At 69.0% G+C, this 55016-nt stretch carries 55 protein-coding genes, 1 tRNA gene, 1 other RNA gene and 1 pseudogene (2 of these 58 running past the window's edge); 33 read left to right on the plus strand and 25 right to left on the minus strand.

Annotation, left to right across the window (positions count from 1 at the left end; genetic code table 11):
* From MHZ35_RS04110 to MHZ35_RS04135, 6 genes are all read right to left on the minus strand, one after another.
* Positions 1-594 carry the 5' portion of an N-acetylmuramoyl-L-alanine amidase gene (locus MHZ35_RS04110; RefSeq protein ID WP_239434498.1) on the minus strand. 96 nt of this gene lie to the left of the window's left edge, so the window shows 594 of its 690 coding nt (coding positions 1-594); its start codon is at positions 592-594; its stop codon lies beyond the left edge, outside the window.
* Between the two features lie 107 nt (positions 595-701).
* Entirely contained in the window at positions 702-1067 is a 366-nt protein-coding gene (locus tag MHZ35_RS04115) for a response regulator (RefSeq protein WP_125959933.1), read from the minus strand.
* A 50-nt stretch (positions 1068-1117) separates the two neighbouring features.
* Positions 1118-1546, minus strand: a complete 429-nt coding sequence (locus MHZ35_RS04120) for a chemotaxis protein CheW (protein ID WP_239434499.1) — start codon at positions 1544-1546, stop codon at positions 1118-1120.
* Positions 1543-3888 carry a chemotaxis protein CheA gene (locus tag MHZ35_RS04125; protein ID WP_239434500.1) on the minus strand — a complete coding sequence of 782 codons (2346 nt, stop codon included), beginning with the start codon at positions 3886-3888 and terminating at the stop codon, positions 1543-1545. Before MHZ35_RS04125 ends, MHZ35_RS04120 begins: the two co-directional genes overlap by 4 nt.
* Before the next feature lie 51 nt (positions 3889-3939).
* Entirely contained in the window at positions 3940-4578 is a 639-nt protein-coding gene (locus tag MHZ35_RS04130) for a histidine phosphotransferase family protein (RefSeq protein WP_239434501.1), read from the minus strand.
* 66 nt (positions 4579-4644) lie between these two features.
* Complete coding sequence (locus MHZ35_RS04135) at positions 4645-5052, minus strand: Mov34/MPN/PAD-1 family protein (protein ID WP_239434502.1); 408 nt, start codon at positions 5050-5052, stop codon at positions 4645-4647.
* Between the two features lie 17 nt (positions 5053-5069).
* Here MHZ35_RS04135 and MHZ35_RS04140 point away from each other — a divergent pair, with 17 nt between their 5' ends.
* From MHZ35_RS04140 to mtgA, 3 genes are all read left to right on the plus strand, one after another.
* Positions 5070-6020: an RluA family pseudouridine synthase gene (locus MHZ35_RS04140; protein ID WP_239434503.1), complete on the plus strand. Its 951-nt coding sequence runs from the start codon at positions 5070-5072 to the stop codon at positions 6018-6020.
* 51 nt (positions 6021-6071) lie between these two features.
* Positions 6072-6977, plus strand: a complete 906-nt coding sequence (rpoH, locus tag MHZ35_RS04145; protein WP_125959792.1) for an RNA polymerase sigma factor RpoH — start codon at positions 6072-6074, stop codon at positions 6975-6977.
* A 92-nt stretch (positions 6978-7069) separates the two neighbouring features.
* Positions 7070-7774 carry a monofunctional biosynthetic peptidoglycan transglycosylase gene (gene mtgA, locus MHZ35_RS04150; protein WP_239434504.1) on the plus strand — a complete coding sequence of 235 codons (705 nt, stop codon included), beginning with the start codon at positions 7070-7072 and terminating at the stop codon, positions 7772-7774.
* Between the two features lie 20 nt (positions 7775-7794).
* Here mtgA and MHZ35_RS04155 read toward each other — a convergent pair whose 3' ends face one another.
* The 5 genes from MHZ35_RS04155 to MHZ35_RS04175 all read right to left on the minus strand — a co-directional run bounded on the left by MHZ35_RS04155 (position 7795) and on the right by MHZ35_RS04175 (position 10865).
* Positions 7795-8070, minus strand: coding sequence for a hypothetical protein (locus MHZ35_RS04155; RefSeq protein WP_239434505.1), 276 nt, complete (start codon positions 8068-8070; stop codon positions 7795-7797).
* An 85-nt stretch (positions 8071-8155) separates the two neighbouring features.
* Positions 8156-8479, minus strand: coding sequence for a YbaB/EbfC family nucleoid-associated protein (locus MHZ35_RS04160; protein ID WP_125959795.1), 324 nt, complete (start codon positions 8477-8479; stop codon positions 8156-8158).
* Positions 8476-10158, minus strand: a complete 1683-nt coding sequence (locus MHZ35_RS04165; RefSeq protein WP_239434506.1) for a DNA polymerase III subunit gamma/tau — start codon at positions 10156-10158, stop codon at positions 8476-8478. The genes MHZ35_RS04160 and MHZ35_RS04165 overlap by 4 nt, the downstream gene beginning before the upstream one ends.
* 97 nt (positions 10159-10255) lie before the next feature.
* Positions 10256-10353, minus strand: an RNA gene (ffs, locus tag MHZ35_RS04170) — signal recognition particle sRNA small type.
* Between the two features lie 62 nt (positions 10354-10415).
* The gene (locus MHZ35_RS04175; RefSeq protein WP_239434507.1) at positions 10416-10865 is read right to left on the minus strand and encodes a hypothetical protein; all 450 of its coding nucleotides are present in this window, start codon (positions 10863-10865) and stop codon (positions 10416-10418) included.
* 197 nt (positions 10866-11062) lie between these two features.
* Between MHZ35_RS04175 and dcd the strand changes: the two genes are divergently transcribed.
* The gene (dcd, locus tag MHZ35_RS04180) at positions 11063-11617 is read left to right on the plus strand and encodes a dCTP deaminase (protein ID WP_129340325.1); all 555 of its coding nucleotides are present in this window, start codon (positions 11063-11065) and stop codon (positions 11615-11617) included.
* A 600-nt stretch (positions 11618-12217) separates the two neighbouring features.
* On the opposite strand, the gene MHZ35_RS04185 is transcribed toward dcd, so the two are convergent.
* From MHZ35_RS04185 to MHZ35_RS04200, 4 genes are all read right to left on the minus strand, one after another.
* A complete protein-coding gene (locus MHZ35_RS04185; protein ID WP_239434508.1) occupies positions 12218-12643 on the minus strand; it encodes an ExbD/TolR family protein in 426 nt (141 codons plus the stop codon).
* 28 nt (positions 12644-12671) lie between these two features.
* A complete protein-coding gene (locus MHZ35_RS04190; protein ID WP_125959800.1) occupies positions 12672-13151 on the minus strand; it encodes an ExbD/TolR family protein in 480 nt (159 codons plus the stop codon).
* Positions 13152-13224: 73 nt separating this feature from the next.
* On the minus strand, positions 13225-14031 hold the full coding sequence (locus MHZ35_RS04195) for a MotA/TolQ/ExbB proton channel family protein (RefSeq protein ID WP_125959801.1): 807 nt from the start codon (positions 14029-14031) through the stop codon (positions 13225-13227).
* A 77-nt stretch (positions 14032-14108) separates the two neighbouring features.
* Positions 14109-14792, minus strand: a complete 684-nt coding sequence (locus MHZ35_RS04200; RefSeq protein ID WP_125959802.1) for an energy transducer TonB — start codon at positions 14790-14792, stop codon at positions 14109-14111.
* A 226-nt stretch (positions 14793-15018) separates the two neighbouring features.
* Here MHZ35_RS04200 and MHZ35_RS04205 point away from each other — a divergent pair, with 226 nt between their 5' ends.
* On the plus strand, positions 15019-15885 hold the full coding sequence (locus MHZ35_RS04205; protein WP_239434509.1) for a hypothetical protein: 867 nt from the start codon (positions 15019-15021) through the stop codon (positions 15883-15885).
* A 21-nt stretch (positions 15886-15906) separates the two neighbouring features.
* Here the strand turns inward: MHZ35_RS04205 and MHZ35_RS04210 are convergent, their stop codons facing one another.
* On the minus strand, positions 15907-16695 hold the full coding sequence (locus tag MHZ35_RS04210) for an SDR family oxidoreductase (protein WP_239434510.1): 789 nt from the start codon (positions 16693-16695) through the stop codon (positions 15907-15909).
* Positions 16692-17063, minus strand: coding sequence for a dihydroneopterin aldolase (locus MHZ35_RS04215; protein WP_125959804.1), 372 nt, complete (start codon positions 17061-17063; stop codon positions 16692-16694). Before MHZ35_RS04215 ends, MHZ35_RS04210 begins: the two co-directional genes overlap by 4 nt.
* A gap of 171 nt (positions 17064-17234) precedes the next feature.
* On the opposite strand from MHZ35_RS04215, the gene MHZ35_RS04220 reads away from it, so the two are divergent.
* From MHZ35_RS04220 to MHZ35_RS04235, 4 genes are read left to right on the plus strand one after another with little or no spacing between them, the layout of a single operon-like run.
* On the plus strand, positions 17235-17750 hold the full coding sequence (locus MHZ35_RS04220; RefSeq protein WP_239434511.1) for a GNAT family N-acetyltransferase: 516 nt from the start codon (positions 17235-17237) through the stop codon (positions 17748-17750).
* A 52-nt stretch (positions 17751-17802) separates the two neighbouring features.
* Positions 17803-18372: a DUF1285 domain-containing protein gene (locus MHZ35_RS04225; RefSeq protein WP_239434512.1), complete on the plus strand. Its 570-nt coding sequence runs from the start codon at positions 17803-17805 to the stop codon at positions 18370-18372.
* Positions 18369-18962, plus strand: a complete 594-nt coding sequence (locus tag MHZ35_RS04230) for a CoA pyrophosphatase (protein WP_239434513.1) — start codon at positions 18369-18371, stop codon at positions 18960-18962. Before MHZ35_RS04225 ends, MHZ35_RS04230 begins: the two co-directional genes overlap by 4 nt.
* Positions 18950-20158 carry a CCA tRNA nucleotidyltransferase gene (locus MHZ35_RS04235; RefSeq protein ID WP_239434514.1) on the plus strand — a complete coding sequence of 403 codons (1209 nt, stop codon included), beginning with the start codon at positions 18950-18952 and terminating at the stop codon, positions 20156-20158. The genes MHZ35_RS04230 and MHZ35_RS04235 overlap by 13 nt, the downstream gene beginning before the upstream one ends.
* On the opposite strand, the gene MHZ35_RS04240 is transcribed toward MHZ35_RS04235, so the two are convergent.
* Both MHZ35_RS04240 and parC read right to left on the minus strand, forming a co-directional pair.
* Entirely contained in the window at positions 20131-21771 is a 1641-nt protein-coding gene (locus MHZ35_RS04240; protein WP_239434515.1) for a putative bifunctional diguanylate cyclase/phosphodiesterase, read from the minus strand. The genes MHZ35_RS04235 and MHZ35_RS04240 overlap by 28 nt on opposite strands.
* A 122-nt stretch (positions 21772-21893) precedes the next feature.
* On the minus strand, positions 21894-24143 hold the full coding sequence (gene parC, locus MHZ35_RS04245) for a DNA topoisomerase IV subunit A (protein WP_239434516.1): 2250 nt from the start codon (positions 24141-24143) through the stop codon (positions 21894-21896).
* Positions 24144-24348: 205 nt separating this feature from the next.
* Between parC and purC the strand changes: the two genes are divergently transcribed.
* The 3 genes from purC to purQ all read left to right on the plus strand — a co-directional run bounded on the left by purC (position 24349) and on the right by purQ (position 26123).
* Positions 24349-25128, plus strand: coding sequence for a phosphoribosylaminoimidazolesuccinocarboxamide synthase (gene purC, locus MHZ35_RS04250; protein ID WP_132882083.1), 780 nt, complete (start codon positions 24349-24351; stop codon positions 25126-25128).
* A 90-nt stretch (positions 25129-25218) separates the two neighbouring features.
* A complete protein-coding gene (purS, locus tag MHZ35_RS04255) occupies positions 25219-25461 on the plus strand; it encodes a phosphoribosylformylglycinamidine synthase subunit PurS (RefSeq protein WP_129340314.1) in 243 nt (80 codons plus the stop codon).
* A complete protein-coding gene (gene purQ / locus MHZ35_RS04260; RefSeq protein ID WP_239434517.1) occupies positions 25458-26123 on the plus strand; it encodes a phosphoribosylformylglycinamidine synthase subunit PurQ in 666 nt (221 codons plus the stop codon). The genes purS and purQ overlap by 4 nt, the downstream gene beginning before the upstream one ends.
* A gap of 16 nt (positions 26124-26139) precedes the next feature.
* Here purQ and MHZ35_RS04265 read toward each other — a convergent pair whose 3' ends face one another.
* Positions 26140-26862, minus strand: a complete 723-nt coding sequence (locus MHZ35_RS04265; protein ID WP_239434518.1) for a queuosine precursor transporter — start codon at positions 26860-26862, stop codon at positions 26140-26142.
* An 85-nt stretch (positions 26863-26947) separates the two neighbouring features.
* Here MHZ35_RS04265 and MHZ35_RS04270 point away from each other — a divergent pair.
* A tRNA-Arg gene (locus MHZ35_RS04270) sits at positions 26948-27024 on the plus strand.
* Positions 27025-27035: 11 nt separating this feature from the next.
* On the opposite strand, the gene MHZ35_RS17990 is transcribed toward MHZ35_RS04270, so the two are convergent.
* From MHZ35_RS17990 to ada, 3 genes and pseudogenes are all read right to left on the minus strand, one after another.
* The gene (locus MHZ35_RS17990; RefSeq protein ID WP_274615641.1) at positions 27036-27167 is read right to left on the minus strand and encodes a hypothetical protein; all 132 of its coding nucleotides are present in this window, start codon (positions 27165-27167) and stop codon (positions 27036-27038) included.
* A pseudogene (locus MHZ35_RS18175) lies at positions 27167-27568 on the minus strand (cysteine hydrolase); the annotation flags it as partial. The pseudogene MHZ35_RS18175 and the gene MHZ35_RS17990, both read right to left, overlap by 1 nt.
* Positions 27569-27606: 38 nt before the next feature.
* Positions 27607-28731, minus strand: a complete 1125-nt coding sequence (ada, locus tag MHZ35_RS04275) for a bifunctional DNA-binding transcriptional regulator/O6-methylguanine-DNA methyltransferase Ada (RefSeq protein ID WP_239434519.1) — start codon at positions 28729-28731, stop codon at positions 27607-27609.
* 126 nt (positions 28732-28857) lie between these two features.
* Between ada and MHZ35_RS04280 the strand changes: the two genes are divergently transcribed.
* Both MHZ35_RS04280 and MHZ35_RS04285 read left to right on the plus strand, forming a co-directional pair.
* Positions 28858-29892 carry an oxidoreductase gene (locus MHZ35_RS04280; RefSeq protein ID WP_239434520.1) on the plus strand — a complete coding sequence of 345 codons (1035 nt, stop codon included), beginning with the start codon at positions 28858-28860 and terminating at the stop codon, positions 29890-29892.
* A 383-nt stretch (positions 29893-30275) separates the two neighbouring features.
* Entirely contained in the window at positions 30276-30788 is a 513-nt protein-coding gene (locus MHZ35_RS04285) for a MucR family transcriptional regulator (protein WP_239434521.1), read from the plus strand.
* Between the two features lie 4 nt (positions 30789-30792).
* Here the strand turns inward: MHZ35_RS04285 and MHZ35_RS04290 are convergent, their stop codons facing one another.
* Entirely contained in the window at positions 30793-31389 is a 597-nt protein-coding gene (locus MHZ35_RS04290) for an alpha-ketoglutarate-dependent dioxygenase AlkB (RefSeq protein WP_239434522.1), read from the minus strand.
* Between the two features lie 88 nt (positions 31390-31477).
* Here MHZ35_RS04290 and MHZ35_RS04295 point away from each other — a divergent pair, with 88 nt between their 5' ends.
* The 10 genes from MHZ35_RS04295 to MHZ35_RS04340 all read left to right on the plus strand — a co-directional run bounded on the left by MHZ35_RS04295 (position 31478) and on the right by MHZ35_RS04340 (position 45092).
* On the plus strand, positions 31478-31981 hold the full coding sequence (locus tag MHZ35_RS04295) for a chemotaxis protein CheW (RefSeq protein ID WP_239434523.1): 504 nt from the start codon (positions 31478-31480) through the stop codon (positions 31979-31981).
* A complete protein-coding gene (locus MHZ35_RS04300) occupies positions 31978-33396 on the plus strand; it encodes a CheR family methyltransferase (RefSeq protein WP_239434524.1) in 1419 nt (472 codons plus the stop codon). The genes MHZ35_RS04295 and MHZ35_RS04300 overlap by 4 nt, the downstream gene beginning before the upstream one ends.
* A complete protein-coding gene (locus tag MHZ35_RS04305) occupies positions 33393-33929 on the plus strand; it encodes a chemotaxis protein CheW (protein WP_239434525.1) in 537 nt (178 codons plus the stop codon). The genes MHZ35_RS04300 and MHZ35_RS04305 overlap by 4 nt, the downstream gene beginning before the upstream one ends.
* A 4-nt stretch (positions 33930-33933) precedes the next feature.
* Entirely contained in the window at positions 33934-35589 is a 1656-nt protein-coding gene (locus tag MHZ35_RS04310; RefSeq protein ID WP_239434526.1) for a methyl-accepting chemotaxis protein, read from the plus strand.
* A gap of 10 nt (positions 35590-35599) precedes the next feature.
* Positions 35600-37615 (plus strand): hybrid sensor histidine kinase/response regulator, encoded by a 2016-nt coding sequence (locus tag MHZ35_RS04315; protein ID WP_239434527.1) that lies wholly within the window; start codon positions 35600-35602, stop codon positions 37613-37615.
* 3 nt (positions 37616-37618) lie between these two features.
* On the plus strand, positions 37619-38662 hold the full coding sequence (locus tag MHZ35_RS04320; RefSeq protein ID WP_239434528.1) for a chemotaxis protein CheB: 1044 nt from the start codon (positions 37619-37621) through the stop codon (positions 38660-38662).
* Positions 38659-40323, plus strand: a complete 1665-nt coding sequence (locus MHZ35_RS04325) for an ATP-binding protein (protein WP_239434529.1) — start codon at positions 38659-38661, stop codon at positions 40321-40323. The genes MHZ35_RS04320 and MHZ35_RS04325 overlap by 4 nt, the downstream gene beginning before the upstream one ends.
* Positions 40320-42134 carry a response regulator gene (locus MHZ35_RS04330; protein ID WP_239434530.1) on the plus strand — a complete coding sequence of 605 codons (1815 nt, stop codon included), beginning with the start codon at positions 40320-40322 and terminating at the stop codon, positions 42132-42134. The genes MHZ35_RS04325 and MHZ35_RS04330 overlap by 4 nt, the downstream gene beginning before the upstream one ends.
* Before the next feature lie 140 nt (positions 42135-42274).
* Positions 42275-42970, plus strand: coding sequence for a murein L,D-transpeptidase catalytic domain family protein (locus tag MHZ35_RS04335; RefSeq protein ID WP_239434531.1), 696 nt, complete (start codon positions 42275-42277; stop codon positions 42968-42970).
* Between the two features lie 70 nt (positions 42971-43040).
* A complete protein-coding gene (locus MHZ35_RS04340) occupies positions 43041-45092 on the plus strand; it encodes an NAD(+) synthase (protein ID WP_239434532.1) in 2052 nt (683 codons plus the stop codon).
* 129 nt (positions 45093-45221) lie between these two features.
* Here the strand turns inward: MHZ35_RS04340 and MHZ35_RS04345 are convergent, their stop codons facing one another.
* Positions 45222-46079, minus strand: coding sequence for an oxygenase MpaB family protein (locus MHZ35_RS04345; protein WP_239434533.1), 858 nt, complete (start codon positions 46077-46079; stop codon positions 45222-45224).
* 140 nt (positions 46080-46219) lie between these two features.
* Between MHZ35_RS04345 and MHZ35_RS04350 the strand changes: the two genes are divergently transcribed.
* The 8 genes from MHZ35_RS04350 to MHZ35_RS04385 form a co-directional block, all read left to right on the plus strand.
* Entirely contained in the window at positions 46220-47332 is a 1113-nt protein-coding gene (locus tag MHZ35_RS04350; RefSeq protein ID WP_239434534.1) for an S-(hydroxymethyl)glutathione dehydrogenase/class III alcohol dehydrogenase, read from the plus strand.
* Complete coding sequence (locus MHZ35_RS04355) at positions 47332-47715, plus strand: VOC family protein (protein ID WP_239434535.1); 384 nt, start codon at positions 47332-47334, stop codon at positions 47713-47715. The genes MHZ35_RS04350 and MHZ35_RS04355 overlap by 1 nt, the downstream gene beginning before the upstream one ends.
* Positions 47716-47729: 14 nt before the next feature.
* Positions 47730-48569, plus strand: a complete 840-nt coding sequence (gene fghA, locus MHZ35_RS04360; RefSeq protein ID WP_239434536.1) for an S-formylglutathione hydrolase — start codon at positions 47730-47732, stop codon at positions 48567-48569.
* Between the two features lie 146 nt (positions 48570-48715).
* Positions 48716-50680 carry a CocE/NonD family hydrolase gene (locus MHZ35_RS04365; protein ID WP_239434537.1) on the plus strand — a complete coding sequence of 655 codons (1965 nt, stop codon included), beginning with the start codon at positions 48716-48718 and terminating at the stop codon, positions 50678-50680.
* Between the two features lie 143 nt (positions 50681-50823).
* Positions 50824-51801 carry a cytochrome c oxidase subunit II gene (gene coxB, locus MHZ35_RS04370; RefSeq protein ID WP_239434538.1) on the plus strand — a complete coding sequence of 326 codons (978 nt, stop codon included), beginning with the start codon at positions 50824-50826 and terminating at the stop codon, positions 51799-51801.
* On the plus strand, positions 51798-54323 hold the full coding sequence (ctaD, locus tag MHZ35_RS04375; protein ID WP_239434539.1) for a cytochrome c oxidase subunit I: 2526 nt from the start codon (positions 51798-51800) through the stop codon (positions 54321-54323). Before coxB ends, ctaD begins: the two co-directional genes overlap by 4 nt.
* The gene (locus tag MHZ35_RS04380; protein ID WP_239434540.1) at positions 54320-54700 is read left to right on the plus strand and encodes a hypothetical protein; all 381 of its coding nucleotides are present in this window, start codon (positions 54320-54322) and stop codon (positions 54698-54700) included. The genes ctaD and MHZ35_RS04380 overlap by 4 nt, the downstream gene beginning before the upstream one ends.
* On the plus strand, positions 54697-55016 hold the 5' portion of the coding sequence (locus tag MHZ35_RS04385; protein ID WP_239434541.1) for a cytochrome c oxidase assembly protein. 286 nt of this gene lie beyond the right edge of the window; the window shows 320 of its 606 coding nt (coding positions 1-320); the start codon lies at positions 54697-54699; its stop codon lies off the right edge, out of view. The genes MHZ35_RS04380 and MHZ35_RS04385 overlap by 4 nt, the downstream gene beginning before the upstream one ends.

Raw genomic sequence — 55016 nt, forward strand, 5'->3', positions numbered from 1 at the left:
GCGCTGGAAAGCGGTGACCGCCGCGACCGGATCCTCGACGTCGTAGCCGAACCGTTCGAGCGCGAGCAGGAAGCCGGCGTCGCTCCAGTGCGGGTCCATCAGGTTCTGGGTGGGCCGTGGCAGGGCCAGCCGCAGCCGAGCGAGCTTGCCCCACGGAAAGAGCTCGCCGGGGTCCTGCTTGCGCGCCGGTGCGATGTCCGAATGGCCGACCACGTTCCCGCGGGTGATGGCGTAGCGCTGCTTGATGTCGGCGACCAACCGGATCACCGCGTCGATCTGCTCGTCGGGAAACGGGACATAGCCCCACTCATGGCCCGGATTGACGATCTCGATGCCGACGGAGGCGGAATTGATGTCGGTCACCCCCCGCCAGTGCGAGCGGCCGGCGTGCCAGGCCCGCCTTGCCTCGTCCACCATGCGGACGACGGTGCCGTCCTCCGCGACGAGATAGTGGCACGACACCTTCGCCTCTGGATCGGCCAGCCGGGCGATGGCGGAGGCGGCGTCCTGCATGCCGGTATAATGCAGCACCACCATGGTGACCGGCAGCGAACGATCGTCGAAGTTCGGCGAAGGTCTGTCGATAAACTGCATGCACCCGTTCCCAAGCTACGCCGAAGCGATGCGTCGCCCGCCGGGCAAAGGCAAGCCGGAGGTCCGGCGGCGCTGCGCGCGGCCGCCGGAGCGTGGCGACCGGGCGATCAGGCGAGTCCGATGATCTGGAACTTGCTCTCCAGGGTCTCGCGGTCGAACGGCTTCATCACATATTCGTCGGCGCCTGCCTCGATCGCGGCGCGGATGTGCGCCATGTCGCCCTCGGTGGTGCAGAACACCACCTTGGGCCGCTGCGGCAGCCCGGCGTCCTTCAACGCGCGCAGGAAATCCATGCCGCTCATCACCGGCATGTTCCAGTCGAGCAGGATGGCATCGGGAGGCGTCGCGATGCAGCTGGCGAGTGCCTCACGCCCATCGCCCGCTTCGCGGACTTCGAACCGGAGCGCTTCCAGGATGTGGCGTGCGACCTTGCGGATGACCTTCGAATCGTCAACGACCAGACAGCTTTTCATCTTTTCCCCCTGAAACCCTGATCGCACGCCCCGCCCGATCTTGCGAGGGTTCACGCAGGCTGAACAATCGAGTCCAGGAGTGCGGCGGGATCGAGCACCAGGATACGCTCCCCGGCGCGCATGGCGGCCGCCCGCACCACCCGGCGCCAGGCCGCCGGCAGGTCCCCGCCCCCGTCGAGCGATTCTGGCCGGAGCGCGACCGCATCGTGCAAAGCATCGACCAGCAAGGCATAATCATGCCCCTCGACCGTCGCCATCACCGCCTGGTTCGAGGCCATGCTGCTGCGGGCGAGGCCGATCGCACGCGGCGTGTCGATCACCGTCACCACCCAGCTGCGCAGCGCCGCCAGGCCCAGCACCGCGCGGGGAGCCCGTGGGACGGGAGTAATCTCCTTGAGTTCGACGGCGTTGCCGGGCCGGTCGGAGGCGATGGCGACCACCTGGTCGGCGATCCGCGCAACCAGGTAGAGCCCCTTCATTGCAGCGCGCCCGCAGTTCGGGTGCAGCTTGCGACCGCGGCGAGCAGCGCGTCCGAATCATAGCGGTAGATGCTGGTGTCGCCGGGTCCTGCCGGATCGGGCAGGTTGCGCAGGCGGATGACCGGGGGACCGCCCGGGCGCTCGGAAACCAGGGTCGCGCGCGCAGCCGCTTCGGTCATCAGCACGACGGCGGGCGGCTCCCACGATGCGCGACCGAGTGCGACGCGATAGCCGTGTTGTTCCAGCAGCGGCCCGATGAACGCCGCCAGGGGCCCATAGGCCGGTGCGGCGAGCAGACAGAGCGGCCCGGCGGCCAGCCCGGATGGCGTGGCGGGTTCCAGCTGCGCAAGCAGCCAGTCGACGTCGATCAGCTCGATGCGCTGCTTGTCGAGCACCACCGTGCCCGCAATCCGCCCTGCCGTGCCTGCGGCTTCCACCACCTCGGGCAGGTACACGAGATCCGTGGCTTGCCGCGCGGCATAGGCGAGCTCCTGCCGGCCGTTGCCGAGGCGCAGCACGGTCATCTCTGCACCATCGTCGACCGGGGCCACTGCCTCGGCCGCCAGCCACTTTCCGTCCAGCAAGAGCCGCAGGCGCCCGTCGGCGACGTGGACGGCTTCGGATCGGGCCAGCTGGATCCGGTCAACCACCGCGAGCGGCACCACCCGGCGGGCGCCGTCGAGATCGACGAACACCAGCCCGGGCGGACCATCCCCATTCGCTGCCGCTTCCTCGGGAGGCTTGTCTTCCAGGCCTTGGCTCGGCGGCGGGGGAAATCGGACGCCGGCTGCGCTGGCGATCCCGGCGCAATCGAGCAACAGCATCGGCTTGCCGCTGTCCGGCAACGTCGTTCCGGCGTAGATGCCCGTGGCCATCACCGGCGGGGACGCCGGCTTCACGACCAGTTCCTGGTGATCGAGCACCGCGTCGACGGCAAGGGCAAAGCAGCCATTCGGCGTGTTGACCACGATCAGCGTCTGCGGCTCCGTACGCGGGGCGGCCAGCTCCAGCAGCGCGGCCAGGTCCACCACCGGCATCCGGCGCGTCCGCACCTCCACCAGCTCGGTCCCGTCCTCCTCCCGGATACGGGCGCGCGGCCCGGCAACGATCTCCTCCACGACTTGGCGCGGAAGGGCGAAGCGCTGCTCGCCGACCGCCACCAGCACCGCGGGGATGATCGACAGCATCAACGGCGCCTGGATCTGGATCCGCAGCCCCTCGCCCGGCCGGTTCTCGAGTTCGATCCGGCCGCCAATCTGCTCGACTGCGGACCGTACCACGTCCATGCCGACGCCCCGCCCGGAGATCGGCGTGGCCGCGTCGCGCACGGACAGGCCGGGTTCGAAGATCAATTCGGCACCTGCGGCCGGATCGAGCGCGCGCAGCTCCGCTTCGCGGCGGCTGCCGGAGGCGACGAGCTTTTCGATCAGGCGGTCGACGTCGATTCCGCGTCCGTCGTCGATGACCTCCAGCACGATCTGGTTGCCGGCCTGGCGTGCGGCGATCGTCAGCTGCCCCGCCTCGGGCTTGCCGGCGGCCTGCCGCTCTGCTGGGCTTTCGATGCCGTGGTCGATCGCGTTGCGGACCATGTGCACCAGCGGATCGCGCATGACTTCGACCATGTCGCGATCGATCTCGATGTCGCTTCCCTCCAGCTTCAGCGACACCGTCTTGCCGAGCTCTGCCGCGGTATCGCGGACCAGGCGAGGAACCGCTGCGAACAGCGTCTCGATCTTCTGCATGCGGGTGCGCGTCACCGCATCCCGCATCTCGGCGATGGAAAGCGACAGCCGCGCCAGCGCCGCCTCGACCCCGGGATCGACGCTCCCCCGCCGCAGCAGGCGTGCCAGTTCGTTGCGGGCGAGCACCATGTCGGACATGCCCGCCATCATCCGGTCGAGCAGGCCCACGCCCAGCCGCACGCTGCGGGCGCCGGTGCGCGGCCCGGCCGCAGGAAGCGGCACGACATCGGGGCCGCCCGGCCCCAGCGCGGCGATCAGCGCCGCCTCATCGTCTTCCGGCACGGCAGCGCCCCCATCGAGCGCCTCGACGAGCGCCCCGATGCGGTCGACCACCGCCAGCACGGCGTTGACCAGTGCACGATCCGGCGTGCGCGTACCCGCCCGCACGTCCGCCAGCACGTCCTCGGCAGCATGGCTCAGCCGCAGAAGCCGCGGCAGCCCTAGGAAGCCGCAGCTCCCCTTTACGGTGTGGACGAAGCGAAAAATGGCATCGAGCCGTGCGCGGTCACCCGGCGATGCCTCCCAAGCCACGATTTCGCCGGACAACGCCTCCAGCGTCTCGCGCGTCTCTGCGATGAACTCCCGGAGAAGATCGTCCATAAAGTCCCTGTTTCCCCGGATGGACATGCCTGCTTCCGGGTTAAGAGGGGGTTAGCTCCCCGGGAAGGAGGCGCCGAACAGCAGCACGTCCGCCTCCGGAGGCGAGACCTGGAGCGTGCCCCCGCTCTGCTTCACCAGCGCATGGGCCAGGAAGGCCGCCGCCGCGCGCGGCGCCAACAGGTCCCCCTCCCCCGACAGCGCGTCGCGCAGTTCGGGATCCAGCACGATCCGCGGCCCGTCCGCACGCACGACGATCTCGACGCCACCCGCGTTCGTCTCGGCGCCGATGTCGAGCTGGCCGCCGCGGACCAGCGCGTCGCCGCCGATCAGCGCCAGGTTCAGCAGCGCCTTGATCGCAGGCTTGGGAAGCGTCGGCTCGGCGACCATCCAGCCAAGCTTCACCCGGTGGTTCTCCGAAAACAGCCCTTCGATCGCGGCGCGTGCCTCACGCGTGTCGACCACGTCGCCGAACCCGCCGGCAGCACCAAAGGCCAGGCGGAAGAACTTCAGCTTGTTGGCGGAAGCGCGCGCACTTTCTGCCAGCAGTTCCAGGCATCGCGCCCGCATCGCCGGGTCCTGCTCATCGGCCAGCAGTTCCAACCCGTTGTTGAGCGCGCCGACCGGGCTGAGAAGATCGTGGCACAGCCGGGAGCACAAGAGGCTCGCAAAGTCGGTGGCGCTGATCTGCATGGCGGAAATCCGATCGAAATGGGTGTTCGGCGCACCTTCTGACGCTGCCGGACGGTCTCCGCAACCTCAGCCGACAAAGCGTAGCGGGACCGGGACGAACCGTCCGGCGACGGGTCCTTCCGCCACCGCGCGCCAGCAGCCGAGCGTCTCGGCATTGGTGATGATCCACAAGGCGCCGTCGGCGTGCGACGCGGCCGCATCGGCGCTGGAAGGACCCACCGCCCCCCGGGGATGCGAGTGATAGTGGCCCAGCACCGCAGGCCCGCCCCCGCGCGCTGCGCGGTGGGCGGTGAGCAGCGCGGACGGATCGATCTCGAAGGCGGTCGCCGGGTCCGCGGCGACATTGGCGGCGGGCATCAGCGCCGTGACCCGGCCGGGCTCGCCCAGGAGCAGCCCGCACACCTCCCAGTCGGGCGAAGCCGCCGCGGCATCGCGGATCGCCTGCGCGATCCCGGTTGCAATCTCCAGCGTCATTCCCATCTAGCTAGAACATGATCCGGGGGGATTCCATCATTGCGGTGCAGGTCGCCGAGGCAGCCGACGGGTGGCGTCTGGACCGTGCACTCGCGCACGCGCTGCCGGACCTGTCGCGTGAGCGGCTGAAGGCGCTGATGACGTCGGGCAAGGTGCTGGCGAGCGACGGTACCGCCGCTTCCGATCCCTCGCGCAAGGCCCGCGCCGGCGACCGGTTCGACATCCACGTCCCCGCGCCTGAACCGGCGGACAATGTGGCCCAGGACATCGCGCTCACCGTCGTGTTCGAGGACGAGCATCTGATCGTCGTCGACAAGCCCGCCGGGCTGGTCGTCCATCCGGCCGCGGGCAATCCGGACGGAACCCTGGTCAATGCGCTGCTCCACCATTGCGCCGGACAGCTGTCCGGCATCGGCGGCGTCGCCCGGCCCGGCATCGTCCATCGCATCGACAAGGACACCTCCGGGCTCCTCGTCGCGGCCAAGCACGACCAGGCGCACGAGGGGCTCGCACGCCAGTTCAAGGCGCACTCGATCGATCGTCGCTACCAGGCGATCGTGTCCGGGCGCCCGAAGACCGGCAGCGGCACCATCGACGCGCCGCTCGCGCGCTCGTCCACCAATCGCAAGAAGATCGCCATCGTCCAGGGCGGGAAGCGCGCGGTGACGCATTGGTCGCTGGTGCGCTCCCTGCGCGAGGCGGCGCTGGTGGAGTGCCGGCTGGAGACGGGGCGCACCCATCAGGTGCGCGTCCACATGGCCTCAATCGGCCACCCTCTGGTAGGCGATCCGGTGTACGGCCGGGCGCGTCCGCAGCACCGCGAAGCCCTGGAAATCCTGGGTTTCCGGCGTCAGGCACTGCACGCGGCACATCTAGGGTTCATCCACCCTGTACTAAGGCACGCTTTAGCGTTCCAAAGCGAAGTTCCGGCAGACATGCAGGAACTGTTGCACCATCTTCACGTATAAGCTGGCGCGCGCTTTTCGAGGAAAGCCTGCGCAAATAAGGGAGAAGCGATCATGGCTAGCGGCAGCAACGTCCCCGCGACGATTCCCGCATTGGGCGGCGAAGCGAGCCTCAACCGCTACCTGTCGGAGATCCGGAAGTTTCCGATCCTGGCGCCCGAGCAGGAATATATGCTTGCCAAGCGGTTCCAGGAGCATGGCGACACCGAAGCTGCGGCGCAGCTGGTGACCAGCCACCTGCGGCTCGTGGCCAAGATCGCGATGGGCTATCGCGGCTATGGCCTGCCCGTGTCCGAGCTGATCTCGGAGGGCAACATCGGCCTGATGCAGGGCGTGAAGAAGTTCGAGCCGGACCGGGGCTTCCGCCTCGCGACCTATGCGATGTGGTGGATTCGCGCCTCGATCCAGGAGTTCATCCTGCGCTCGTGGAGCCTCGTGAAAATGGGCACCACCGCGGCGCAGAAGAAGCTGTTCTTCAATCTGCGGCGCATGAAGTCCAAGCTCGATGCGTTCGAGGATGGCGACCTCAGCCCCGAGCATCTCGCCAAGATCGCGACCGATCTGGGCGTGACGGAGGAAGAGGTCACCTCCATGAACCGCCGCATGGCGATGGGCGGCGACACGTCGCTCAACGTCCCCATGCGCGAAGACGGCGAGAGCCAGTGGCAGGATTGGCTGGCCGATGAGGGCCCGCTGCAGGACGAGCGCGTCGCCGATGCGCAGGAAGCCGACGTCCGCCACGGCATGCTGGTCGAGGCGATGGACGACCTCAACGACCGCGAGAAGCACATCCTGACCGAGCGGCGCCTGACGGACGACCCCAAGACGCTGGAGGAACTCTCCCAGGTTTATGGCGTCAGCCGCGAGCGCGTCCGCCAGATCGAGGTGCGCGCGTTCGAGAAGCTGCAAAAGGCGATGATGCGCCTGGCCGGCGACAAGCGCCTGCTCGCCACCGCCTGAACTTTCGGGACGCGCCATCGGGTGCGTCCCGGCCCGCCCCTAGGGGCGTACGGGCGGTTCCAATCCGTCGCGCTTCGCTCTAGCTGTCGGCCATGATCGCCGCAGTCCGAACCCGATCGCCCGTCCGCCGCCTGCTCGGATGGCTCGTCAAGCTCGCGCTGGGCTTCGTAGCCCTCTCCGTGGCCATGACGGTGGTCTACCGCTTCGTGCCCGTTCCCATCACCTGGACGATGCTGGGCGACGTTTTCACGGGGCATGGCGTCACCAAGTCCTGGCGCTCGCTTTCCCGCCTCGATCCGGACATGGCGCGCGCAGTCATCGCGGGCGAGGATTCCGGCTTCTGCTCGCACAGCGGCTTCGACTTCGACGCCATTGCCGACGCGGCCAAGCGCAACGCCCGCGGCGGGCGCATCCGCGGCGGCTCCACGATCAGCCAGCAGACGGCGAAGAACGTGTTCCTGTGGCAGGGCGGCGGCTATGTCCGCAAGGCGCTGGAAGCGTGGTTCACGCTGCTGATCGAGAACATCTGGGGCAAGCGGCGGATCATGGAGGTGTACCTCAACGTCGCCGAAACCGGCATCGGCACCTATGGTGTCGAGGCGGGTGCGCGCCGCTACTTCAAGCACGGCGCCGACACGCTTTCGCCATCGGAAGCGGCACGGATTGCCGCGGTGCTGCCGTTGCCCAAGAAGCGGGCGGCGATTGCGCCGCACGGCTTCACGCGCCGGCACGGCAACACCATCGCCGCTCGGGTGGGCGTGGTGCGCCGCCAGGAACTGGACGCCTGCCTCCGCTGAGGTCAGGCGCCCGTCCGAACTTACTTGGTCTCGCCGTCCGCGGCGTCGCTCACCGCACTGCCGGCCTTGTCGGCGGCATCGCCGACGCTCTTGGCCGCGCCCGCGACCGCCTCGGTCTGGATCGTGTCGTTGTTGCTGGCGCGCAGCAGGAAATAGCCGCCGATCAGAACTGCGATCAGCAGCACGATGGCGAGAAGCGCAGTGCCGCCGCCGCCGCTGCGGCGTTCCACGACCGTGGTGTGCGGTGCAGCGCCCGTGGTGGTGGTGGTAGTCGTATCCACGCGATCGTCGGACATGGCATTCACTCCCTTCCGTTTCGAATGCGGATCAACTCCGCCTTCGAAACGAAAGTTCCCGATCGGCCGGTGATGACCCGCCCGATCAGAACGGCAGCTTGAAGCCCGGCGGGAGCGGCAGGCCGCTGGTGAGCTTGGACATCTCGCCCTGGCTGGCAGCGTCCGCCTTCGCGCGCGCGTCGTTCAGCGCCGCCGCGATCAGGTCTTCCAGCATCTGCTTTTCGCTCGGCTGAAGCAGCGAATCATCGATGTCGACGCCAAGGATCCGTCCCTTTGCCGAGGCGCGGATCTTCACCAGCCCGCCGCCGGACTGACCCTCCACCTCGATCGTGTCGAGGCTGGCCTGCGCCTTTTCGAGTTCGGCCTGCACGTTCTGCGCCATGGCCATGATGTCGTTGAGGTCCTTCATCGAGCGATGCTCCCGTCCTTGCGTTTCCAGTGATCGAGTTCGGCGCCCGGAAAGGCCGCCATGGCCGCCACTACCAGCGGCGACGCCAGTATCTCCGCGCGCTCCGCCTCGGCCTGTGCCGCCAGCGTTTCGCGCAACGTCGGGTTCCCCGCCCCCTCGCCGATCAGGATACTCCACGTCTGGCCGGTGATCTCCCGAAGCGCCAGGCCCAGGTCACGGGTGAAGTCGGTCGGCAGCGGCCGAGCGCCCGACATTTCGAGCTCCGGCGGCTCTAGACGGATCGGGCGGACATGGTTGCGGACCTGCACCTGCAGGGTGTGGCGGCCGTGCTTCTCCAGCAAATCGGCGATCGCCTCGACGCTATCGGGCAGCGCCGGGGGTGCTGGCTTCGGGTCGGCGACCGCGACCGGCGCCGGGATAGGCGCGGGTGCGCTGGTGCCTTGGAGCGGAACCCCGGCGGGCAGCGCTGGTCCGCGCCCTTCCGCGAGCGCACGGGCAAGCTCGCCCGGGTCGGGCAGGCTCGACGCATGGATCACGCGCAGCAGCGCCATCTCGCAGGCTTCGATCGGCAGCGCCGCGCGCGCGACCTCGTCATGCCCCTTCAGCAGCAGCTGCCACAGCCGATGGAGCATGGGGAAGGACAGCGACTCGGCCCAGTGGGCAAGCGCCTCGCGCTCCTCGGCCGACTGCCCGGCCGGCGGCGCCGCCCCGACCTTGGCCAGCGTCACGCCGTGCACCGTCTCCAGCAGGGTGCGAAGCACCGCCTGCGGATCGACGCCCAGGTCGTACTGGCCGCGCAGCGCCGCGAGCGCGGGCGCCGCCTCCCCGGCCAGCAGCAGCCGGAAGAGTTCGCGAATCGCGCCGCGATCGGACAGGCCCAGCATGGCCCGGACGGCATCGGCGCGGACGCCTTCGCCCTCCATGCCGGCATGGGCGATCGCCTGGTCGAGGATCGAAAGGCCATCGCGGGCGGACCCTTCCGCCGCACGCGCGATCAGCGCCAGTGCCTCGGGCTCCGCCTCGAAGCCTTCGGCGGCCACGACATGCGCGAAGTGCTCGGCGAGCAGTTCGGCCGGGATCCGGCGCAGGTCGAATCGCTGGCAGCGTGACAGCACCGTCACCGGCACCTTGTTCACCTCCGTGGTGGCGAACAGGAACTTCACGTGGCCGGGCGGCTCCTCCAGCGTCTTGAGGAGGCCGTTGAAGGCCGCCTTGGACAGCATGTGGACTTCGTCGATGATGTAGATCTTGTAGCGCGCCGACACCGCCGCATAGCGCGACGCCTCGATGATCTCGCGGATGTCGTCGATGCCGGTGTGGCTGGCGGCGTCCATCTCGATCACGTCGATGTGCCGCCCCTCGGCGATCGCGCGGCACGGCTCGCACATGCCGCACGGATCGATGGTGGGGCCGCCCTGCCCGTCCGGGCCGATGCAGTTGAGCGCCTTGGCGATCAGGCGCGCGGTGGAGGTCTTGCCGACCCCGCGCACTCCGGTGAGCAGGAAAGCATGCGCCAACCGGTCGCGCTTGATCGCGTTCCCCAGCGTGGTGACCATCGCATCCTGGCCGATCAGCTGGGAAAAGGTCTGGGGCCGGTATTTGCGTGCCAGCACGCGATAGGCGTCCGCCTTGGCGGCGGGCTGCGGCGTCTCGCCCAGGTCTAGGAAGGAATCGGACATGTCGGCCGATCCTTAGCGGCTCGCGCAGCGGCTGTCGAAGCCGCGCGCTGCAAAGAGGCGGCTCGCAACGCCTGCGAGCGAGGAACCAGCGATGGGTTGAGGTGGGAGCCGGAACGACCCGGTACGGAATCGTTGCGGCTGCTTCCTTCCGGACCTGACCGGGTTGGCGACGGCACCGTCCGCCCGACTCCCGCGCGCCATATGGACAAGGGGCGACCGCATGGCAAGCCCGGCGTCACTCCTGCGGGTGGCGGTGCTCAGACGCCCCGCGGCGGGTCCGTTCCGGCCATCGGCGCGGGAGGCTGCGGAAGCGACACCTCCTGCGCCATCGCAGCGACATCGGCGATGTGGCGCTGCAGGCGCTCCACCATCCGGACGGCCGCGGGATGGTATTCCTCCCAGCGTTCCACGGCATCTTCCGCAATCCAATGCCGCTGGAATGCGCGGAAGCTCTCCGTCAGCTCGATGCAGTCGATCTTCATCGCCCGGGCGAGCGCCGCGTCCCGGGCATTGCCGCACGCGATGACCGGATCGAAGATCTCGCGGTGGACGAACTGATGATAGGAGGTCAACAACCGCCCCATCGCGTTCCGGCGCGTCGCCAGAAAGGCCGCGGACGGGCGCAGCTGCGGATCGTGGAGAGGCGGCTCGCCCTCCTTGAGCAGCGCCAGCATCCAGCCGTGATGATCCTGCAACCGCTGCAGCATGCTCGCTCCCCTCGTGCACAATGGCGACGAAGCCCCGCGGAACCCGTGCTTTTTCTCTCACGTCCCGCTCATCGCCGCAACCAGCCCGGCGGAGGACAGCGCGGTACGTCAGGCGTACCCGCTGGCTCGGCTGGCAATGTGGGGTTGCCGACGAAGCCAAAGCGGGCAAAGGCTCCCCGCCAAAGCAGGGGGACACCATGGCGATTCTTTCCGACCGCTGGATCCGGGAACAGGCGGTCGAGCACCGCATGATCGAGCCGTTCGTCGAGGCCCAGCGCCGCGAGGGCTGCATCAGCTACGGCCTGTCCTCCTACGGCTATGACGCGCGGGTGGCGGACGAGTTCAAGATCTTCACCAACGTCGATTCGGCGACGGTGGACCCCAAGGATTTCGCGTCCAACAGCTTCGTCGACCGGCAGACCGACGTGTGCATCATCCCGCCCAACAGCTTCGCGCTGGCCCGCACGGTCGAATATTTCCGCGTGCCCCGCGACGTGCTGGTGATCTGCCTCGGCAAGTCCACCTATGCGCGCTGCGGCATCATCGTGAACGTGACCCCGCTCGAACCCGAGTGGGAGGGTCATGTCACGCTGGAGTTCTCCAACACGACCCCCCTCCCGGCCAAGATCTACGCCAACGAGGGTGCCTGCCAGTTCCTGTTCCTGAAGGGCAACGAGCCCTGCGAGACCAGCTACGCCGATCGCGCCGGCAAATACATGGGCCAGCGCGGGGTCACGCTGCCCCGGCTGTAGGGGCGCCTTCCCTCCCGCTTCCCCTTAGGCCGGTTAGCCGGTCTGCTCCGGCACCGGACCGGCGTCGAGCGGAAGTTCCCGCTCCATGGACGGCCAACCGGGAGCGAAGCGCAGGACGGCCGAGGCCAGCGAACCCCTGGGGCCCCATTGAATGCCCATGCTGTGCCGGGCTGCGGCGACATGAACGTCACCTCTCTGCCCGTTGCCACGGCCGCGTAGCCTGCGGACCGTCGGTGATCCGCCGTGAGCCGGTTCGACGCGCACGGCCGACGACTCTGAGCTTGGTCGGGTCAGTTCAGGATCGTAAGAGAACGGTCGGTAGAGGGCGCCCCGTCGTGCTGGCCCCTCGCTGGCGGCCAGGCCACGCTCAGGACCGGCTGGCGCAGCAAAGGGGCCGTCGCCCGTCCCGAGGAAGACCCGAGTTTCCGTAGAGCGCCGCTGGGCCCTTCAGGCGCGGTTCCGCAACCCCGCGATCAACGCCGCCCCCCCTTTCCGATACGAGACCGGCTCCGCCTGTCCAGCAGCGCCCCAGACAGCAAAACGCCCGCGCGGAGATCCGCGCGGGCGCTTTTCGATCGCTTGCTGGTCCGGCGAACCGGATCAGAAGTCGTTGCGGTACTGCTCGTTGCCGACGAACCCAAGCTTGGTCACGTTGGACCGCTTGATGATCGACAAGATGCCGTCCACGACCTCGTAGCGGGCGTTCGCGTCGGGCTGGAAGTGAAGTTCCGGCTCCGGCGACATCGCCGCAGTCTGGTCGAGATACTGACGCAGCGTCACCTCGTCGACCGTCGCACCGTTCCAAGTGACGACGCCGTCCGCGGAGATCGCGATCTTGTTCTTTTCCGAATCCACCACGTTCTGGTTGTTCGGATCCGGCTGAGGCAGATCCACCTTCACCGCGTGCGTCTGGATCGGGATGGTGATGATGAACATGATGAGGAGCACGAGCAGGACGTCGATCAACGGCGTCGTGTTCATTTCCATCATCGGCTCGCCGTCATCGCGGCCGCCACTCATTGCCATGTGAGACTACTCCTCGAAAACGCCGGCATCAGAGACGGGGCGTGCCGCCCGGCTCGGGCTCCGAGATGAAGCCGACCTTGGCGAAGCCAGCCGACTGCATCGTGTAGATGGTGCCGCCGATGCAGCGGTAAGGGGTGTTCACGTCGCCGCGGATGTGGACCTCGGGAAGCTCGACGCCCGGAGCGTTCGGGCCGCCCTGACGTGCGACCTCGTCCTCGAGCTTCTTGACCGCGCGCTCGCGAAGTTCGCCGCTGCTGACCGGCGTGAGGTTCCAATACACCTCACAGCTGTTGCCGGAGCCGCGTACGGAGAGCGACACGTTTTCAGGCTTGGTCGTCGTCGGCTCGAACTCCACCTTCGGAAGCTGCAGTTCCACCGACTGGACCACCACCGGCACTGCGATCAGGAAGATGATCAGAAGCACCAGCATCACGTCCACGAGCGGCGTGGTATTGATGTCCGAAAGCGGCTTTTCTTCGGAGCCGTCGCCGCCAACACTCATCGCCATAAGGCTATCCTATTCTCGTTTTCGTCACGTCGTCCGCCGGGCCGTGAAGCCCGGCGGCGAGGTAGGTATCCGCTTACGGACGGGTCGGCACGCCACCGGTCTGGCCGGCGGTCGTGGTGCCGGTCACCGGCTTCGCAGCGGTCGCCGCCGGCTTGGCAGCAACGGTCGACTTCGAAGCGAGCGTCGGGCGAACCGCGCCGTTCGAGGCCAGGAAGCCCAGCACGTCGTTCGAGAAGGCCGACAGGTCTTCCGCGATCGACTTGTTGCGGCGCTGCAGCCAGTTGTAGGCGAGCACGGCGGGAACCGCGACGACCAGACCGATGGCGGTCATGATCAGCGCTTCACCGACCGGGCCGGCGACGTCGCCGATGGCGGCCTGGCCAGCGGCACCGATCTTCACCAGCGCGCGGTAGATGCCGACCACGGTACCGAACAGACCGACGAACGGCGAGGTCGCCCCGACGGTCGCGAGGAACGCGAGGCCCGCACCGAGCTTCGAGTTGATCGCGGCTTCCGAACGCGCGAGCGAGCCGTGCAGCCAGTCATGCGCCTCGACCGGATCGGTCAGCTTGGCGTGCTGCTCCTGAGCGGCGAGGCCGTCGTCGACGATCTGGCGATAGGCCGAGTTCTTGTCGAGCTTGGCAGCGCCTTCGCGCAGCGAGTTCGACTGCCAGAAGGTCGCGCGGACGCGCTTCGCCTGGTTGATGATCTTCTGCTGCTCGAACAGCTTGGTGAACAGGATGTAGAACGAGCCGACCGACATGATCACCAGGATGGCGAGCACGGTCCAGGCGATCGCACCGCCCTGCTGCAGAGCTTCCCAGAAGCCGAAGTTCGGAGCGCCGGCGGGAGCCCCGGCAGCAAAGATGTTGGTGAGCATTGTGAGATGTATCCCTTACAGAAGCATGCGCGAATGGTTCTAAGGTGCCCGGCGCCGTGGCGCCGGGCCTTTTGCGATTATTGGTCTTCGAGCTTCCAGGTCACGCTGAGCGGATAGGTCGAGGCGACCGGATTGCCCGCTGCGTCCTGTGCCGGCGTAAACCGCACGCGGCTCTTGGAGATCCGGCACGTCGTCTGGTCCAGCGCGGAGTTGCCGCTCGAGGAAGTGACGACGCAATCGGTCACCCGACCATCGGTGCCCACGGTCAGCTTTGCGCTGACGCGACCTTCGGCGCCCTCGCGAACCGCCGACGGCGGATACGCATCACGGCCGAAGAACTGGCCCGGGTTACCCTTCAGACCCGCCTTCTTGCTGATCGCAGGCGGAGCCGGCGGAGCGGGCGGCGCAGGAGGTGCCGGCGGCGCGGCGACCGGAACCGGATTGTACGTCGGCGGCGGCGTCGTCACCGACTGGATGACCACCGGCGGCGGCGTCTGCACGCGCACGATCGGCGGCGGCGTCACCACCGGCGGCGGCGACTGCGGCGGCTGATCCGGCGGCGGCGGCGGCGGCGGCGGAACTTCCTCAGGCGGGGGCGGCGGCTCGACGATGTCGAACGTGTCCAGGTCCTCCACCTGCTTCTTCACGTACTTGTACGCGAGACCAGATATAAATGCGTACCCAATGAGCACGTGCAGCAACGCCACGACGGCGATTGCGACGATGCGCCCAGGACCCGCTTTTTGATCAGCATAGGCCATTCAGCAACAAAACTCCTTAAGCCTCACACCGAGTGGTACGGAGCGCGTTCGCAGCCCGCGACCTTGCATCCGCACCATCGCCGTAGCGCTGCTGGGAACACCGCCGATTCTCTATCGTGGCACTTTCCGCGACGCAAACGCTTTGTCAGACGCAACAAAAGTGCAATCGTCGGTACGAACGCCCGCATCTTGAATCGGCCTAGGTCGATGCTGCAAGATCGCGTAGATGCTGGCAACCATGTTTCGACTTTATCCTGCATCCGCATCGGCGGCACTGCTGCTTTTCGCCCCCCTCTCCTGCGCCGCAGAGGCGCAGCAGACCACGCCCGTCGAGCAGCCCGCCGTCGGCTATGCGGAGGTCGCCGATCTGGTGCTCGCAGCGCCGCTGGTGATCGACGCGACGATCACCAGCGCCACCCGCATCAAGGGTGCTGAGGCGGCGGGCGTCGCCGCCAATGCGGCCCGCTTCTATGTCGAGGCAGAAGTCGGCGCGCTGATCCGCGGTTCGGGCGCGATGCCGGCGCGAATCGGCTATCTCGTTGACGTTCCGCTGGATTTCCGCGGACGCGCGCCCAGTCTGAAAAAGACGCGCGTGCTGATCTTCGCCCGCCCGGTCGCCGGCCGGCCCGACCAGGTACAGCTCGTGCAACTCGATGCGCAGCGGAGCTGGAGCCCGGCGCTCGACGCGCGCGCACGCGGTGTCGTCCGGGAGATCCTGGATCGCAACGCGCCCCCGGCGATCACCGGCATCGGCAACGCTTTCCACGTCGTGGGCACGCTGCCGGGCGAGGGAGAGACGCAGATCTTCCTGAAGACGGAGACCGGCGACCCGGTGTCGCTGCTGGTGCTGCGCCGCCCGAATCAGCCGCCGCGCTGGGCCGTGTCGTTCGGGGACATCGTCAATGAGGGCGCCGGTCCGCCGCAGCGGGACACGCTGGGTTGGTACCGACTCGCCTGCGGGCTCCCGCGCAGCCTGCCCGCCTCCGCCCTGGAGACGCAGGACGAACAGGGCGCGCGAATCGCCGCCGAGGACTATCAGTTCGTGCTGCGCTCGCTCGGCCCCTGCCACGCTGGGCCCGGCGCCGGCGCCTGATCTTGCACGACGGCGAGGGCGTCAGTCGCCCTCGCCGTCACGGGCGAGATGGACGAAGTCCCGCTCGAACCGGCGGAGATTGGCGCCGCCGTCCACGAACAGCACCTGCCCGGTCGTCGCCCGCGCACCGGCCAGGAACAGCACCGCATCGGCGATGTCATCCGGTTCCGGCAAGCGCGCGAGCGGCATGAGGCCCGCGAGTCGCGCCACCTGCTCGGGCGTATAATCCGCGGTCGGCATCGTCAGCCCCGGCGCCACGCCGTTCACGCGGACGCCCGGCTTCAGCGCATAGGCAAGCGTGCGGGTGACCTCCGCCAGGGCCTGCTTGGAGATCGTGTAGGCGAGCTGGTCCGCAGGCGGCTGGACGATGCGCTCGTCCAGCATGTTGATGACGCAGGCCCCTTCCGGCGGCGCCTGCGCCGCAACCGCGGCTGCGAGCGCGAACGGTGCCGCGGCGTTGACCGCAAAATGCCGCACCAGCGCGTCCATGCCGGGCACCGCGGCGTCCTCGGCCCGAAAGCAGGAGGCGTTGTTCACCAGAAGCGTCACCGGCTGCCCGAAACGCGTCGCCACGCGCGGCACAAGGCCCGCTGCCGACTCCGGATCGGAAAGCTCCGCTGCAAAGCATTGGTAGGGCGCGCCCGCGGCCTCGAGCCGGGCGAGGAGATCCGCGTCCGGCTCGCCTTCACTGCTTGCGTGCAACGCCAGCGCATAGCCTGCCTCCCCCAGCCGGGCCGCGATATGCGCGCCGAGCCGCCGGTAGCTTCCGGTGACCAGCGCCAGCGGGCGGGCAGCGGCAGGCGATGTCACGGGCGGTGACGGACCAGCCGGATCCCGATCGATTCGCCCGCCTCGGCGATGGCGAGCTTCACGATCGACACCTCCACCCGCTGCACGCGCGGATCGGAGATGAACAAGGTGCGTGCGATATGGTCCGCAACCCCTTCGATCAGCGTGAAATGTACGCCCTGCGGCAACGCCTCGCTCGCCGCGTGCTTCAGGTCGAGATAGCTCTTGGAGGCCGACAGCGGCGTGTCGGGCGCGAAATGTTCGGGGCAGTCGAGGTCGACCGTCATCGAAATGCGCAACGGCTGCGGCAGGTGCGTCTCTTCGGAATAGACGCCGGTCAGAACCTGCACTTCGAAGTCGTGTACCTGGAGTTGGAGAAGATCGCGCACCGGTTGCTGTCCCTTATGGTTCGATTCGTCCCCTAGCAGATGGGGAGGCCTCGGGAAGCTGCCCTTCCGGAGAGCACGACCGCCGCCCGCGATTCAGCTTTGCGTCCGCCCGCACGGGGGCTAAACGCGCGCGCCCTCGGCAGTCCCGCCGGGGAGGAGTCGTCTGCTTCCGTGATCCACCTCGTCCCGCTTGCCCAGATCGCCCCGCACCAGGTCGAAGCGTTGCTCGACCGCGCATTCGGGCCCGGTCGCCATGAGCGCACCGCCTATCGCGTGCGTGCCGGGACTCGCGCGATCCCGGAGCTCAGCTTTGCAGCGGTGGCGGAAGACGGCGCGCTGCTCGGCACCATCCAGTGCTGGCCGGTCTCGCTCGCCTGCGACGACGGCGACTGCGTGGCGATGGTGATGGTAGGGCCTGTCGCGGTGGAGCCGGCGGCGCAGCAGGGCGGCATCGGGCGCATGCTGATGCGCCACATGCTCGACGCCGCGGACGCGATGCGCGATCCGCTGCCGCTGATGCTGATCGGCGATCCGGAATATTACGGCCGCTTCTTCGGCTTCGACGCAGCGCACACGAGCCGCTGGCGCCTTCCCGGGCCCTTCGAAGCGCGCCGCCTGCTGGCCCGCGGTACGGGAGTTCCGGAGTGCGCGGGGGAGCTTCAGCCACGGCGGGTCGTGCCGGACTGAGGGTTGTGCGGGGTTGCGCCCGCGCCCCCGGGTCGCCATCGAAGGTCGGGTCATGCCCATGCGTCCCCTCCCCGATCTCGCCTCGCTCTCCCTCGCAGAGATTGCCCAGCTGATGGAGGAAGACCGGCTGCCGCCGGTCGAGCGCTGGAATCCGCCGCATTGCGGGGACAGCGGCATGACGATCCTCCGCGACGGCCGCTGGCTTCACGAAGGCGCGCCGATCACCCGCGAATCGATGGTGCGGCTTTTCTCCACCATCCTGCGGCGCGAGCCCGACGGCAGCTACGTCTTGGTCACTCCGGTGGAAAAGCTCTCCATCGCGGTCGAGGATGCGCCGTTCGTGGCAAGCGAGCTTCGCGCCGAGGGCGAGGGCAGCGAAAGCCGGCTGATCTTCCGCCTGAACACGGGCGACCTGGTGCTGGCGGACGCGGGCCACCCCCTGCGCTTCGAACAGGGCGCGGACGGCCCCCTCCCCTATCTGCAGGTTCGCGGCGGCATGGACGCGCGCATCGCGCGGCCGGTCTACTACGAGCTGATCGAGCGCGCGTTGGCGCGTGAGGGACAGGATCCCGTCCCCGGCGTGTGGAGCGCGGGCAGCTTCTTCCCGCTCGACGCGGCATGACGCTCGCCGAACGGTTGCGTGCCGGCCTCGCGCAGCCGGCGCAGATGCCGCTGCTGACCGGGGATTTCGACGAGGATGAAGTGGCGGCCGTCCGCTGGCGCGAGGCGGCGGTACTGGTCGCGGTCACGGACCGGGAGGAGCCGGGCATCCTGCTGACCCAGCGGACGGCGACGCTGCGCAACCATGCCGGCCAGATCGCCTTTCCCGGCGGCCGCATCGATCCGGAAGACCCCGATCCCGTCGCCGCCGCACTGCGCGAGGCAGAGGAGGAAGTGGCGCTGCCGCGCGAGGCCGTCGACGTGGTGGCGAGCCTCGATCGCTATCGCACCGCCACCGGCTTCACCGTCACGCCCGTGGTGGGCGTGGTCGCGCCCGACCTGCCGCTCGCCCCCAACCCGCACGAGGTGGCGGCGGTGTTCGAGGTGCCGCTGGCTTTTCTCCTCGACGCGGCCAACCACGCCAAGGGGCACGCAAGCTGGCGCGGCCGGGAACGGCATTATTACGAGATCTGGTTCGAAGGCTGGAGAATATGGGGTGCTACGGCAGCGATGCTGGTGAACTTGTCGCGGAGGCTCGCGTGGACGGCCTGACGCTGCCTGCCGCCGACTGGCAGGACCGGCCCGGGCTCGCCGCCCTCGCGGACGCGTTGGGCGGCGATCGCGGCGATACCCGCTTCGTAGGCGGCGTCGTTCGGGACACGCTGCTTGGCATCGCCGCCGCAGACCTGGACGTCGCCACCGCTCATGATCCGCAGGCGGTCCTGGCGCGCCTGAAGGCGGCCGGCATTCGTGCCGTTCCCACCGGCCTTCAGCACGGCACCATCACCGCGGTGCTGGAAAGCGGCCCGGTGGAGGTCACCACCCTTCGCCGCGACGTGGCGACCGACGGACGACACGCCACCGTCGCCTTCACCGACGACTGGCGCGAGGACGCGGCGCGGCGGGACTTCACCATGAACGCGCTCTATGCGGACATGGTCACCGGTCGGATCACCGACTATTTCGACGGCGTTGCCGATCTGCGCGCCGGCCGCGTGCGCTTCATCGGCGATCCGCTGCGCCGCATCGCCGAGGATCACCTGCGGATCCTGCGCTTCTTCCGCTTCCTCGCGCGGTTCGGCGACACGCCCGACCCGGAGGGTCTCGCCGCCTGTGTCGCGCGCGCAAACGACCTGATGGCGCTCTCGCGTGAACGGGTCGCCGACGAGCTGCTCAAGCTGCTGGTCGCGCGCTCGGCCGTAGAAGTCGTCGGGTTGATGCAGGCGCAGGGCATCTTCGTGCCCGTCCTGCCGGAGATCGACTCCAGCGGCGTCGCTCGACTCGCCCGCCTGGCAGCCCGGGAACAGGCCTGTGGCGTCGCCCCCGACGCGATCCGCCGGCTGGTCGCGCTGATCCCTGCGTACGCGCTCGAGTCCGTCGGCGCCCGGTTCAAGCTCTCCAACGCGCAGCGCAAGCGGCTGGCGCTGGCGGCAAGTGCCGAGGGCGTCAGCTCCCCGCGCGCGCTCGCCTATCGCATCGGAACCGAAGGGGCGATCGACCGCCTGCTGCTGTCGGACGACCCGGAAGCGGCAGGCGCCGTCGCCGACCTCCTCGACTGGGTCCGCCCGCCGTTTCCGCTGACCGGCGGCGCGCTGGTCGCGCGCGGCATCGGCAAGGGCCCGGACGTCGCCCGCGCCCTGCGCCGGATCGAGGACCAGTGGATTGCGGAAGGCTTCCCCGACGCGGCGCGCGTCGAGGCGCTAACCGTGGCGGAACTCGATCAGCGGTTGCGTTCCAGCAGCAGCTGATAGGCACGCTCGGCGTCGACCGGGCGGGCATAGAGATAGCCCTGCCCATAGTCGCAGCCGAGCGCGCCCAGCGTCTGCTCCAGCGCCTCGGTCTCGATGCCCTCGGCGGTGGTGCGCATGCCCAGCGTCTGCGCAAGGCTGAGCACCGCGCGTACGATCGCCACCTTGTCGCGGTTCGCCAGCATCCCCGACACGAAGCTGCGGTCGATCTTGAGCAGGTCGATCGGCAGGCTCTGGAGATATCCCAGGTTCGAATAGCCGGTGCCGAAATCGTCCATGGCGATCGTGGTACCGAGCGCCTTGAGCGCCCGAAGCGTCTCGGCGGTGGGGTCCCGGTCGCTGACGATCGCACTTTCGGTCAGCTCGATCGTCAGCCGCCGCGGCGCCAAATTGTGCGCCGCAAGCGTGCGCTCCACCAGGGCGACCACATTGTCCCGCCGCAGCTGGACGGCGGAGAGGTTGACGGCGACCGTCAGTCCACAGCTCGCCCCGCTCACCCGGTCCCAGCCGGCGAGGGTGCGCATCGCCTCGTCCAGCGCCCACCGGCCCATGGGCACGATCAGTCCGGCTTCCTCGGCCACGGGAATGAACCGGGCGGGCGGGATGTCTTCCCCCGCCTCCGTCCGCCAGCGCGCCAGGGCCTCGAACGAGACGATCCTGCCCGTCGCAAGGTCGCAGATCGGCTGGTAGTGCAGGTGCAGATTGCCGGAATCGATCGCCCGGCGCAGCTCGGTCTCGATCGAGAATTCGGCACGCATCACGTCCAGCGCCTCGGACCGGTACACCTCCGGAAGGCCGGTGCGCTTGGCACGCTTCGCTGCGAACTGCGCGTGGCGGACCATGTTCTCGTGATCCGCGGCCAGGCTCGCGCCCAGGGCGATCCCAATCGAGCAGCCGATGCGAACCTCGAAATCCGAAAGCGTGAACGGGATCGCCAGGGCGCCTCGAATTCGCTCCGCCACCTCGGTGGCATCGTCGCTGCGACTGACGCCGGACAGCAGGATCGCGAACTCATCCCCGCCGGTCCGCGCCAGCACGTCCGGCTGGCGCAACGCCCCTTTCAGGCGGCGGGCGACCGAGATGAGCAGTTCGTCTCCGACGATGCCGCCCAGGCAGGCGTTGATGCGGCTGAACCGGTCGAGGTTGAGTGCGAGGACCGCGTATTGTTCGCGCCCGCCGTTCGCCAACACCTCCTCCAGCCGGTCCTCGAAGCCCGCGCGGTTGGGAAGCCCGGTGAGCGCGTCGATCGCCATCTCGCGCCGCAGGCTGTGCTCCGTCCGCTCCTCGGGGGTGCGGTCGATCAGCGACAGCAGGCAACGACGGGCACGCGCCCCGCTCCGCCGGGTGAGCACTACCCGATAGTAGCGTGCATCAACCGCTTGCCCGAGCGTCCATTCGAACACGTCCCGAAGCGCATCTCCCTCCAGGAACCGGTGGATGCGCGCCCGCATGTCGCTGCAGTCGAGCGCGCCCTTCGGCCCTGCCTCGGCATCGATCTGCCGGAAGCCGCTGTTGATCCGGGAGAGGGTTACCTTGCCGTCGCGAAGCGTCGCCACTGCCGCGGGCATCGGCAGGACGTCCAGGAACGGCTCGGTCGCCAGGGATCGGCTCATGTCCTCTCCGGAAGGACCCGGGTTTCCGGCATCCTCGTGTGCGCTAGATCGCCGTTGCGAAAGCAGTACCATCCACTCCGGATTAGGTCCGGTGCGTTAATGCTGCGTTTCGAACGATCGTCTCAGTCGAAGCGGTTGTCGCGCGGGAAGCCGGTCGGCGGCATGCGCCCCGCAGCACCACGCGCGGCGCGCCACGGGCTCAGGTCCGCCTCGGTGCGCACCCGGCCGGTCTCGCCACCCATCGTCCAGCTGAGCCCGTCCGCGAAGCGCAAGGTGCGCACGTCGGACAGGCCCCCGTCGCGGAAGCGCTGGAGCTGCACGCCCTGCCCGCGCGCGAGTTCGGCCACTTCCGCAAGCGGGAACACCACCAGCTTCCGATTGTCGCCGATCGCCGCGACATAATCGTCGTCGGGCGCGATCGGTCGGATGACGCGCAAGCGCGCACCCGGGCGCGGCGTCATCACCTGCTTGCCCTTGCGGGTCTCGGCGATCACGTCGGCGATCCGGACGATGAAGCCGCGACCGTCGCTCGCCGCCAGCAGCAACCGGTCCGACTGCGCCGCCCGCAGAAATCCCGCGATCTCGGCATCGCCGTCCATGTCCACCATCGCGCGCACCGGCTCGCCGAAACCGCGCCCGCCCGGCAGCTTGTCGGCGCCCAGCGTGTAGAAGCGGCCCGCATCGGTCGCGAGCAGCAGCTTGTCCGTGGTGTGGGCGTGGAACGCGAACAGCGGGCCGTCGCCTTCCTTGAACTTCAGCGTCTCCGCCGCAGCCAGGTCATTGTGCCCCTTCAGCGCGCGGATCCAGCCGCGCCGCGACAGCACGACAGTGATCGGTTCGCGCTCGATCATCGCCTCCAGCGGGATTTCGCGCGCCGGTGCCGCCTCTTCCACGCTGGTGCGGCGCTTGCCGAGCGCGGTCTCCGGGCCATAGCGATCGCGCAGCTTCGCCATGTCGCGCTTCAGCCGGGTGCGCTGGCGCGCCTCGGAGCCCAGCAGCGACGTGAGCTCCGCCTTTTCCTTCTCCAGCTCGCCGCGCTCGCGCCGAAGCTCCATCTCCTCCAGCCGGCGCAGCGAGCGCAGCCGCATGTTCAGGATCGCCTCGGCCTGGCGATCGGTGAGCTGGAACTCCGCCATCATCACCGCCTTGGGCTCGTCCTCGGTGCGGATGATCTCGATCACCCGGTCAAGGTTGAGGAAGGCGATAATATAGCCGTCCAGCAGTTCCAGCCGGTCGGCGATCTTGGCCAGGCGATGTTCGGAGCGGCGGCGCAGCACCACGAACTGGTGGTCGAGCCAGGCCCGGAGCACCTCGCGCAAACTCATCACCCGCGGCGTGCGCGTCGCGTCGAGCACGTTGAGGTTCAGCGGCACGCGCGTTTCCAGGTCGGTGAGCCGGAACAGCCCGTCCATCAGCGTCGCCGGGTCCACCGTTCGGCTGCGCGGCTCCAGCACGACGCGAATCTCGGCGTCCGATTCGTCGCGGATGTCGCTGAGGATCGGCAGCTTCTTATCGTTGATGAGGGTTGCGACCTGCTCGATCAGCTTGCCCTTGGCGACGCCGTACGGAATTTCGCTCACGACGATGCGGAAGCCGCCGCCCTTCTCGCGCTCCACGTCCCAGCGCGCGCGCACGCGAAAGCCGCCGCGGCCGGTCGCATAGGCCTCGGCAATGGCGGCAGGGGGATCGACGACGATGCCGCCGGTCGGGAAGTCCGGTCCCTTCACATGCGCCAGCACCGCGGCATCGTCCGCCTCCGGCTGGTCGATCAGCATGGCGGCGGCGTCGAACAGCTCGGCGGCATTGTGCGGCGGGATGGAGGTCGCCATGCCGACCGCGATGCCGGCGGCGCCATTGGCGAGCAGGTTCGGGAACAGCCCGGGGAACAGCTCCGGCTCCTGCTCCTCGCCGTTGTAGGTGGGGCGAAAATCGACCGCGTCCTCGTCGAGGCCTGCCATCAGGTCGATCGCGACCTGGGTCAGCCGCGCCTCGGTGTAGCGATAGGCAGCGGCATTATCGCCGTCGATGTTGCCGAAGTTCCCCTGTCCGTCGACCAGCGGATAACGCAGCGCAAAGTCCTGCGCGAGCCGGACCATCGCGTCATAGACCGACTGGTCGCCGTGCGGGTGGTACTTGCCGATCACGTCGCCGACGACGCGCGCGCACTTCTTGTACCCCGCCGCCGGGTCCAGCCGCAGCAACCGCATCGCCCACAGCAGCCGGCGGTGGACCGGCTTCAGCCCGTCGCGAAGATCGGGCAGTGAGCGCGCGGTGATGGTGGAGAGCGCATAGACGAGGTAGCGCTCGGACAGGGCACTGTCGAACGGTGCATCGACGATTGCGTCGAACGGGTCCTTGAAGTCGGTCGCCATCGCCACGGCGGATAGCAGGCGCGCGCCTTGTTCCACAACCGTTCCGTGTGCCCGCTCCCGCTTTCGGCAGACCGCGCTCGTCCGCGCCGCGACGCACGCCTGATTGCGACGCCCGGCCCTCTTCGCTATAGGCGCCGCCATCCCGCCCCGGCAGCACGCAAGCGCGCGCGCTTCCGGGGCCGATCGTTTTGGAAGGGTTCCGCACATGGCTCGCCGCCGCCAGATCTACGAGGGCAAGGCCAAGATCCTGTACGAGGGCCCCGAGCCCGGCACGTTGATCCAGTATTTCAAGGATGACGCGACCGCGTTCAATGCCCAGAAGAAGGGCACGATCAACGGCAAGGGCGTGCTCAACAACCGCATCTCCGAGCACATCTTCACGCTGCTCGGCCAGATCGGCGTGCCGACCCACTTCATTCGGCGCCTCAACATGCGCGAGCAGCTGATCCGCCAGGTCGAGATCGTGCCGATCGAGGTCGTGGTGCGCAACGTGGTCGCCGGCTCGCTGTCGAAGCGCCTGGGCATCGAGGAGGGGCAGCAGCTGCCCCGCACGATCGTCGAATATTACTACAAGGACGATGCGCTCGGCGACCCGATGGTCACCGACGAGCATATCCTGGCGTTCGGCTGGGCCGCGCAGGACGAGCTGCACGACATGGCCGACATGGCGATTCGCGTGAACGACTTCCTGGCCGGCCTGTTCGCGGGCATCGGCATCCGCCTCGTCGACTTCAAGCTCGAGTTCGGCCGGATCTGGGAAAACGACTTCAGCCGGATCATCCTGGCCGACGAGATCAGCCCCGACGGCTGCCGCCTCTGGGACATGGCCACTAACGAGAAGCTCGACAAGGATCGCTTCCGCCGCGACTTGGGCGGAGAGGTCGAGGCCTATCAGGAAGTGGCCCGCCGGCTGGGCCTGCTGCCCGAGGGCGGCGACACCGCCGTGCTCGACATGGAAACCCATCGCAAGAAGCGCGGCCGCTAAGCCGTTCCGGCTCCGGCGGCGCTTGCCTGGCGAGCGCACCGGGGCCATAGCCGCCGCCATCACCCACCCACGCACTGCCTTCGAGGTCCCATGAAACTCCGCATCGTCGTGACGCTCAAGAACGGGGTGCTCGACCCGCAGGGCAAGGCCATCCAGCACGCGCTGGGGTCGCTCGGCTTCGACGGCGTCGCCGACGCCCGCGTCGGCAAGCTGATCGAGCTCGACGTCGCCGACGACACCAGCGACGAGGCCATCGACCAGATGTGCCGCAAGCTGCTCGCCAACACGGTGATCGAGAACTACCGCGTCGAGCGCCAGGACAGCGTCGCGTGAAGACCGCTGTCGTCGTCTTCCCCGGCTCGAACTGCGATCGCGACATCGCGGTCGCACTCGAACAGGTGACCGGTCAGGCGCCGGCGATGGTGTGGCACGGCGACACCGATCTGCCGGACGGCATCGGCCTGGTCGCGGTTCCCGGCGGCTTTTCCTACGGTGACTATCTGCGCTCCGGCGCGATCGCCGCCCGCTCGCCGGTGATGCGCGCGGTCGTCGAGGCGGCGGGCCGCGGCCTGCCGGTGCTGGGCATCTGCAACGGTTTCCAGATCCTCACCGAAACCGGCCTGCTGCCGGGCGCGCTGATGCGCAACGCACGGCTGAACTTCGTCTGCCGCGACGCGCCGCTGACCGTCGCCAACGCGACCTCGCGCTTCACCCGCGGCTATGCCGAGGGCGAGACGGTGACGATCCCGGTCGCGCACCACGACGGCAACTACTTCGCCGACGAAGAGACGCTCGACCGTCTGGAGGGCGAAGGCCAGGTCGCGTTCCGCTACGCCGGCGTCGTCAACGGTTCGGCGCGCGATATCGCCGGCGTGCTCAACGCGCAGGGCAACGTGCTCGGCATGATGCCGCACCCCGAGCGCCGCATCGAAGCCGCGCACGGCGGCACCGACGGTCGCCGCCTGTTCGAGGGACTGGTCGAAGCGCTCGCCTGAGCGGGCGCTTCTCCCTTCACGCCTTCAGCCGGAACGGCGAGAAGTCCGTGCCCCGGTCGAACACGTCCACGCCCTCGGCACGCTTGAGCCGGTTCACCACCGCATAGGTGACCGGCGTCAGCACCACTTCCCAGCCGACCTTGAGCGCCCAGTTGGTCGCCATCACCGTCAGCACCTGCGACGTCGGCCACACGCCCAGGAATGCGGCCGGGTAGAAGATCAGGCTGTCCGCTCCCTCCCCCACGATCGTCGAGCCGATGGTGCGCGCCCACAGCATCCGCCCCTCGGTCAGCAGCTTCATCTTCGCCATCACATAGGCGTTGACCAGTTCGCCCACCCAGAAGGCCGCGACCGAGGCGAAGACGATGCGCGGCACCTGCCCGAACACCGCCTCGTAAGCGCGCTGCCCCTCCCAGCCGGGTGCCGGCGGTAGCGCCACCACCACGGCCGACATCAGCGCCATAAACAGCACCGCGGCAAAGCCTGCCCACACGCATCGCCGCGCCCGCGCGAAGCCATAGACTTCGGTCAGCACGTCGCCGAGCACATAGGAAATCGGGAAGAACAGGATGCCCGCGCCGAACACGAAGCCGCCGAGCGGCCCCTCCCCGCCGATCGTCGCGACCTTGCCCGCGCCCACCACGTTCGAGAGCAGCAGGATGGCGACAAAGGCGGCCATCGCGAAGTCGTAGAAGCGGAAACCGGACACGCTGCGCGCGTCCGCGGGTGCCGGCGTCATGCTGCCCCTCTCTCCAGAAACGGGATGGCGCGGTTATGAGGATGGTTCCGCTTCGGCGCAATGCGCGCTAACGGAACGCGTGCGTGCGCCCGTAGCTCAGTTGGATAGAGCACGAGCCTTCTAAGCTTGGGGCCGCTGGTTCGAATCCAGCCGGGCGCACCAACGACTCCCCCTCAGCGCAGCGCGACCGGCTGGCCGGCGAAATCCTCGGCCAGCACCTGTTCGATCGGGCGCGCGATACCGCCTGCGGCACGGTCACGCGAAAGCCGCGCTCCACCAGTCCGTCGATCGCCCAGCGCACGCAATAGTCGGCAGCCACCCCGATCACCACGGCGTCCTCCACGCCCCGCGCCCGCAGGTCCCGGAAGAACGCGTCGCGGTCCGCGGACACGCCCTCGCGCACCGGCTCCACGCGAAGACCCGGCTCCTCCCACATGGCGAACACGCCCTTTTCCAGCCGATAGGTCGGGATCGCCGGATTCACCACCTCGGGATCGAGCACATTCTGCCAGCCCGGCGTCTCGCGCACGCAGTGGATCGGGAACTGCTGCGCCTCGGGCAAGCCCGGATAGGTGTCGGCGAAATGAGTGTCGAAGGTGAAGAGCACCGCAGCCGTATCCTCGGGCGCAAGCGAGGCCAGCCATTCGGCCATCGGTGCCGCCAGAGCATCGGCGCCCGCGACGGCCAGGGCGCCGTCCGGGTTCATGAAATCCGCCTGGGTGTCGACCACCACCACGACCTTCTTCACGGCCTTCTCCTCACGCCTGGGTGTTGCGCACGCCCTCGTCCCGCAGCGCCGGCGGGGCAATCCCCGCGCGCCGCGGCTTCGCGGTCGCGCAGCGCGCGCTTGCGGTCCGTGCCCCAGCGATAGCCCGACAGAGCGCCGTCGCTGCGAAGCACACGATGGCACGGAATCGCCAGCGCGTGCGCGTTGGCGGCACAGGCACCGGCCACGGCCCGCACCGCCTGGGGTGCGCCGATCCGCTCGGCGATCTCCGCGTAGCTCGCCGTCGCACCCGCCGGGATCGCGCGCAGTTCCTCCCACACCCGCCGGCGAAAGGCGGTGCCGCGGATGTCGAGCGGCAGGTCGAGCGTGGCGACAGGAGCCTCCACGAACGCCACCACCTGCGACACCATCGCGGCGAAGTCGTCGCCGCCCGGCTCCAGCTGCGCGTTGGCGAAGCGACGGCGAAGGTCCGCCACCAGCGCATCGGCATCGTCGCCCAGCAGCAGCGCCGCGATTCCCGTGGCGCTCGCGGCGACCAACAGACGGCCGAGGCTCGTCGGCGTGACGGCGAAGCGCAGGGTCTCGGCCGCGCCACCCTGGCGATAGGCGCCGGGCTTCATGCCCAGCACCGCCTCCGCCTCGGCATAGAAGCGGCCGCTCGAGCCATAGCCGGCGGCGTGGATCGCCTCGGTCACGGCCGCCCCCGCTTCCAGCGCCGCCCGTACCCGCCCGGCCCGGTGCTCCGCGGCATAGGCGCGGGGCGTGACGCCCGTCACCGCCTTGAACCGGCGCTGAAAGTGGCTCGGGCTCATGCCGGCTTCAGCGGCGAGCGCCTCCAGCGTCGGCGGGGTCTCGGCCATCTCGATCCTGCGGCACGCCGCTGCGACCTGACCGAGGCCGGCCGTGCACATGCCGTCCGCATCCGGCCGGCACCGCAGGCAGGCTCGAGCGCCCGTCCGGCGCGCGTCTGCGAGCGTCGCGTGGATCGTCACATTCGCGGGGTTGGCGGTGCGCGAGGGGCAGGACGGCCGGCAGTACACGCCCGTCGTCGCCACCGAGTACCAGAACTGCCCGTCCGCGGCCGCGTCGCGGGCAACGATCCGGGCCCAGCGCGGGTCTTGTGCAACATGCTGCTGTGTCATCGCGACCTCCTGCCCCACGCCTGCCTCAAGCCGCAGCGCGACACACTCCGTTCCTTGCGCTTCAATCCAAGATAGTGGCACCGACCGGGAGCACCAACACGCATCGCCGCGAAAGGAACATCCACCATGCTGAACGTCGGGCTGATCGGTTTCGGGCTTGCCGGGCGCGCGTTTCATGCGCCGCTGATCGCCGCCACCCCCGCCCTCCGCCTCGCCGCAGTCGTCACGTCGCGCGCGCAGGAAGTGGCAGCGCTGTATCCGCAGGCTCGCGCCGTGGCTTCCGTCGACGCCCTGCTCGCGGATCCTGCGATCGATCTGGTGGTGGTGGCGACGCCCAACGACACCCATGCGCCCCTCGCCCGCGCCGCGCTGGAGGCCGGCAAGCATGTCGTCGTGGACAAGCCCTTTGCCCTCAGCATCGAGGATGCGCGCGAACTTGCCGCGCTCGCCGTGACGCACGCGCGGATGCTCACCGTCTTCCACAACCGGCGCTGGGACACGGACTTCCGCACGGTCGAGCAGCTGCTGCGCGACGGCACGCTCGGCGAGGTGCACCTCGCAGAGCTGCGCTGGGACCGCTTCCGTCCCGCCATCAAGCAGGGCTGGCGCGAGACCCCGCACGCCGGCGCAGGATTGTTGGCCGACCTCGGCCCGCACCTCATCGATCAGGCGATCCGCCTGTTCGGCGTGCCGGAGGCGGTGTCGGCGGACATCGCGATCCAGCGGGAGGCGGCGCAGGTGGACGACTATTTCGAGCTGACGCTCCACTATGGAAGCCGCCGGGTGATCCTGGGCGCCGCCTCTCTGGTCGCGGCATCCCGCCCCCGCTTCGCGCTGCACGGAACGCTCGGCAGCTTCGTGAAATACGGGATCGATCCGCAGGAGCCGGTGCTGCGCGCGGGCGGAACCCCGTCCGACCCCGGCTATGGAGTCGAGCCGGAATCCGCTTGGGGGACGCTTGTCGACGGCGAGGCCGGGGAGCGTCGCCTGCCTAGTGCTGCCGGGATATGGCCCCGCTTCTATGAACAGGCCGCGGCCGCCATCATCGAGGGCAGCGCGCCGCCCGTCGAGCCGGAGGATGCCATCGCGGGTCTCGAATTGCTCGAACTCGCCCGGCAATCCGCACGCGAAGGACGCCGACTTCGCTTCCCCAGGCGCTGATCCGAATATTTTTATCGAGGCATCCGCAACGTCCCCGATGTCTTGCCACCATTGCAGTTGCTAGCAATCGGGCAAGCATCAGCCTTACTCCCGAGGCTCAAAGTGACTTTATCGGCCATGCACGTCCGTTCGGATGCTTGGCCGCCCTCTATTACCCAATACGGCAACTTACGTTTCGCGGAGGAAGTGCGACTCGCCACTGTTAATCACGAATAAATCCTTGCTTTGTATGGATCCGGAGGTGCTTCGCCCGACTCGGCACACACGCGATGCTGATCCGGTACTTTGGCTCCGAAGCCGCAAGGTGTGGCTGGCAACACCCTGGAAAGTTGACGCGCTGCACGGAAAGTCCCAAGTGCGCGCCGATGAACGGAGGAATGAAGATGGCCGAAGACGTTTCCGAATTGAATGCGGTGGAACTCGCAACCGAGCTCACCATCGCCTGGCTCAACAATGCGAACAACCGCGTGTCGGCCGAAGATGTGCCGACCTTCCTGCAGACGATGCACGCGACCGTGGTTGGGCTGAGCGGCGGCGCATCTTCGGAACCGGTCGAGACGGCCCCGACGGAAGATTACACGCCCGCCGTCTCGGTGCGGAAGTCGCTCGCGTCGAAGGACCACATCATCTCGATGATCGACGGCAAGCCGTACAAGACCCTGCGCCGCCATCTGGCAGGGCACGGACTGACCCCGGAACAGTATCGCGAGCGCTACAATCTGAAGTCCGACTATCCGATGGTCGCGGAGAATTATTCGCAGAGCCGCCGCGACATGGCCAAGCGCATCGGGCTCGGCCGCAAGCCACGCACCGGTGGCGACGATGCGGCCGCCGCAGAGGCGCCTGCCGCCCCGAAGCGCCGTGGCCGCAAGCCCAAGGACGCAACCGCCGAGTGATCCTTCAGCCCTGGGCCAACGCCGCCGCACGCCGGCCCAGGGCCGACAGGCTGCGGAAGGTCACCGACCAGCGCGTGCGCTCCATCGCCGCGATGCCGTGCTCCCACGCGTGCCGCGCTTCGCCGGAGAGATGGTAGATCGATCGCGGCGCAAGCGTCAGGCTACGGCGGTCGAAGCCGGTGTCGATGCGCCGCCGCAGGCGCAGGACGGCCGGTTCTCCCAGCGAAATCCCCACGACATGCTCGAACATCGGCCGGTCGCGATGCCAGCCGATCCCTGCCCCCGGATCATAGCGGATGAGCAGTGCCTGCTCGAGCTCGGCCGTCAAAACGCCCGCCAACGCCGCCGCGCGCTCCCGAAAAGGCCAAAGAAACTCGGGGATCGGCGCCCCCGGCGCGATCCGCCCCCGGTCGAAGTCATAGCTCCAGCCGAACGACGCGGTCAGCCGCTTGCCCGTCCACCCCTGGAAGCGGAACGGCGTCAGCGCGCACCCGTCGATCGCCGCCACGAGCGCTGCTTCCTCAGGCGCATCGAGCACCTCTTCGCCATAGGAGAGGCCCGGCAGCAGCGGGGTTCCGAACAGGTCTAGCTGGGCGGCCATCTCGGTCCAGATAGGAAGCCGACACCTCCCCCGAAAGACGCGCGTGGCGGGGAGACGGGCCGGAAAGCCCGCGTTATAGAAGCCCGCGATGCCCAATCGTGCCCCCGATCCGCTGCTGCTGTTTCGTGCCGGTGACCACCGGCTCGCGCTCCCGGCGCGGGACGTGCGCGAGGTGCTGCCGCTGCTTCCGATCGCGCGGCCGCCGACCCTGCCCCGCCCCCTCGCCGGCTTCGTCGACGTCCGGGGCGAGACGCTGCCCGTCTTGGCACCCGCGCTTCTGTTCGACGGCGGCACTGCTCTCGGCACCCTGGACCTGTTCTCCCATCTGATCCGGCCGCACGGGCCTGCTGCCACCATGCCGTGCCTGCTGGTCGATCGCGTCGAGGACATGGTCACCCCCGACGCCGACGCCATCCGTCCGGTGGAGGCCGAGGCGAGCCACAATGGCGCGATCTTGGCCGAAGTGACGCTGCCCGACGGCCCCGCACACCTGCTGTCACTCGCCCGGCTGCTCAGCGAAGCGGAACGCGAGCGGCTGGCGGCGTTGGCAGCGCAAGCAGAGACGCGCGCCGCCGACTGGGCGATCGGGTGAGCCTGGCCGCGCAGCGCCACGCGCTGCCGTCTGCGCCGGTCGACGATCCCGCCTTTGCCGCCATCAAGGCGCGGATCGTCGAGCGCACCGGCCACCATTATTACGTCGACAAGGACGACCAGCTGTTCGAGCACATCGCGCGCCGCATGGCCGCGAACGGCATCGACACGCTGGCGGACTATGCCGCCCGGCTGGCGGACCCGGAAGCGGCGGCCGCGGAATGGCGCGCGCTCGAAAGCGCGATCACGATCAACGAGACCTTCTTCTTCCGCTTTGCCGAACAGTTCGATGTGCTGCGCCGCTGCGTCTTGCCGAAGCTGCTGCGGGAGCGGCGGGCGAAGCGCCAGCTGCGCGTCTGGAGCGTCGGCTGCTCGACCGGGGCAGAGGCGCACTCGGTGTCGATCCTGCTGCGCGACCTGCTTGGAGACGCAGTCTCTGACTGGAAGATCGGCATCACCGGCACCGACATCGACGATGCCGCGATCGCCGCCGCGCGCGAGGCGCGCTACACGTCGTGGGCATTGCGTACCCTGGGAGAGGCGGAACGCGAGCGGCTGTTCGATCGCGAAGGCGATCGCTGGCGGCTGAAGGCGCGCTATCGCGGTCTCGCCCGCTTCGAACACGCCAACATGATGGCGCTGCTGGACGACGACGCGCCGCTGCAGTTCAGCGAGTTCGACATCATCCTGTGCCGCAACGTCCTGATCTATTTCCGCAGCGACGTCGCCAAGCAGCTGGTCGGCGCGCTGGTGCGCCGGCTCGCGCCCACCGGGCTGCTGTTCATCGGCCATGCCGAGCCGAACCCGGAGTTCGCGGACGTCGCACGTCCGGTGCTCGTCGACGGTGTCCTTGCATACGCACGGCTGGACGGACCCGCCGAGCTTCCCGCAGCCGCGCCCGCGCCGCCACCGCCGCTCGCATCACTTGCCCCGCCGCCAGCGGCACCAGTCAAGGCCGCGCCGCCTGTCAGTCCCCCGCCGCAGCCTGCCCCGCCGCCGCCTCCAACATCGCCACCGCCCAAGCCCGCCGCAACCGGAGAAGTGCGCACCGCGCTGTCCCGCGGCGACGCGAGCCAGGCACTCGAACTGGCGGAGCAGGAGGCGCTCGCCACACCGCGCGACCCGGTCGCCCACTACCTCGCAGCGCTCGGCGCGCTCGCGCTTGGAGACGGGGTTCGTGCAGAGCGGGGATTTCGCAGCGCGCTATATCTCGATAACGGGTTCGCGATGGCGCATTATCTGCTTGGCCGACATCTCCTGGCGCATGGGCGCGACGCCGAGGGCAACCGCGCGCTCCGCAATGCCGCGCGCGCAGCCGCCGGGATGGCGAACGACGCCGAGTTGCCGGAGGGCGACGGCATGACCGCAGGCAGCCTCGTCGCCGCCGTCCGCGCCACCCTCGGGGGCGCCGCATGAGCATGCCGGGCGACCTCCGTGTCGCAGCGCCCTTCCTCGATGCAGAGGCCGTCGCAGCCGTGCTCGCAGAGCGCCAGCGCGCGCTCGCTCCGCCTGAGGCAGCCGACCAGCGCAGCCGCATCCGCGTCCTCACCTGGACCCTGGGTGAGGAAACCTATGCGACCCCGCTCGCGGACCTCTTCGAGGTGGCGGCGATCCCGCGCGTCACCGCGGTTCCGGGCGCGCCTGCGGCTCTGGTGGGGCTGATCGCGTGGCGGGGCGCCGTCCTCAACCTCTTCGATCCGGCCGTGGCGTTGCGCCTGGCCACCCCCGAGGAGCCCGGCCGCGCGATGCTGGTGCTGCGCCATGCGGCGCCGCGCATCGCCCTCCAGGTCCCCGCCATCACCGCCGCCGCTGCCGTCGTCGATCCCGGCGCCACGGGCGGTGACACCCTCACGCGCTTCGTCGAAGCGGACGGTGGCCAGCGTCTGGCCGTCGTGAACACTGCGCTGCTGATCCAGCGGCTCCTCGCACGTCCCCTGCAGGAAGGATAAAGCCTTGTCGGTTTCCACTCGGATCGTTGCCGGGTTCGGCATCATCACGGCCATTCTGGTCGCGTTGGGCCTCTACTCGCTCCAGCAGGTTGGCGTGGTCCGCTCGAACGTCGACCGGATCGTCCAGCGTGACTATGCCGCGATCCTTGATGTCGACGCCATCGCTCGGACCGAGGCACGGATGCGCGAGGCGCGGCTGATGGCGGTGATGCATGCGATGCGCAGCGGCCGCGGCATTCCGGGCGACATCACCGACTGGCAGTCGCGCGCCAACGAAACGGCAGCCGCGCTCGCGAAGCTGACTGCAACCGCGGAGAAGAACCGCGAGACCGCGGTCAATCAGGGCCGCATCGAACAATGGCGCCAGCTGTCCGAGGGCGCGCAGGCGGTGCAGGCATCGTTCGATCGCCTGCGCCCCGCGAGCGCACGCCAGCTGGAGATGCTGGAGAACGGCAACATCGAGGGTGCGATCGAGGCGGGCGAAGAGATCGATCGCCACCATGCCGCGCTCGCGCAGAGCCTCGGCCAGGTCCGCACGATCGTCAGCAACACGATCGAGGTCGGGCGGCGCGCGACCCAGGACGTCTATGAAAGCACGCGCACGTCGATCCTGATCGGGCTGCTGATCGCGATCGCGGTCAGCGTCGTGGTCGCCTTCACGATCCGCCGCTCGATCACTGGGCCGCTGAGCGACTTCATGAGTTTCGCCGGCCGCATCGGCGAAGGCGACCTGTCGGGCGAGACGCGCATCACCGGCAGCGACGAACTCGGCCAGCTGGGCGCCACCCTCAACACGATGGTGGTGGGCCTGCGCGAGATCGCCCGCCAGAGCCGCGCCGCGACCGAGGACCTGAACGCCGCCGCCACCGAGATCCGCGCCTCCACCCAGGAGCAGGCCGCGTCGGTCGAGGAACAGCTCGCCGCCGTGCAGGAAACCGCCGCTACCGTCGACGAGATCACCCATTCGGGCGCCCAGATAACGCTGCGCGCGCAGGAAGTGATCGCCGCGGCCCAAGCCACCGCCCAGACCAGCGACACCGGCCGCAGCGCGGTCCACGACACCGCCCGCGCGATGGATGCGATCCGCGAACAGGCCGAGGCGGTCGCCGGCAACATCGTCGCCCTGTCGGAAAAGACGCAGACCATCGGCGACATCATCGCGACGGTGAACGACGTCTCGGAACGCTCCCACCTCCTCGCCCTCAACGCCTCGATCGAGGCGGCGGCGGCCGGCGAGCAGGGTCGCAGCTTCGCGATCGTCGCGTCGGAGATGAAGACGCTGGCGGACCAGGCGAAGTCCGCCACCCGCAACGTCCGCTCGATCCTGGGCGACATTCAGCGCGGCATCAACGCCTCGGTCATGCTGACGGAAGAGGCGGTGAAGCGCGTCGCCTCCGGCAAGGAGCGCACCGACGCCAGCCAGTCGGCGATCAACGAACTGGCGACACGGGTGCAGGAGAACGTCCACACCTTCCAGCAGATCGTCGCCTCCACCAACCAGCAGCAGATCGGCATCGAGCAGGTGACGATCGCCCTGCAGAACATCCGCCAGGCGAGCCAGCAGACCGCGGCCAGCACCCGCCAGCTGGACCAGGCGGCGGGCGACCTCACCCAGCTGTCGCGGACGCTGGTGAGCCTGACCGAACGCTACCGCGTCTGAGGACGGGCGGGTGGACGAACTCCGCGCAGAACTGCTCGCGGCCTTCGCCGCCGAGCTTGCCGAGCACATGGCCGGCATCCGCGAGGCGCTTGCGGATGCCGCCGCCGGCCGTCCGGTCGATTTGCGCGAGTTCAGCCGCCGTACCCACAGCCTGAAGGGGGCCGCGCGTGCGGTCGATCTGCCGGCGACCGAAGCGGCTGCCCATGCGGCCGAGACCATCCTGCTCGCCGCAGAGCGCGGGGAACGCGCGCTCGATGCCACCACGCTCGCCGAGCTGCGCACCCTGGCCGACGCGATCGAGGACGGCGCCCGCAGCGACACCAAGCAAGAGGACGCGCCCGAGGCGACCGCCGCGGCATCCCCGACGCAGACGGGCCGCGTGCATGTCGCCGGCCGCCACGTCGAGCGACTCGCCCGTTCGGTCCACGACCTTGCCAACCACATTTCCGAGCAGGATCGGATCATGGAGATGGTCGAGGTGCTCGGGGCCGAGCTGGCTGACATGCCTGCCACGCAGGACGGCGAGCTTGCCCGCCGCATCGCCCGCCTGGTCGGCAGCACGGAACGGCTGCGCCGTGAGGTCGGCCGCCAGCGCTGGGCGCTGGACCGCGCCGCCGCCAACATCGAGCGCGACGCCGAACGCATCCTGCTGCTGCCCGTCGCCACCCTCTTCGAGGGCCATGAGCGGATGGTCCGCGACCTCGCAGCCAGCCAGGGCAAGTTCGCCGAACTCGTCATGGAACCGATCGAGGCGGAGGCGGATCGCCGCGTGCTCCAGGCCCTGCGCGAGCCGTTGCTCCACCTGCTGCGCAACGCGGTCAGCCATGGGATCGAACCGCCGGCCGTGCGCGCCCGGGCGGGCAAGCCGGAGGGTGGCACGATCAGCGTGCTCCCCACCACCGACCGCGGCCGCCTCAACATCGTCATCCGGGACGATGGCGCCGGACTCGATCCCAAGGCGATCGAGGCGCGCGCTCGGGAGGCGGGACTGATCGCCGCCGGCGCGCCGACACCCTCCCGACGCGGCCTCTACGCGCTGCTGTTCGAGCAGGGCTTCTCGACCAGCCGGACCGTGGACGAGGTTTCGGGCCGCGGCATCGGCCTTTCCGTCGTGGCGGAGACGGTGCGCCGGCTGCACGGCCGCGTCCGCATCCTGCCCGGCCGTCCGACGGGCACCGAGATCCGCCTGTCGGTGCCGCTCGCCCTCGCCCGCCAGGCCCTGTTGCTGGTGGAGGCCGGCGGCGCCCGGCACGCCCTCCCCGCGGCGAGCGTCGACCGCGTGCTCCGCCTCACCCCGGATGCGTTCGACCGTACCGAGGGCGGTGCGGTGCTGATGCTGCAGGAGGAGGCGGTGCCGGTGGCAGAGCTGGCCGACCTCCTCGGCCTGCCGGCGTCCGAAGCGCCCGACGGCGCTCGCCCCGCGGTGGTGATCGAGGGCTCGGACCAGCGCCGCGTGCTGCTGGTGGACGCGCTCGACGACGTCCGCTCGCTGGTAGTGGGTGATCCGACGGCGGTTGCCGCCGACGTGCCGCTGATCTGGGGAACGGTGCTGCTGGAGGACGGCATCGCGCTCGTGCTGGAGCCGGAGGCGCTGCTCGCCGCCGACGCGTCCGGCCCCCGCCGCCGTCCGCGCATCGCGCCTGCGACCCGGCCGGTGCAGCGCACGGTGCTCGTCGTCGACGACTCGATCACCACCCGCACCCTCGAAAAGAGCATCCTGGAGGCGCAGGGCTACCGCGTCCTGATCGCGGTCGACGGGCTTGCCGGGCTGGAGCAGCTGCGCGCTGGGATCGAGCCGATCGACCTGGTGGTGGCAGACGTGGAAATGCCGCGCATGGACGGTTTCGGATTGCTCACGGCAATACGGAACGATCCGGCCCTGCAAGCGCTTCCCGTCGTCATGATGACCTCGCGAAACAGCCCGGACGATATCGAGCGTGGACTCCAGCTGGGTGCGAATGCCTATGTGACGAAGCAGGAGTTCGACCAGGGGACGCTGATCTCCGTCGTACAGCAGCTGGTCTGATCCATGGCAACGCGCCCGATCCGCGTCATGATCGTCGAGGACTCGCTCGTCGTTCGCACCCTGCTCACGCACATCATCGCGGGCGACCCCCGGCTTGAGGTGGTGGCCGCCGTCGCCAGCGCCGAAGAGGCGCTGGCGCAATTGGCGGCGATCCGCCCCGACGTAATCTCGATGGATATCCGCCTCCCCGGCATGGACGGGCTCGAGGCGACGCGCCAGATCATGGCCGATCAGCCGACGCCGATCGTCGTCATCTCCGCCAGCTTCGATCGCACCCAGCTCAATCCCACCATGGACGCGCTGCGCGCCGGCGCGCTCGCCGCCGTGGAGAAGCCGGTCGGCATCGCCGATCCCGAATACCGCACCATCGCCGCCGAGATCCGCACCCAGCTCGTCATCATGAGCCAGGTGGCCGTGGTCCGCCGGCGCATGCGCACGCCGCTTGCCGGCGCGCCGACCGCCGGGCGGCCGCGCATTGCGCCGCGAATGCTGTTGTGCGCCGCCTCCACCGGCGGCCCTCAGGCGCTGGCCAAGCTGTTCAACAGCCTTCCCGCCGACCTGTCGCTGCCGGTGCTGCTCGTCCAGCACATGGGCGGCGCCTTCATGGACGGGTTCGCCAGCTGGCTGGACAGCGTCGTGCCGCAGCGGGTCGAACTCGCCCGCGCCGCCGTCCTGCCCCAGCCGGGCACCATATATGTGGCGCCGGGCGACCGGCACCTGACCCTGATGCCTTCGGGCAAGCTGGGGCTGTCGGAGGCGCCGCCCGTCGGCGGCCAGCGGCCGGCCGCGACCGTGTTGTTCACCAGCGCCGCGGCGGCGCTCGATGGTGCCGCGCTCGCCGTCGTCCTGACCGGCATGGGAGAGGACGGGGCTGCGGGCGTCCGCCAGCTGGTCGACGCCGGTGGGGCCGCGATCGCGGAGCATGAGAGCACGGCGGTCGTGAACGGCATGCCGGCCGCCGCGGTGCGCCAGGGCGCGCTGGCGTTGCCGCTCGATCTGATCGGCCCCCATGTGAAGCGGATCCTGGCCCGCGAGGTCGTGCAGTGAGCGAAGACGCGTCGCCGCACCTGTTGCTGGTCGAGGATTCGGACACCCAGGCGCTGGTCTTCCGGCGGACGCTGGAGGGCTTCGGCTTCACCGTGGACCGGACCCGCACGGCCGAGGACGCACTGGTCAGTCTCAACGAGGCGCTGCCCGACCTGCTGGTGGTCGATTATCGGCTGCCCGGCATGAACGGGGACGAGCTGGTGCGCATCCTGCGCCAGACGGGCCACACCCGCACGCTGCCGATCATCATGCTCACCAGCGACGAGGCGAGCGAGGTGGAGCGCCAGGGGCTCGACAGCGGCGCCAATGCCTATGTGCCCAAGGCGAGCGGCCCGCAGCTGCTGGTGTCGCGCATGCGCTCGCTGTTGCGCCAGCGGCGCTCCGTGCCGGGCAACGGCACGGCGGGCGGCTTCCGCCAGGCCCGGCTGCTGGTCGCAGTGGCGGACCCGATCTACCGCGACTGGCTGCGGGGGCTGCTAACTGGGGACGGTCATGCGGTCAGCGTCGCCGGAGACGAGCAGGCGATGCTCGCCGCGGTTACGGAGGAGGAGTTCGACGGCGTTCTCGTCGGCCCGGCCCCCGAAGGCGAGGACCCGTTCGCCTGGGTCCGTGCGCTGGATCGCCAGCGGCAGGCGGACAGCGCCGGGTTCGAGATCGCCGCCCTGTCCGAGGTCGCCGATCCCGCACAGACGCTTGCCGGGCTCGGCGCCGGTGCCGACGACGTGCTGCCCAGCCGGGACGAGCGCGACATGCTCCTCGTGCGGGTGCGTTCGATCCTCCGCCGCAAGCTCGCCCGCGACGACGAGGCGGCGGGCGCCGCCCGCGAGCGGGAACGCGAGCTGGCACTCGCCCATGCGCGCGCCCAGGCGGAGGCGAGCGACGCCCTCGCCGCCGCCAACCGCGAGCTGGAGGCGGCGAACGCCCAGTTGCGCGAAACGCAGGCACAGCTGGTCCAGTCCGCCAAGATGGCGTCGTTGGGTGAGCTCGTCGCCGGCATCGCGCACGAGATCAACAACCCGCTCGCCTTCATCCTCGCCCACCACGCCACCGTGGAGCGGGCCGTGCAGGACGCAACGACCGCCGAGGACGACACCCGCACCAAGCGCCTCGCCAAGGCTGCGGAGCGCCTGGGTTCGATCCGCACCGGGCTGGTGCGCATCCAGGATCTGGTGGTGAAGCTGCGCCGCTTCTCGCGTCTCGATGATGGCGAATGGTCGCTCGTCGACATTCCGGAGGCGATCGACTCGGTGCTGACGCTGCTCCAGCCGAAGATCCCCGCGACCGTCACGATCGAGCGGCGCTACGGCCCCGTCCGCACGCTCGAAAGCTCGCCGGCGCTGGTCAACCAGGTGGTGATGAACATCATCTCGAACGCGGTCGACGCGGTCGATCCCACCACCGGCCGCATCGTCATCGAGACCTCGACCCGCGACGACCGGTTCTTCATCGCGATCACCGACAACGGCCCCGGCATCCCGCCGGAGGTACGCGAGCGGGTGTTCGAACCCTTCTTCACCACCAAGGACGTGGGCTCCGGCACGGGCCTGGGCCTGGCGATCGCCTATGGCGTCGTTCGGTCGCACGGTGGCGAGATCACGATCGAATCGGGCGACGAAGGTGGCGCCCGCTTCCTCTTGGCGGTACCTCTGCATCGACAATGACCGATTCCAACGATTCCGAATTGCCCAAGGTTCTGGTCGTCGACGACGAGCAGGAGATCCTCGTCGCGCTGGAGGACCTGCTGGAGGACCGCTACCGGCTGCTCTCCTCCACCTCCCCCGTGGCAGCGCTCGAGATCGTCAAGGCGAACCCGGACCTGGCGGTGATCATCTCCGATCAGCGGATGCCGGAGATGCCGGGCAACGTGTTCCTCGCCCGGGCACGTCCCTATAGCGATGCCGACGCGATCCTGCTGACCGGCTATGCGGACCTGTCGGCGGTCGTGTCGGCCGTCAACGAAGGTGCCATCAGCGGCTATGCCGCCAAGCCGTGGGAGCCGGAGGCACTGCGGGCGATGGTCGCCGCCGCCGCCGAGCGGCAGAAGCTGCGCGCCGCGCTCCGCTTCGAACAATCCGCCTTCCTCGGGCTGATGCAGGCGTCGGCCGACCAGATTTCCGTGCTCGATCGCCATCATCGCCTGATCCGCGGCAACCACGATCGTGTCGAGAACGCGACCGCGGGCGATGTACGCGACAAGGATGAGGCGGCGCTCGCCAGCGGCAGCTATTCCGAAGAGGATCTGCAGAGCGGGGGCGAGGATGAGGACGAGCGCTGGACCCGCGTCCGACGGATCCCCTTCGGCGTCAGCGACAGCGACCGCCACCTGCTCAAGATCGAGTCGGACGAGACCGACCGCCGCCTCGCCGCCCGCCGGCTCCACCAGGCCGAAAAGCTCCAGGCGCTCGGAACGCTCGCAGGCGGCATCGCCCATGATTTCAACAACCTACTCGCTGCCATTCTCGGCAACCTCGAACTCGCCGAACGCTCGCTGGACAAGCCGGATCGGCTCACCCGCTTCCTGGCCAACGCCCGCTCGGCGGCCGGCCGCGGCTCGGCGATCACGCGCCGCCTGCTGAGCTTCAGCCGCCAGCGCGACCTCGCCGCCGAGACCTTCCGCCCGGACGAGGCGATCCGCGATCTGGAGGAACTCGTCGCCCGCACCATGGCCGGTCGCGTCTCCCTGACGCTCGACCTCCAGGCGGACGGCGCGATCCACGCCGATCCCGGCCAGTTCGAACTCGCCATCGTCAACCTGTGCATCAACGCGCGCGATGCCATGGCCAACGGTGGGGAGATCGTCATCTCCAGCGCCCGCGCCCCCGGGCCGCCGGAGCTGGCGCATGCGGGCGACTGCATCCGCATCGCGGTGCGCGATAATGGTGCCGGCATTCCCGAGCACCTGCGCGACCGCGTGTTCGAGCCGTTCTTCACCACCAAGCCGCATGGCGAGGGCACGGGCCTCGGCCTGCCGATGGTCCGCGCCATGGCGGAAGCGTCTGGCGGCACCGTCACGATCGACAGCCGCGTCGGCGAGGGCACGACGGTGACCCTGTGGTTCCCCCGCCTGGAGCCGGTCGAGGCTGCTGCGGCCGTTGCCGCTCAGGCGGCGGAGACCCCTTCGCTGCGGGTGCTGGCGGTGGAGGACGACGCCGAAGTCCGGGCCGTGCTCGTCGCGCATCTGACGGGCGCCGGGCACCAGGTGATCGAGGCGGACGGCGCCCAGGCGGCGCTGCACGCGCTGGAGAGCGACGCCGCAATCGATCTGCTCGTCACCGACTATGCCATGCCGGACATCTCGGGCCTCGATCTCTACCGGGTGGCGAGCGAGCGGCGACCTGGCCTGCGTGCGATCCTCGTGACGGGTTTCGCCGATGTCGAGGACGGCAGCGTGCCCCTCCCGGTCCTTACCAAGCCCTTTACCGGGGACCAGCTGAAGGCGACGATCGCGCGCGTCCTGACTCCGGCCGACTGAGCGACAAGGCCTTGGAACGCGACGGCCCGGGCAATCCCCGGGGCGGTTGAACTTGCATAAAATGTCACCAAATTAGATACTTGAGAGCGCACGACGGCCCCGATGGGCCGCTGTCCTCACCATCTTCTCTTGGAGGCAGGATGCAGTTTGACGACACCGTTCGCTCGCGCCGCGCAATGCTGGGTTCGATCGCCGCGCTGGGCGCCTTTGCCGTGACGCGCAGCACGCTGGGTGGCACCGACCGCCCCGCGCCCCGCACCGTGCCGACCCCGGTCCGCCAGCGCATCTTTGCCGAGCCGAAGGCCGCCAGCGTCTCCGCGCCCCGTGGCGTGCAGCCCGAACTGTTCGACCGCGCGATTGCGGCGCTCGACGCGCATGGCGACACCATCCGCCGTCGTGACCGCATCGCGATCGCCGATTTCGATGCGCCGTCCAGCGAGCACCGCTTCCAGTTCATCGACCTGGAGGGGGGGAAGGTCACGCGCCTGCTCGTCTCGCACGGCAGCGGCTCCGATCCGGCGCACTCGGGCAAGCTCCAGCGCTTCTCCAACCAGCCGAATTCGAACGCGACCTGCGAGGGCGCCTTCGTCACTGCCGACTACTACGTGGGCAAGCACGGCCGCTCGCAGCGCGTGATCGGCCTCGATCCGACCAACGACAACGCCCGCGACCGTGCGATCGTGATTCACGGCGCCTGGTACGCCAACCCGGACATGCTCAAGACCCACGGCATGCTCGGCCGCAGCCAAGGCTGCTTCGCGGTCGGCGAGCAGGACCTGCCGCAGGTGTTCGCGATGCTGGGCGAAGGGCGGATGATCTACGCCGGCAAGGCGTGATCCGAGGCGAAGCCACAACGCGCGAAAATGGGTGACGTAGCTTCTCGCCGTCTCGCGCGTTACGCTTCGCATGATGACGCAACACCGCTTCTATTCGATCCACCGGCACGGCCTGATCCGCGTTGGTGCCTGCACCCCGCTCGCCACTGCCGGCGACCCGGCCGCCAATGCCGAGGCGACGATCGCGCTCGCCCGGCAAGGCCATGAGGCCGCCGCCGACCTGCTGGTCTTCCCGGAGCTCAATCTCTCCTCCTACGCCATCGACGACCTGCACCTGCAGGACGCGCTGTGCGAGGCGGCCGAAGCAGCACTCGCCCGGGTGGTGGAAGCGAGCACCGATCTGCGCCCGGTGCTGCTGGTCGGCGCGGCGCTGCGCCGCAACGGCCGGCTCTACAATTGCGCCGTCGCCGTTTCTCGCGGCCGCATCCTGGGCGTCGTCCCCAAGAGCTTCCTGCCCAACTACCGCGAATATTACGAGAAGCGCTGGTTCGCCGAGGGCGCGGGCCTCACCGGGCTGGAGATCACCGTCGCCGGCCAGCGCGTGCCGTTCGGCACCGACCTGATCTTCGCGGCCGAGGACCTGCCCGACTTCGTCTTCCATGCCGAAATCTGCGAGGACTTCTGGGCGCCCACCCCGCCCTCGACCGCCGGCGCGCTCGCGGGCGCGCTGATCCTGTGCAATCTCTCCGCCTCCAACATCGTCGTCGGCAAGGCGCGCGATCGCGAGATGCTGTGCGCCGCCCAGTCCGCGCGCGCGGTCGGCGCCTATGTCTATTCGGCTGCCGGCCCGGGCGAGAGCACGACCGATCTGTCGTGGGACGGTCAGGGGCTGGTCTATGAACTGGGCGAGCAGCTCGCCGCCTCGCACCGCTTCGCCAGTGCCGACGCGACCATCTATGCCGACGTCGATGCCGGCCGCATCCGGCTGGAGCGGATGCGCATGGGCACGTTCAACGACGCCGCCGCCGCGTCAGGCCACCCGGAGACGCGCTTCCGCCGCATCGGCTTCGCGCACCAGCCGGACTTCGCCGACGTCGGCCTCAAGCGCCAAGTGCGTCGCTTCCCCTTCGTACCCAGCAACCCCGTGTCGCTGGACGAGGACTGCTATGAAGCGTTCAACATCCAGGTGGAGGCGCTGCGCAAGCGGATCGTCGCGACCGGTGCCAAGCGGCTGGTGATCGGCGTGTCAGGCGGGCTTGATTCTACCCATGCCCTGATCGTCGCGGCCAAGGCGTTCGACCGTCTCGACCGCCCGCGCTCCGACATCCTGGGCTTCACCATGCCGGGCTTCGCCACCAGCGAGGGCACCAAGGCCAATGCCTGGACGCTGATGAACGCGCTCGGCATCACCGGCGACGAGATCGACATCCGGCCGGCCGCGCGCCAGATGCTCGCCGACATGGACCACCCCTTCGGGCGCGGCGAGCCGGTCTACGACATCGCGTTCGAGAATGTGCAGGCGGGCCTGCGCACCGACTATCTCTTCCGCCTCGCCAACCAGCGCGAGGGCTTCGTGCTCGGCACCGGCGACCTGTCGGAGCTGGCGCTCGGCTGGTGCACCTATGGCGTCGGCGACCAGATGAGCCATTATGCGGTCAACGCCGGCGTGCCCAAGACGCTGATCCAGTATCTCATCCGCTGGGCGATCCAGACCGACCAGTTCGACGCGCCCACCAACCAAGTGCTCGACGCGATCCTCGCGACCGAGATCTCGCCAGAGCTCGTGCCGGCCGGCGACGATGGCCAATTGCAGAGCACCGAAAGCAAGGTCGGCCCCTACGAGCTGCACGACTTCTTCCTGCACCACATCGTCCGCCAGGGGCTGTCCCCCTCCAAGGTCGCGTTCCTCGCCTGGCACGCGTGGAAGGACAGCGAAGGCGGCGCCTGGCCGATCGACTTCCCGCAGGCCAAGCGCAACGCCTATGACCTGGAGACGATCGCCCGCTGGCTCGAATCCTTCCTGTGGCGCTTCTTCCAGACCAGCCAGTTCAAGCGCTCGGCGATCCCCAACGGCCCGAAGGTGTCCGGCGGCGGCGCGCTCAGCCCCCGCGGCGACTGGCGCGCGCCCTCGGACGGCGTGGCCAAGCCGTGGGTCGAGGAACTGCGCGCGGCGCTGCCGTAAGGCCCCTCCAACTTGTGCTCCCGCGAAGGCGGGAGCCCAGGGTTCCGAACGCCACCGATCGTTGTTCTGCCTGTCCCTGGATCCCTGCCTCCGCAGGGATACGGTGGGCGTTGGGGAAGGGAGGTCCCCCTACCCCCGCCGCGCCTGCGCCTCCGCATTGCGGCCGTTGAGCGCCCAGCGCAGCATCACCCCCACGCCCCGCGCACCGGCGCGGACGAGCGGCCCCTCGGCGGGCCGCTCGCGCAGCTGGAGCATCGCGCGTGCCCAGGCCGGCAGCAGGTCGATCGCCGCCCGCATGGTGAGGTCGCCGAACGGCCGCATCGCCAGGTTCGGCGCCGGCTGCGACAGAAGCGCCTGCAGCACCGTATGCGTGCGCTCGTCGAAGCGCAGCTGCGGCCGCACGTCCATCAGATACGCATCGATCTCGCGCCGACCGGTCGGCACGTCCTCGGCCCCCAACCGCCGCGCAACCTCGGCGTACTCGGCGAAGTACCGGTCCTGCTCGGCCGCCGACAGCGGAGCCCGGTAGCGCAGGTATCCGGACAGGAACATCCGCACTTCCGCGACATGGATCCAGGTCAGCAGTTCGGGATCGTTCGCGTCATAGGGCGTTCCGTCCGGCAGCGTGCCGTGCACCCGGTCGTGGATTGCGCGCACCCGCCCGATCAGCCGCTCCGCCTCGCCGGTCGCGCCATAGGTGGTGCCGGCGATGAACTGCGCCGTCCGCTTCAGCCGTCCCAGCATGTCGCGCTGGAAGTTCGAATGATCCCACACGCCGGCCAGCGCCAGCGGGTGGAGCATCTGCAACATCAGCGCGGCCGTTCCCCCGATCATCATCGAGGTGAAGTCGCCGTGGACGCGCCAGCACACGGAAGCAGGCCCGAACAGCCCGTCGTCCCCCGGCGGGCGGCTGAGGTCGATCGCCCCGTCCCCCGCGCCTGTCAGCGCCCGCACCTGCTTCGCGATCGTCTGGCGTACCGTGTCCATGTCCTTCCCAACGCGCCAGCCGGTGCCGCGTGCCCGTCTAGATAGGGTGTCCCGGGCAGTTCCGCAGCCCGGACCGGTTGCGCCGTCCCGCGGTTTCGCTATCCCCGCTCCATCCCCCGTTTCCAATCGCGAGAACCCCCATGAAGACACGCGCCGCCGTCGCTTTCGAAGCGAAGAAGCCGCTGGAGATCGTCGAGCTCGATCTCGAAGGCCCCAAGCCCGGTGAGGTGCTGGTCGAGATCATGGCCACCGGCATCTGCCACACCGACGCCTACACCCTCGACGGCTTCGACTCCGAGGGCATCTTCCCGTCCGTGCTCGGCCATGAAGGCGCGGGCATCGTGCGCGAGGTCGGCGCCGGCGTCACCAGCGTGAAGCCGGGTGACCACGTCATCCCGCTCTACACGCCCGAATGCCGCCAGTGTAAGTCGTGCCTGTCGGGCAAGACCAACCTGTGCACCGCGATCCGCGCGACCCAGGGCAAGGGGCTGATGCCGGACGGCACCACGCGCTTCTCCTACAAGGGCCAGCCGATCTTTCACTACATGGGCTGCTCGACCTTCTCGAACTTCACCGTGCTGCCGGAGATCGCGGTGGCCAAGATCCGCGAGGACGCGCCCTTCCAGACCAGCTGCTACATCGGCTGCGGCGTGACGACCGGCGTTGGCGCGGTAGTCAACACCGCCAAGGTGCAGGTCGGCGATAACATCGTCGTTTTCGGCCTGGGCGGCATCGGCCTCAACGTGCTCCAGGGCGCCAAGCTCGCGGGTGCCAACAAGATCATCGGTGTCGACATCAACCCGGACCGCGAAGGCTGGGGCCGCCAGTTCGGCATGACCGACTTCATCAACGGTCGCGGAAAGTCGCGCGAGGAAGTGATCGCCGAGATCCTGGCGCTCACCGACGGCGGCGCCGACTATACCTTCGACTGCACCGGCAATACCGAGGTGATGCGCACCGCGCTGGAGGCGTGCCACCGCGGCTGGGGCACCTCGATCATCATCGGCGTGGCCGAAGCCGGCAAGGAAATCAGCACCCGTCCGTTCCAGCTGGTGACCGGCCGCAACTGGCGCGGCACCGCGTTCGGCGGCGCCAAGGGGCGCACCGACGTGCCCAAGATCGTCGACTGGTACATGGACGGCAAGATCGCGATCGACCCGATGATCACCCACGTGCTGACGCTGGAGGAGATCAACAAGGGCTTCGACCTGATGCATGCCGGCGAGAGCATCCGCAGCGTGGTGGTCTACTGATGTTCAGCCACCTCATGGTCGGCGCCGACGACATCGCGACGTCCAAGGCGTTCTACGACGCCGCGCTTGGCGCGCTCGGCATCCCGGCCGGCGTGGTCGATGAATGGGGCCGCTTCGTCTATATGCATGGCGGCGGTCGTTTCCTGGTGACGCGGCCGATCAATGGTGAGCCCGCCAGCCCGGCCAACGGCAGCACGATCGGCTTTGCCGCCGCGTCGCCCGAGGCAGCGGACGCCTGGCACGCGGCCGGCCTCGCGAACGGCGGCACCGCGATCGAGAACCCGCCCGGCATCCGCCACGGGACCGCGGGCCGGACTCTCTACCTCGCCTATCTGCGCGACCCGGCCGGCAACAAGCTCTGCGCGTCGCACCGCATCGCGTGATCGAAAGACGCACCATGGCTCTCGAAACCGTCTCCACCAGCACCTCGCACGGCGGCATCCAGGGCGTGTATCGCCACGCCTCCACCGCGACGGGCACGCCGATGACCTTCTCCGTGTTCGTGCCCGCCCACGACCCTGGCGAGCGGCTGCCGGTGCTCTGGTATCTGTCCGGCCTCACCTGCACCCACGCCAATGTCACCGAAAAGGGCGAGTTCCGCGCTGCCTGCGCCGAGCACCGCGTGATCTTCATCGCGCCGGACACGTCGCCGCGCGGTGAGGGTGTGCCGGATGCGGAGGGTTACGACTTCGGCCAGGGCGCGGGCTTCTACCTCGATGCGACGCAGGCGCCCTGGTCGACGCACTTCCACATGCGCTCCTACATCGAGGACGAACTTCCGGCACTGATTGAGGCCGAGTTCCCGATGGCGGACATGGCGCGCCAGTCGATCACCGGCCATTCGATGGGCGGGCACGGTGCGCTCACCATCGCCCTGCGCAATCCCGACCGCTTCCGCAGCGTCTCCGCCTTTGCGCCGATCGCCTCGGCGATGAATTCCTCCTGGGGTGAAAAGGCGCTGGCCGGCTATCTCGGCACCAACCTCGCGGCATGGCGCGCTCATGATGCGTGCGCGCTGATCGCGGACGGCGCGCGCCTGCCCGAGTTGCTGGTCGACCAGGGCGACGCCGACGATTTCCTCAAGCAGCTCAAGCCCGAGCTGCTGCGCGAGGCGTGCGACGCGGCCGGCATCCCGCTCACCCTGCGCATGCAGCCGGGCTACGACCACAGCTACTATTTCATCTCCACCTTCATGCCCGACCATGTCGCCTGGCACGCGAAGCGCCTGGACGGCTGATCGCCTCTCCCTGACCAGTGCTCCTGCGAAAGCAGGAGCACCAAGACTCACGGCATCGCGCCAAGCCGCTTTACTCGGCGGCCCCGCACCGCAACAATGCGCGCAGCGCCCCTCGTTCCTCGGGCGCCGCACCCAAGGATCTGCCGATGCGCCTGCGCCCTGCCCTGCTTGCTGCCCCGATGTTGTTCGCCGCCCTAACCGCGCAGGTGGCGCCGCCCGCCCCCAAGGACGTCGATACCCGGACCGAGGCGAGCACCGGCGACATTCCCGCCAACTTCACCATGCCGAAGACCGCCTACGACTATGATCGTCGCGAGATCATGGTGCCGATGCGCGACGGGACGAAGCTGCACACGGTCATCATCGTGCCCAAGGGCGCGACCAACGCGCCGATCCTGCTGACGCGCACGCCCTACAACGCCTCCGGCCGCGCCTCGCGCACCGACAGCCCCAACATGCTGTCCGCGCTGCCGCAGGGCGACGAGGTGTTCGTGAACGACGGCTACATCCGCGTCTTCCAGGACATCCGCGGCAAGTTCGGCTCCGAGGGCGACTATGTCGTCACGCGGCCCGTGATCGGTCCGCTCAACCGCACCAAGGTCGATCACGTCACCGACGCCTATGACACTATCGACTGGCTGGTGAACAAGGCGAACCTTCCCGAATCCAATGGCCGCGTCGGCATGCTCGGCTCGTCCTATGAGGGCTTCACGGTGGTGATGGCGCTGCTCGGGCCGCACCCGGCGCTCAAGGTAGCAGCACCGCAGAGCCCGATGATCGACGGCTGGATGGGCGACGACTGGTTCCACTATGGCGCCTTCCGCCAAGCGAACATCGGCTGGATCGGCTCGCAGAGCGGCTTCAAGGGCGCGGGCAAGCAGCCGCCCTCGACCGGCCTCGACGACTACGAGACCTTCCGCCGCATCGGCTCGGCCGGGGCATGGGCCAAGCAGTCCGGCTTCGACCAGCTGCCCTTCTGGCGCCGCATGTCGGAGCATCCCGCCTATGACGCGGAATGGCAGGGCCAGGCGCTCGACAAGATGGTCGCGGCCAACCCCTCCAACGTGCCGACGCTCTGGATCCAGGGCCTGTGGGACCAGGAGGACATGTACGGCGCGATCATGAGCTGGGAGGCGCTCAAGGCCGTGGGCAAGGCCGGCAACAACCACCTCGTCATGGGGCCGTGGCGGCACAGCCAGGTCAATTACGACGGCTCCTCGCTCGGCCCGCTCAAGTGGGACGGCGACACCGCGCTCCAGTTCCGCCGCGACGTGCTGCTGCCCTTCTTCAACCGCTATCTGCGCGACAACGCGCCTGCGTACGAAGCGCCGCCGGTGCTGATCTACAACACCGGTGCGAACCACTGGGACCGGCTCGCCACCTGGCCGCTCGCCTGTGAAAAGGACTGCGCACGTCCGCTGACGCCGCTGTACCTCCAGGGCAATTACAGCCTGTCGTTCGGCAAGCCCGCGGGCGGCGCCGACAGCTATGTCTCCGATCCCGCCAAGCCCGTGCCCTATCTCGCCCGGCCGGTATCGTTCGCAGACTCCGCGCGCTGGAAGGAGTGGCTGGTGAGCGACCAGCGTTCGGTCGACGGCCGCCCGGACGTGCTGACCTATCAGACCGAGGTGCTGACCGCGCCGACGCGCGTCTCCGGCGCGCCGATCGCGGACCTGTTCGCCCGCACCACCGGCACGGACGGCGACTTCGTGGTCAAGCTGATCGACGTCTATCCGGACGAGGTCGCCTCCGATCCGAAGATGGGCGGCTATCAGCTGCCGATCGCGCTCGATATCTTCCGCGGCCGCTATCGCGACAGCTTCGAGAAGCCGACGCCGATCCCGGCCAACAAGGTCCAGCGCTACCGCTTCCGCCTGCCGACCGTGAACCATGTGTTCCAGCCGGGCCACCGCATCATGGTGCAGATCCAGTCGACGCTGTTCCCGCTCTACGACCGCAACCCGCAGAAGTATGTGCCCAACATCTTCTTCGCCAAGCCGGCGGACTATCAGAGGGCGACGGTGACGATCGAGCATACTACCGGCTCGCCCACCGCCGTGTGGCTACCGGTAGTGCCGGTCGACCAGCCGCAGGTACAGGCGGCCCGCTGATCGGCCGGGGCGGCGCCGCGGTGCCGCCCCACCCGTTCCTTACGTTTTATGTCTGCCGGATCGAAGCGCCCGCGCGGGCGTTGCGGTCGTGCACAAGTATAAGGTCGGGGGCGCGCCGCATGCGGCGCTGTGAAAAGGGTGGCATGCGCGCACGGCGGAGCGAGATCTTTGGCGCGACGGCAACAACGCTGCTGATCGCCGGCTGCAACCGCCACCAGTCCGCCCTGGCGCCGTTCGGGGCCGAAGCCGAGCAGGTCCGCCACCTCACGCTGGTGCTGGTGATCGGGGCGGTCGTCATCCTGGTAGCCCTCGCCGGCCTCTGGCTGGCCGCGGTGCGCGCACCTGAAGGGCACCTCAGCCACAAGGGCGGCATGCGCCTGGTGCTGGTGCTCGGCGCGCTGGTGCCGACACTCGTCCTGTTCGCCCTGCTGCTCTACGCGCTGCCGATGATGCGCCCGCGGCCGGTTGCCCCTGCCGACCTGCGCATCACCGTCACCGGGGAGCAGTTCTGGTGGCGGGTCGCCTACCAGCCTTCAGGAACTCCGCCGGTGACCGCCGCCAACGAGGTGCGCATCCCGGTCGGCCGAACCGTCGCCTTCCAGCTGAAGGCGTCCGACGTGATCCACAGCTTCTGGATTCCGGGCCTCGCCGGCAAGATGGACATGATCCCCGGCCGCACCAATGAGCTGGTGGTGCGCGCCGATGCGCCGGGCCGCTACCGCGGCGCCTGTACCGAATTCTGCGGTCTCTCCCACGCCCGCATGGCGTTCGACGTCGTCGCGATGGAGCCGGCGGAGTTCGATCGCTGGCTCGCCCTCCAGCGCAGGCCCGCCACCCCTCCTGCGGACACACGCGGCCAGGCGCTGTTCGCCGACAATGGCTGCGCAGGCTGCCACGCCATCCGCGGCACCGGCGCGCTCGGCATGATCGGCCCTGATCTCACCCACTTCGGCAGCCGCCTGCGCGTCGCGGCCGGCACGCTGCCGATGGAGACCGAGGCGATCGCCCGCTTCATCCGCAAGCCCGACGAGGCAAAACCCGGCGCGCGCATGCCCGCCTTTCCCCACCTGCCGCCCGACGACGCCCGGCAGATCGCCACCTATCTGCAGGGCCTGCAATGACCGCCGACGCACAGAACGATCCCGCGGTCCGCCGCGCGCAGGAGGAACGGCTGCGCGCCGTCTGGGAAGCGCCCAAGGGCTGGTTCTTCCGCTGGACCGATTGCAACAACAACCGCGTCGGCAACTGGTACGTGCTCACCGCCTTCGCCTTCATGCTGTTCGCGGGCGTGCTGGCGCTCATCATGCGCACCCAGCTGGCGGCGCCCGACAACGACCTGGTCTCGGCCTCGACCTTCAACCAGCTGTTCACGCTGCACGGGTCGATGATGATGTTCCTGTTCGCCGTGCCGATGTTCGAGGCGGTGTCGATCATCCTGCTGCCCAGCCTGCTCGGCGCGCGGGACCTGCCGTTCCCGCGGCTTTCGGCGTTCGGCTATTGGAGCTTTCTGATCGGCGGGGTCTTCGTCAGCGGGTCGATCTTCTTCAACGCGGCGCCCGACGGCGGCTGGTTCATGTACCCGCCGCTCACCACCCGCAAGGACCTGTCCGGCCTCGGCGCGGACATCTGGATGCTGGGCCTCTCGTTCATCGAGGTGTCGTCGGTCGCCGCCGCCGTCGAGCTGATCGTCGGCGTCCTGAAATGCCGCCCGCCCGGCATGCGCCTCAACCTCATGCCGCTCTACGCCTGGTACATCCTGGTCGTGGCGGTGATGATCCTGTTCGCCTTCCCGCCGCTGATCGCCGGCGACGTGCTGTTCGAAATGGAGCGGCTGCTCGATTGGCCGTTCTTCGATGCGGCCCGCGGCGGCGATCCGCTGCTCTGGCAGCACCTGTTCTGGATCTTCGGCCATCCGGAGGTCTACATCATCTTCCTGCCCTCGATCGCGCTGTTCGCGATGCTGGTGCCCACCTTCGCGCGCCGCCATCTGCTGGGCTATCCGTGGATCGTTCTGGCGGCGGTGGGCACCGCGTTCCTGAGCTTCGGCCTGTGGGTGCACCACATGTTCGCGACCGGGCTGCCCAAGATCAGCCTCGCCTTCTTCTCCGCCGCCTCGCAGGCCGTGGTGATCCCGACCGGCGTCCAGATCTTCTGCTTCCTGGCGACGCTGTGGGCCGGTCGCGTCGTGTGGTCGACGCCGCTCCTCTACGCCACCGGCAGCCTCGCCATCTTCGTGATCGGCGGCCTGACGGGCGTGATGGTCGCCGTGGTGCCGTTCGACTGGCAGGCGCACGACACCTATTTCGTCGTCGCGCATCTCCATTACGTGCTGATCGGCGGCACGCTGCTGCCGCTGTTCGCCGGCCTCTACTATTACTGGCCGCTGGTGACTGGAAAGAAGCTGTCGGACCGGCTCGGGCGCACCGCCTTCTGGATCATGTTCGTCGGCGCCAACCTTACCTTCTTCCCGATGCACTTTTCCGGCCTGATGGGCATGCCGCGCCGCGTGTTCACCTATCCGGCCGAGCTCGGCATCGGCGGCCTCAACCTCGCCTCGACAGCCGGCGCCTATCTGTTCGCCGCAGGCGTGGCCTTGGTGGTGATCGACCTTGCCCTCTCCCCCACCCGGCCCAAGGCACGGCGCAATCCCTGGGATGCGGGCACACTCGAGTGGCTGACGCTGCCTGAAAGCGAGAACTGGGGCGTGCGTTCGATCCCGCTGATCGAAAGCCGCTACCCCATCTGGGACCAGCCAGGCTTCGTGCGAAACGTGGACGAAGGCCGCTACTTCCTGCCCGATGCGGAAGAAGGACGCCGCGAGACGATCGTCACCACCGTCCTCGACGCGCGCCCGCTCCAGGTCGTTCGCCTCGGCACGCCCAGCGTGAAGCCGATGCTGACCGCCGTGGCGCTCGGCGGCGTGTTCATCCTCACCACCTACCACCTCTACTGGCTGGCGCTCCTCTCCGGCCTCGCGACCCTGGCGCTGGTGCTCGCCTGGCTGTGGACCGGCACCGCGGAGATTCCCGAAAAGCCGTGCAAGCCCATCGGCCACGGTCTCGAGCTGCCGCTCTACATCTCCGGGCCCTCCTCCTCCGGCTGGTGGGCCATGTTCATCACCATGATGGCCGATGCCACCGCCTTTTCGGGGCTGGTGTTCGGCTATTACTTCTACTGGACCGTGCATCCGGCGTTTCCGCCGTCCGGCCCCGGCCTCGACGGACCCGGCATCGCCTGGCCGATGGTTGCACTGGGGCTGACGCTCGCCAGCTGGGCTGCGACCGTCGCCGCGCGCGAGGTTCATGTTCGCGGCCGGGTGGCGCTCGCCCGGCTGTTGCTGATCGCCGCACCGCTCGCCTCGCTCGGCGGTCTGGCCGCAGGGCTCGCCGGTCCTTGGGCTACCGGTCTCGATCCCACGCTCCACGTCTACCCGGCGATCGTCTGGACGCTGGCCATCTGGACCACGGCCCATAATGGCATCGGCGCGATCATGCAGGTCTACACGCTGGCGCGCAGCCTGGCGGGCAGGATGACGCCGACCCATGATGCGGACCTGCGCAACATCACCGTCTTCCAGCATTTCCTCGCGCTCACCGCGATCGTCACCTATTTGACGATCGGCTGGTTCCCGGAGGTCGCATGAAGCGGGGTTTACGCGATCGCGTCCGGGCGCTGCGGGTCACGCTGTGGACGCTGATCATCCCGCCGACCTTGTGGGCGGCGCACTTCCTCTTCTCCTATCTCTGGGCAGCGGTGCGCTGCGCCAAGCTCGGCAGCTTCGCCGAGTCACCGACCGCCTTTGCGATCGGCACCATCCTCGCGCTGGTGCTGATCGCGCTGGCCGGCATCCTCGCCCACATCCAGTCCCGCATCCCCGGAGACCCGCCGCCGCATGAATCGGGGACCGACGTCGATCGCGTCCGCTTCCTCGCCAAGGCGACCCTGCTGCTGTCCGGCCTGAGCTTTGCCGGCGTGGTGTTCACCGCCATGCCCGTGCTCTTCCTCCAGGATTGCCGGTGAAGCGCGGCAGCCTCCTCGCCGGTGTCGCGCTGCTGGCGCTCGGCTGGCTGGTGTCGGCGCTCGGGCTCGGCATGGTCGGGCACATGGCCGGGCACATGATCGCCGTCGCGATCGCCGCGCCCCTGCTCGCCTGGGGCATGGTCGGCACCCGCTATGATCTCGCCCTCCGCGCGCCGCGGCTGGTCCATCCGCTCGCCATGTCGCTGGTCGAACTGGCCGTCGTCTGGGGCTGGCATCTGCCGGCAATGCGGGCGCTCGCCGACGCGCAGCTGGCCTGGCTGGCGATCGAGCAGCTGAGCTTCCTCGCCGCCGGCAT

It is taken from the genome of Sphingomonas sp. ACRSK (assembly GCF_022346685.1).
In the GTDB taxonomy this organism is placed as follows: Bacteria; Pseudomonadota; Alphaproteobacteria; order Sphingomonadales; family Sphingomonadaceae; genus Sphingomonas; species Sphingomonas molluscorum.

Coding starts and splice junctions, on each gene's coding strand:
- MHZ35_RS04135 (WP_239434502.1), bottom strand. CDS start 5,052: ATGACGCTGGAGATTGCAACCGGGATCGCGCAGGCGATCCGCGATGCC.
- fghA (WP_239434536.1), top strand. CDS start 47,730: ATGGCTCTCGAAACCGTCTCCACCAGCACCTCGCACGGCGGCATCCAG.
- MHZ35_RS04230 (WP_239434513.1), top strand. CDS start 18,369: ATGACGCTCGCCGAACGGTTGCGTGCCGGCCTCGCGCAGCCGGCGCAG.
- dcd (WP_129340325.1), top strand. CDS start 11,063: ATGGCGATTCTTTCCGACCGCTGGATCCGGGAACAGGCGGTCGAGCAC.
- MHZ35_RS04305 (WP_239434525.1), top strand. CDS start 33,393: ATGAGCATGCCGGGCGACCTCCGTGTCGCAGCGCCCTTCCTCGATGCA.
- MHZ35_RS04330 (WP_239434530.1), top strand. CDS start 40,320: ATGACCGATTCCAACGATTCCGAATTGCCCAAGGTTCTGGTCGTCGAC.
- coxB (WP_239434538.1), top strand. CDS start 50,824: ATGCGCGCACGGCGGAGCGAGATCTTTGGCGCGACGGCAACAACGCTG.
- MHZ35_RS04335 (WP_239434531.1), top strand. CDS start 42,275: ATGCAGTTTGACGACACCGTTCGCTCGCGCCGCGCAATGCTGGGTTCG.
- parC (WP_239434516.1), bottom strand. CDS start 24,143: ATGGCGACCGACTTCAAGGACCCGTTCGACGCAATCGTCGATGCACCG.
- MHZ35_RS04185 (WP_239434508.1), bottom strand. CDS start 12,643: ATGGCAATGAGTGGCGGCCGCGATGACGGCGAGCCGATGATGGAAATG.
- MHZ35_RS04340 (WP_239434532.1), top strand. CDS start 43,041: ATGATGACGCAACACCGCTTCTATTCGATCCACCGGCACGGCCTGATC.
- ctaD (WP_239434539.1), top strand. CDS start 51,798: ATGACCGCCGACGCACAGAACGATCCCGCGGTCCGCCGCGCGCAGGAG.
- MHZ35_RS04365 (WP_239434537.1), top strand. CDS start 48,716: ATGCGCCTGCGCCCTGCCCTGCTTGCTGCCCCGATGTTGTTCGCCGCC.
- MHZ35_RS04225 (WP_239434512.1), top strand. CDS start 17,803: ATGCCCATGCGTCCCCTCCCCGATCTCGCCTCGCTCTCCCTCGCAGAG.
- MHZ35_RS04295 (WP_239434523.1), top strand. CDS start 31,478: ATGCCCAATCGTGCCCCCGATCCGCTGCTGCTGTTTCGTGCCGGTGAC.
- MHZ35_RS04155 (WP_239434505.1), bottom strand. CDS start 8,070: ATGTCCGACGATCGCGTGGATACGACTACCACCACCACCACGGGCGCT.
- MHZ35_RS04120 (WP_239434499.1), bottom strand. CDS start 1,546: ATGAAGGGGCTCTACCTGGTTGCGCGGATCGCCGACCAGGTGGTCGCC.
- rpoH (WP_125959792.1), top strand. CDS start 6,072: ATGGCTAGCGGCAGCAACGTCCCCGCGACGATTCCCGCATTGGGCGGC.
- MHZ35_RS04200 (WP_125959802.1), bottom strand. CDS start 14,792: ATGGCCTATGCTGATCAAAAAGCGGGTCCTGGGCGCATCGTCGCAATC.
- MHZ35_RS04125 (WP_239434500.1), bottom strand. CDS start 3,888: ATGGACGATCTTCTCCGGGAGTTCATCGCAGAGACGCGCGAGACGCTG.
- MHZ35_RS04195 (WP_125959801.1), bottom strand. CDS start 14,031: ATGCTCACCAACATCTTTGCTGCCGGGGCTCCCGCCGGCGCTCCGAAC.
- MHZ35_RS04165 (WP_239434506.1), bottom strand. CDS start 10,158: ATGTCCGATTCCTTCCTAGACCTGGGCGAGACGCCGCAGCCCGCCGCC.
- mtgA (WP_239434504.1), top strand. CDS start 7,070: ATGATCGCCGCAGTCCGAACCCGATCGCCCGTCCGCCGCCTGCTCGGA.
- MHZ35_RS04140 (WP_239434503.1), top strand. CDS start 5,070: ATGATCCGGGGGGATTCCATCATTGCGGTGCAGGTCGCCGAGGCAGCC.
- MHZ35_RS04265 (WP_239434518.1), bottom strand. CDS start 26,862: ATGACGCCGGCACCCGCGGACGCGCGCAGCGTGTCCGGTTTCCGCTTC.
- MHZ35_RS04380 (WP_239434540.1), top strand. CDS start 54,320: ATGAAGCGGGGTTTACGCGATCGCGTCCGGGCGCTGCGGGTCACGCTG.
- MHZ35_RS04240 (WP_239434515.1), bottom strand. CDS start 21,771: ATGAGCCGATCCCTGGCGACCGAGCCGTTCCTGGACGTCCTGCCGATG.
- MHZ35_RS04115 (WP_125959933.1), bottom strand. CDS start 1,067: ATGAAAAGCTGTCTGGTCGTTGACGATTCGAAGGTCATCCGCAAGGTC.
- MHZ35_RS04280 (WP_239434520.1), top strand. CDS start 28,858: ATGCTGAACGTCGGGCTGATCGGTTTCGGGCTTGCCGGGCGCGCGTTT.
- MHZ35_RS04175 (WP_239434507.1), bottom strand. CDS start 10,865: ATGCTGCAGCGGTTGCAGGATCATCACGGCTGGATGCTGGCGCTGCTC.
- ada (WP_239434519.1), bottom strand. CDS start 28,731: ATGACACAGCAGCATGTTGCACAAGACCCGCGCTGGGCCCGGATCGTT.
- MHZ35_RS04160 (WP_125959795.1), bottom strand. CDS start 8,479: ATGAAGGACCTCAACGACATCATGGCCATGGCGCAGAACGTGCAGGCC.
- purC (WP_132882083.1), top strand. CDS start 24,349: ATGGCTCGCCGCCGCCAGATCTACGAGGGCAAGGCCAAGATCCTGTAC.
- MHZ35_RS04355 (WP_239434535.1), top strand. CDS start 47,332: ATGTTCAGCCACCTCATGGTCGGCGCCGACGACATCGCGACGTCCAAG.
- purS (WP_129340314.1), top strand. CDS start 25,219: ATGAAACTCCGCATCGTCGTGACGCTCAAGAACGGGGTGCTCGACCCG.
- MHZ35_RS04205 (WP_239434509.1), top strand. CDS start 15,019: ATGCTGGCAACCATGTTTCGACTTTATCCTGCATCCGCATCGGCGGCA.
- MHZ35_RS04290 (WP_239434522.1), bottom strand. CDS start 31,389: ATGGCCGCCCAGCTAGACCTGTTCGGAACCCCGCTGCTGCCGGGCCTC.
- MHZ35_RS04320 (WP_239434528.1), top strand. CDS start 37,619: ATGGCAACGCGCCCGATCCGCGTCATGATCGTCGAGGACTCGCTCGTC.
- MHZ35_RS04190 (WP_125959800.1), bottom strand. CDS start 13,151: ATGGCGATGAGTGTTGGCGGCGACGGCTCCGAAGAAAAGCCGCTTTCG.
- MHZ35_RS04345 (WP_239434533.1), bottom strand. CDS start 46,079: ATGGACACGGTACGCCAGACGATCGCGAAGCAGGTGCGGGCGCTGACA.
- MHZ35_RS04350 (WP_239434534.1), top strand. CDS start 46,220: ATGAAGACACGCGCCGCCGTCGCTTTCGAAGCGAAGAAGCCGCTGGAG.
- MHZ35_RS04130 (WP_239434501.1), bottom strand. CDS start 4,578: ATGCAGATCAGCGCCACCGACTTTGCGAGCCTCTTGTGCTCCCGGCTG.
- MHZ35_RS04285 (WP_239434521.1), top strand. CDS start 30,276: ATGGCCGAAGACGTTTCCGAATTGAATGCGGTGGAACTCGCAACCGAG.